The 56484-nt window shown below is 68.4% G+C and carries 53 protein-coding genes, 3 tRNA genes and 1 pseudogene (2 of these 57 only partly in view); 30 read left to right on the top strand and 27 right to left on the bottom strand.

The window, feature by feature from the left end:
* The 3 genes in view from recF to EV644_RS10485 are tightly spaced (at most 56 nt apart) and all read left to right on the top strand, a layout consistent with a single transcriptional unit that may run on beyond the window.
* On the top strand, positions 1–988 hold the 3' portion of the coding sequence (recF, locus tag EV644_RS10495; RefSeq protein WP_132189934.1) for a DNA replication/repair protein RecF. The gene continues 155 nt to the left of window position 1, outside the view; the window shows 988 of its 1143 coding nt (coding positions 156–1143); its start codon lies beyond the left edge, outside the window; the stop codon is at positions 986–988.
* On the top strand, positions 981–1676 hold the full coding sequence (locus tag EV644_RS10490) for a DciA family protein (protein WP_369410492.1): 696 nt from the start codon (positions 981–983) through the stop codon (positions 1674–1676). Before recF ends, EV644_RS10490 begins: the two co-directional genes overlap by 8 nt.
* Positions 1677–1732: 56 nt before the next feature.
* Positions 1733–3082 carry a hypothetical protein gene (locus tag EV644_RS10485; protein WP_132189935.1) on the top strand — a complete coding sequence of 450 codons (1350 nt, stop codon included), beginning with the start codon at positions 1733–1735 and terminating at the stop codon, positions 3080–3082.
* 46 nt (positions 3083–3128) lie between these two features.
* Here EV644_RS10485 and EV644_RS10480 read toward each other — a convergent pair whose 3' ends face one another.
* From EV644_RS10480 to EV644_RS10470, 3 genes are read right to left on the bottom strand one after another with little or no spacing between them, the layout of a single operon-like run.
* The gene (locus tag EV644_RS10480; RefSeq protein WP_132189936.1) at positions 3129–3686 is read right to left on the bottom strand and encodes a hypothetical protein; all 558 of its coding nucleotides are present in this window, start codon (positions 3684–3686) and stop codon (positions 3129–3131) included.
* Positions 3686–4270 (bottom strand): DUF4352 domain-containing protein, encoded by a 585-nt coding sequence (locus EV644_RS10475; RefSeq protein WP_132189937.1) that lies wholly within the window; start codon positions 4268–4270, stop codon positions 3686–3688. Before EV644_RS10475 ends, EV644_RS10480 begins: the two co-directional genes overlap by 1 nt.
* On the bottom strand, positions 4267–4893 hold the full coding sequence (locus tag EV644_RS10470; RefSeq protein WP_132189938.1) for a hypothetical protein: 627 nt from the start codon (positions 4891–4893) through the stop codon (positions 4267–4269). The genes EV644_RS10475 and EV644_RS10470 overlap by 4 nt, the downstream gene beginning before the upstream one ends.
* Positions 4894–5173: 280 nt before the next feature.
* Here EV644_RS10470 and gyrB point away from each other — a divergent pair, with 280 nt between their 5' ends.
* The 7 genes and pseudogenes from gyrB to EV644_RS47495 all read left to right on the top strand — a co-directional run.
* Complete coding sequence (gene gyrB, locus EV644_RS10465; RefSeq protein ID WP_370451436.1) at positions 5174–7249, top strand: DNA topoisomerase (ATP-hydrolyzing) subunit B; 2076 nt, start codon at positions 5174–5176, stop codon at positions 7247–7249.
* Between the two features lie 126 nt (positions 7250–7375).
* On the top strand, positions 7376–10021 hold the full coding sequence (gene gyrA / locus EV644_RS10460; RefSeq protein ID WP_132189940.1) for a DNA gyrase subunit A: 2646 nt from the start codon (positions 7376–7378) through the stop codon (positions 10019–10021).
* Positions 10021–11166, top strand: a complete 1146-nt coding sequence (locus EV644_RS46215; protein ID WP_132189941.1) for a DUF3566 domain-containing protein — start codon at positions 10021–10023, stop codon at positions 11164–11166. Before gyrA ends, EV644_RS46215 begins: the two co-directional genes overlap by 1 nt.
* A gap of 105 nt (positions 11167–11271) precedes the next feature.
* Positions 11272–11345 (top strand) — tRNA-Ile (locus tag EV644_RS10450).
* A 33-nt stretch (positions 11346–11378) separates the two neighbouring features.
* Positions 11379–11510 carry a DLW-39 family protein gene (locus tag EV644_RS46210; RefSeq protein ID WP_241995359.1) on the top strand — a complete coding sequence of 44 codons (132 nt, stop codon included), beginning with the start codon at positions 11379–11381 and terminating at the stop codon, positions 11508–11510.
* A 10-nt stretch (positions 11511–11520) separates the two neighbouring features.
* Positions 11521–11593: transfer RNA gene (locus EV644_RS10445), tRNA-Ala, on the top strand.
* A 451-nt stretch (positions 11594–12044) separates the two neighbouring features.
* Positions 12045–12305 (top strand): annotated as a pseudogene (locus EV644_RS47495) (YdcF family protein); the annotation flags it as partial.
* Positions 12306–12461: 156 nt separating this feature from the next.
* On the opposite strand, the gene EV644_RS46205 reads toward EV644_RS47495, so the two are convergent.
* The gene (locus tag EV644_RS46205) at positions 12462–13007 is read right to left on the bottom strand and encodes a hypothetical protein (protein ID WP_241998436.1); all 546 of its coding nucleotides are present in this window, start codon (positions 13005–13007) and stop codon (positions 12462–12464) included.
* Between the two features lie 668 nt (positions 13008–13675).
* Positions 13676–14035: a YciI family protein gene (locus EV644_RS10430; RefSeq protein WP_132189942.1), complete on the bottom strand. Its 360-nt coding sequence runs from the start codon at positions 14033–14035 to the stop codon at positions 13676–13678.
* Between the two features lie 528 nt (positions 14036–14563).
* Here EV644_RS10430 and EV644_RS44455 point away from each other — a divergent pair.
* A tRNA-Ala gene (locus EV644_RS44455) sits at positions 14564–14629 on the top strand.
* Positions 14630–14744: 115 nt separating this feature from the next.
* Here EV644_RS44455 and EV644_RS10425 read toward each other — a convergent pair.
* A complete protein-coding gene (locus EV644_RS10425; RefSeq protein WP_132189943.1) occupies positions 14745–15017 on the bottom strand; it encodes a hypothetical protein in 273 nt (90 codons plus the stop codon).
* Positions 15018–15172: 155 nt separating this feature from the next.
* Positions 15173–16111, bottom strand: coding sequence for a PrsW family intramembrane metalloprotease (locus tag EV644_RS10420; RefSeq protein ID WP_158292780.1), 939 nt, complete (start codon positions 16109–16111; stop codon positions 15173–15175).
* A 251-nt stretch (positions 16112–16362) separates the two neighbouring features.
* Here EV644_RS10420 and EV644_RS10415 point away from each other — a divergent pair, with 251 nt between their 5' ends.
* Complete coding sequence (locus EV644_RS10415; RefSeq protein ID WP_132189945.1) at positions 16363–16836, top strand: carboxymuconolactone decarboxylase family protein; 474 nt, start codon at positions 16363–16365, stop codon at positions 16834–16836.
* A gap of 157 nt (positions 16837–16993) precedes the next feature.
* Here EV644_RS10415 and EV644_RS10410 read toward each other — a convergent pair whose 3' ends face one another.
* Complete coding sequence (locus EV644_RS10410) at positions 16994–17476, bottom strand: GNAT family N-acetyltransferase (RefSeq protein WP_132189946.1); 483 nt, start codon at positions 17474–17476, stop codon at positions 16994–16996.
* Positions 17477–17486: 10 nt separating this feature from the next.
* On the opposite strand from EV644_RS10410, the gene EV644_RS10405 reads away from it, so the two are divergent.
* Positions 17487–17897, top strand: coding sequence for a hypothetical protein (locus EV644_RS10405; RefSeq protein WP_132189947.1), 411 nt, complete (start codon positions 17487–17489; stop codon positions 17895–17897).
* Positions 17898–17984: 87 nt separating this feature from the next.
* On the opposite strand, the gene EV644_RS10400 is transcribed toward EV644_RS10405, so the two are convergent.
* Positions 17985–18596, bottom strand: a complete 612-nt coding sequence (locus EV644_RS10400) for a pentapeptide repeat-containing protein (protein WP_132189948.1) — start codon at positions 18594–18596, stop codon at positions 17985–17987.
* 408 nt (positions 18597–19004) lie between these two features.
* Here EV644_RS10400 and EV644_RS10390 point away from each other — a divergent pair, with 408 nt between their 5' ends.
* Complete coding sequence (locus tag EV644_RS10390) at positions 19005–19718, top strand: protein phosphatase 2C domain-containing protein (RefSeq protein WP_241998495.1); 714 nt, start codon at positions 19005–19007, stop codon at positions 19716–19718.
* Here EV644_RS10390 and EV644_RS10385 read toward each other — a convergent pair.
* From EV644_RS10385 to EV644_RS10375, 3 genes are all read right to left on the bottom strand, one after another.
* Positions 19692–20807, bottom strand: a complete 1116-nt coding sequence (locus tag EV644_RS10385) for a DUF4328 domain-containing protein (protein ID WP_132189950.1) — start codon at positions 20805–20807, stop codon at positions 19692–19694. The genes EV644_RS10390 and EV644_RS10385 overlap by 27 nt on opposite strands.
* Before the next feature lie 107 nt (positions 20808–20914).
* Complete coding sequence (locus EV644_RS10380; protein ID WP_132189951.1) at positions 20915–22456, bottom strand: glycerol-3-phosphate dehydrogenase/oxidase; 1542 nt, start codon at positions 22454–22456, stop codon at positions 20915–20917.
* On the bottom strand, positions 22453–23181 hold the full coding sequence (locus EV644_RS10375; RefSeq protein ID WP_241998438.1) for a TetR/AcrR family transcriptional regulator: 729 nt from the start codon (positions 23179–23181) through the stop codon (positions 22453–22455). The genes EV644_RS10380 and EV644_RS10375 overlap by 4 nt, the downstream gene beginning before the upstream one ends.
* Positions 23182–23299: 118 nt before the next feature.
* Between EV644_RS10375 and EV644_RS10370 the strand changes: the two genes are divergently transcribed.
* Positions 23300–24940, top strand: coding sequence for an FAD-binding oxidoreductase (locus tag EV644_RS10370; protein ID WP_132189952.1), 1641 nt, complete (start codon positions 23300–23302; stop codon positions 24938–24940).
* A gap of 186 nt (positions 24941–25126) precedes the next feature.
* Here EV644_RS10370 and EV644_RS10365 read toward each other — a convergent pair whose 3' ends face one another.
* Positions 25127–25924: an alpha/beta hydrolase gene (locus tag EV644_RS10365; protein WP_132189953.1), complete on the bottom strand. Its 798-nt coding sequence runs from the start codon at positions 25922–25924 to the stop codon at positions 25127–25129.
* A 104-nt stretch (positions 25925–26028) separates the two neighbouring features.
* Here EV644_RS10365 and EV644_RS10360 point away from each other — a divergent pair, with 104 nt between their 5' ends.
* Both EV644_RS10360 and EV644_RS10355 read left to right on the top strand, forming a co-directional pair.
* Positions 26029–26748 carry an SDR family NAD(P)-dependent oxidoreductase gene (locus tag EV644_RS10360; protein WP_132189954.1) on the top strand — a complete coding sequence of 240 codons (720 nt, stop codon included), beginning with the start codon at positions 26029–26031 and terminating at the stop codon, positions 26746–26748.
* A complete protein-coding gene (locus EV644_RS10355) occupies positions 26745–27779 on the top strand; it encodes an S-adenosylmethionine:tRNA ribosyltransferase-isomerase (RefSeq protein WP_132189955.1) in 1035 nt (344 codons plus the stop codon). Before EV644_RS10360 ends, EV644_RS10355 begins: the two co-directional genes overlap by 4 nt.
* A gap of 250 nt (positions 27780–28029) precedes the next feature.
* On the opposite strand, the gene EV644_RS10350 is transcribed toward EV644_RS10355, so the two are convergent.
* Entirely contained in the window at positions 28030–28965 is a 936-nt protein-coding gene (locus EV644_RS10350) for an aldo/keto reductase (RefSeq protein ID WP_132189956.1), read from the bottom strand.
* Positions 28965–29558 carry a TetR/AcrR family transcriptional regulator gene (locus EV644_RS10345; protein ID WP_132189957.1) on the bottom strand — a complete coding sequence of 198 codons (594 nt, stop codon included), beginning with the start codon at positions 29556–29558 and terminating at the stop codon, positions 28965–28967. Before EV644_RS10345 ends, EV644_RS10350 begins: the two co-directional genes overlap by 1 nt.
* Before the next feature lie 83 nt (positions 29559–29641).
* Here EV644_RS10345 and EV644_RS10340 point away from each other — a divergent pair, with 83 nt between their 5' ends.
* The gene (locus EV644_RS10340) at positions 29642–30088 is read left to right on the top strand and encodes a PPOX class F420-dependent oxidoreductase (protein ID WP_132189958.1); all 447 of its coding nucleotides are present in this window, start codon (positions 29642–29644) and stop codon (positions 30086–30088) included.
* Here EV644_RS10340 and EV644_RS10335 read toward each other — a convergent pair.
* The 7 genes from EV644_RS10335 to EV644_RS10305 are packed head-to-tail and all read right to left on the bottom strand — an operon-like array spanning position 30051 to position 37618.
* Complete coding sequence (locus EV644_RS10335; protein ID WP_132189959.1) at positions 30051–30632, bottom strand: cysteine hydrolase family protein; 582 nt, start codon at positions 30630–30632, stop codon at positions 30051–30053. The genes EV644_RS10340 and EV644_RS10335 overlap by 38 nt on opposite strands.
* Positions 30629–31705 carry a LacI family DNA-binding transcriptional regulator gene (locus EV644_RS10330; RefSeq protein ID WP_132189960.1) on the bottom strand — a complete coding sequence of 359 codons (1077 nt, stop codon included), beginning with the start codon at positions 31703–31705 and terminating at the stop codon, positions 30629–30631. The genes EV644_RS10335 and EV644_RS10330 overlap by 4 nt, the downstream gene beginning before the upstream one ends.
* A 9-nt stretch (positions 31706–31714) precedes the next feature.
* Positions 31715–33685, bottom strand: a complete 1971-nt coding sequence (locus EV644_RS10325; protein WP_132189961.1) for a DUF2264 domain-containing protein — start codon at positions 33683–33685, stop codon at positions 31715–31717.
* Between the two features lie 3 nt (positions 33686–33688).
* The gene (locus EV644_RS10320) at positions 33689–34480 is read right to left on the bottom strand and encodes a sugar phosphate isomerase/epimerase family protein (protein ID WP_132189962.1); all 792 of its coding nucleotides are present in this window, start codon (positions 34478–34480) and stop codon (positions 33689–33691) included.
* Entirely contained in the window at positions 34477–35394 is a 918-nt protein-coding gene (locus EV644_RS10315) for a carbohydrate ABC transporter permease (protein WP_241998440.1), read from the bottom strand. Before EV644_RS10315 ends, EV644_RS10320 begins: the two co-directional genes overlap by 4 nt.
* Entirely contained in the window at positions 35391–36326 is a 936-nt protein-coding gene (locus tag EV644_RS10310) for a carbohydrate ABC transporter permease (protein ID WP_132189963.1), read from the bottom strand. The genes EV644_RS10315 and EV644_RS10310 overlap by 4 nt, the downstream gene beginning before the upstream one ends.
* A complete protein-coding gene (locus EV644_RS10305) occupies positions 36323–37618 on the bottom strand; it encodes an extracellular solute-binding protein (protein WP_132189964.1) in 1296 nt (431 codons plus the stop codon). Before EV644_RS10305 ends, EV644_RS10310 begins: the two co-directional genes overlap by 4 nt.
* A gap of 153 nt (positions 37619–37771) precedes the next feature.
* Here EV644_RS10305 and EV644_RS10300 point away from each other — a divergent pair, with 153 nt between their 5' ends.
* A complete protein-coding gene (locus EV644_RS10300) occupies positions 37772–38743 on the top strand; it encodes a hydroxyacid dehydrogenase (RefSeq protein ID WP_132189965.1) in 972 nt (323 codons plus the stop codon).
* A gap of 36 nt (positions 38744–38779) precedes the next feature.
* Here the strand turns inward: EV644_RS10300 and EV644_RS10295 are convergent, their stop codons facing one another.
* Both EV644_RS10295 and EV644_RS10290 read right to left on the bottom strand, forming a co-directional pair.
* Positions 38780–40867, bottom strand: coding sequence for a DUF4328 domain-containing protein (locus tag EV644_RS10295; RefSeq protein WP_132189966.1), 2088 nt, complete (start codon positions 40865–40867; stop codon positions 38780–38782).
* 205 nt (positions 40868–41072) lie between these two features.
* Entirely contained in the window at positions 41073–41840 is a 768-nt protein-coding gene (locus EV644_RS10290; protein ID WP_241998443.1) for a DUF4328 domain-containing protein, read from the bottom strand.
* Between the two features lie 242 nt (positions 41841–42082).
* On the opposite strand from EV644_RS10290, the gene EV644_RS10285 reads away from it, so the two are divergent.
* Positions 42083–42562: a methylated-DNA--[protein]-cysteine S-methyltransferase gene (locus EV644_RS10285; protein WP_132189967.1), complete on the top strand. Its 480-nt coding sequence runs from the start codon at positions 42083–42085 to the stop codon at positions 42560–42562.
* A 345-nt stretch (positions 42563–42907) separates the two neighbouring features.
* Entirely contained in the window at positions 42908–43228 is a 321-nt protein-coding gene (locus EV644_RS10280; RefSeq protein ID WP_132189968.1) for a hypothetical protein, read from the top strand.
* Positions 43229–43361: 133 nt separating this feature from the next.
* Here EV644_RS10280 and EV644_RS10275 read toward each other — a convergent pair whose 3' ends face one another.
* Entirely contained in the window at positions 43362–44195 is an 834-nt protein-coding gene (locus EV644_RS10275) for a hypothetical protein (RefSeq protein ID WP_241998497.1), read from the bottom strand.
* A gap of 252 nt (positions 44196–44447) precedes the next feature.
* Between EV644_RS10275 and EV644_RS10270 the strand changes: the two genes are divergently transcribed.
* Positions 44448–44990, top strand: a complete 543-nt coding sequence (locus EV644_RS10270) for a peptidylprolyl isomerase (RefSeq protein ID WP_132189970.1) — start codon at positions 44448–44450, stop codon at positions 44988–44990.
* Between the two features lie 46 nt (positions 44991–45036).
* The gene (locus EV644_RS10265) at positions 45037–45798 is read left to right on the top strand and encodes a rhomboid family intramembrane serine protease (RefSeq protein ID WP_241998445.1); all 762 of its coding nucleotides are present in this window, start codon (positions 45037–45039) and stop codon (positions 45796–45798) included.
* 71 nt (positions 45799–45869) lie between these two features.
* On the opposite strand, the gene EV644_RS10260 is transcribed toward EV644_RS10265, so the two are convergent.
* The gene (locus EV644_RS10260) at positions 45870–46481 is read right to left on the bottom strand and encodes a TetR/AcrR family transcriptional regulator (protein ID WP_132189971.1); all 612 of its coding nucleotides are present in this window, start codon (positions 46479–46481) and stop codon (positions 45870–45872) included.
* Positions 46482–46590: 109 nt separating this feature from the next.
* Here EV644_RS10260 and EV644_RS10255 point away from each other — a divergent pair, with 109 nt between their 5' ends.
* Complete coding sequence (locus EV644_RS10255; RefSeq protein ID WP_132189972.1) at positions 46591–47742, top strand: FAD-dependent oxidoreductase; 1152 nt, start codon at positions 46591–46593, stop codon at positions 47740–47742.
* Positions 47743–47914: 172 nt separating this feature from the next.
* On the opposite strand, the gene EV644_RS10250 is transcribed toward EV644_RS10255, so the two are convergent.
* Positions 47915–48916, bottom strand: a complete 1002-nt coding sequence (locus tag EV644_RS10250) for a LacI family DNA-binding transcriptional regulator (protein WP_132189973.1) — start codon at positions 48914–48916, stop codon at positions 47915–47917.
* A gap of 172 nt (positions 48917–49088) precedes the next feature.
* On the opposite strand from EV644_RS10250, the gene arfA reads away from it, so the two are divergent.
* The 6 genes in view from arfA to EV644_RS10220 are tightly spaced (at most 25 nt apart) and all read left to right on the top strand, a layout consistent with a single transcriptional unit that may run on beyond the window.
* Positions 49089–50591, top strand: coding sequence for an arabinosylfuranosidase ArfA (gene arfA / locus EV644_RS10245; protein WP_132189974.1), 1503 nt, complete (start codon positions 49089–49091; stop codon positions 50589–50591).
* Complete coding sequence (locus EV644_RS10240) at positions 50588–51925, top strand: ABC transporter substrate-binding protein (RefSeq protein ID WP_132189975.1); 1338 nt, start codon at positions 50588–50590, stop codon at positions 51923–51925. Before arfA ends, EV644_RS10240 begins: the two co-directional genes overlap by 4 nt.
* 2 nt (positions 51926–51927) lie before the next feature.
* A complete protein-coding gene (locus tag EV644_RS10235) occupies positions 51928–52869 on the top strand; it encodes a carbohydrate ABC transporter permease (protein WP_132189976.1) in 942 nt (313 codons plus the stop codon).
* Positions 52866–53693: a carbohydrate ABC transporter permease gene (locus EV644_RS10230; protein ID WP_132189977.1), complete on the top strand. Its 828-nt coding sequence runs from the start codon at positions 52866–52868 to the stop codon at positions 53691–53693. The genes EV644_RS10235 and EV644_RS10230 overlap by 4 nt, the downstream gene beginning before the upstream one ends.
* Before the next feature lie 25 nt (positions 53694–53718).
* Entirely contained in the window at positions 53719–55959 is a 2241-nt protein-coding gene (locus EV644_RS10225; RefSeq protein WP_241998447.1) for a family 43 glycosylhydrolase, read from the top strand.
* Positions 55959–56484 carry the 5' portion of a glycoside hydrolase family 43 protein gene (locus EV644_RS10220; protein ID WP_132189978.1) on the top strand. Its footprint extends 461 nt past the window's final position, so 526 of the gene's 987 nt are visible here — the first part of the coding sequence; it begins with the start codon at positions 55959–55961; its stop codon lies off the right edge, out of view. The genes EV644_RS10225 and EV644_RS10220 overlap by 1 nt, the downstream gene beginning before the upstream one ends.

Below are 56484 nucleotides of genomic sequence, written 5' to 3'. Positions count from 1 at the left end.
CCGGGTGGCGAACGATGCTCCCCTGGTTCGAGCCGGCGCAGCTCGGGCGATCGTGCGCACCGAAGTCCGTTCCGACCAGGAACGCGACCTGGTGATCGAGCTGGAAATCAATCCTGGGAGGGCAAATCGGGCTCGGGTGAACCGCGCACCGGTCCCCCGGCCCCGGGACGTGCTCGGATTGCTCCGTACGGTGCTCTTCGCGCCCGAGGATCTCGCCCTGGTGAAGGGCGATCCGTCCGAGCGGCGACGGTTCCTGGACGAGTTGCTCACCCTGCGGACACCCCGGATGGCAGGTGTCCGGCAGGACTACGACCGCATCCTCAAGCAGCGGAACTCCCTGCTGAAGAGCGCCTCGGTCGCCCGCCGGCAGAACCGCTCGGGCGGTGCCGTCGAGGGACAGCTCCGCACCCTCGAGGTGTGGGACTCGCACCTCGCGCGAGCCGGCTCCGAACTCCTCGCGACCAGGCTCGAACTGCTGGAATCCCTGCGCCCGTTGGTCTCCGGCTCGTACGACGCTGTTGCCCGAGGCAAGGGTGATGCCCGGCTCGAGTACAAGTCGTCGGTGCCGTTGGAGCCAGGAGTGACCTCGCGGGAAGAGCTTGCGGAGGTAATCCTCAGCGCAGTACACGAACGGCGGTCGGACGAGCTCGATCGCGGGGTCTCGCTGGTCGGGCCGCACCGCGACGACATGGTGCTCGGACTCGGGGACTTGCCTGCGAAGGGGTACGCGAGTCACGGTGAGTCCTGGTCGTTCGCGCTCGCGCTGCGGCTGGCGTCGTACGAGTTGCTCAGGTCGGACGGGGGTGAGCCGGTGTTGATCCTGGACGACGTGTTCGCCGAGCTCGACACCCAGCGCCGGGATCGCCTGGCCGAACTGGTCGCGCCCGCGGAACAGGTGCTCGTCACGGCCGCCGTCGGGGCCGACGTACCGGCCGAGCTGAGCGGAGTTCGGTTCGACGTCGGCGACGGGACAGTCCGCCGTGCCTGAGGACCGGGACCTCCGTCCGGATGCGGACCTGCTCGGCGGGTTCGGAGCGCAGCCGCTGCCCGATCGACCCGAACCGAAACCGCGCGCCGAACCCGTCCGGAGCGAGCCGAAACCCCGGAATTCCTCTGAGAGCGGCTTCGAGAGCGAGGTCGACGACTCCCCCGAAACGCCGGAGAAGGGCTCCGAGCACGACAAGCAGGGCCTCGATCTGGCCAAGTCGCTGGCCGGCCGGCTGAAGGGGATGGCGTCGAATGGCCCGGTCAAACCGGTCAAGCGGACCCGTCGCCGGCGGGCCACCGGCTCGCAGGTCAGCGGATCCCGACCGGACGAGCGCGATCCGCAACTGCTGACGAACACCCTCGGCCGGCTGATGCGGGAGCAGGGCTGGGAGGTGGATGTCGCGGTGCACGGCGTGATGGCGCGCTGGCCGTCGATCGTCGGACCCGAGATGGCGTCCCACTGCAAGCCCGAGAGCTACCAGGACACCGAGCTCACCGTGCGGACCGACTCGACCGCCTGGGCCACGCAGTTGAAGATGCTGGCGCCCGATCTGGTCCGCCGGCTGAACGCCGAACTCGGCGACGGCACTGTCACCAGGGTCAACGTCCAAGGCCCGCATGCACCCAGTTGGCGTAAGGGCCCCCGCACTGTCCGCGGCGGTCGCGGCCCCCGCGACACCTACGGCTGACGGACCCTCCTGAAGCGGTGCCGTGGAGACCCACCTGATCCCCTAGGATCGGCCCGATGCGCACGATCGTTGACGGTTTCCGCGAGATGGTCCACCTGATCGGCGACACGTTCCGGCTGTGGTGGCGGAACCTGTTGCCCCTGGTGACCTGGTTCCTGGCCGGCTATATCGGCTTCCGGGCCTCGATCAATGCTGCCATCTGGCTGTCGGAGCACCAGCACTCGAGCCTCGGCGTCGGCGTCTTCTCGGCCGGCGTGCTGATCCAGATCGCCGCCACGGTCGGCATGATCCGGACTTGCGCCAACTCGCTGTACCGCTGGCGCGACGCCGCCTCCAACAAGGCCGAGGAGACGTCGGACCCGACGCAGCGCGGGCTCTTGGAACTGCTCTCGATCACCCTGCTGCCGCTGGTCGCCGTCTGGTCTGCCTGGGGATTCCTCGATGACCAGGTCCAGGAGTTGACCACCAGCAACCTCGTGCAGCGTGGTCTGCAGCCGGGCGGGCAGTTCTTCGAGCTCGGTGGGACGGCCTATCGCGCCTATCTGCCGGCGATCGTCATCCTGCTGGTCCTTCGCCGGGTGATCGAGGCCATCGACGACCGCTGGCCGAGCCGGCCGGCCAAGTTCACCCAGGTCTGGGCCGAGTCGTTCTTCCTGCTGCTGACCGTGGTGGTCACGCCGTTCGCGATCGCGGACTTCAAGTCCTGGTTCAAGGAACGGAACTTCTGGTACCTCTCGGTCGACTGGTGGGACGGCGCGAAGGAGTTCTTCGCCGGCATCCACATCCCGGTCCCGGCCGGCCTCGAGTTCCTCTGGGGCTTCTTCTGGGAGTCCCTCTGGCCGCTGTTCAAGCTCGGCGTCGCCGAACCACTCACCTGGCTCGCGATCACCACCGTCGTCTTCGGCCACCGGGTCCTGTCCAGTGGTGGGGTGTTCCGCGGTACTCGGCTCGAACGCCGCCTCGGTCATCGGGTCGACCCGGACGCACCGAAGCAGAACCGGATCGTCGCGCTCACCAACCAGGCGCCGAACCTGCTGCTGGGCGGTCTGCGGGAGAAGTTCTACCCGGCCCTGAACGCGTTCCGGCTGCTGGTCCGGGTCGGACCGGTCTTCCTCGGCGTGGTCTGCATGGTCTATACCTTCTGGTTGCTCGGCAGCGACTGGGCGTTCGTCGCGCTGCAGCGCGGGATCGGCGTCCACGGGCAGCAATGGGGTCTGATGAACCACGAGATCGCGGCCGCGATCCGGGACATCCTGTTCGAGACGCTGCGGATCGCTTTGCTGGCTGCCGCTTTCGACCTGTGCATCTCGGTCGGCGCGGAACGCCGGGCGGAGGCAGCGGAGGCGTCGGAGGCCACAGTGGCCGCCGACGAGAAGAAGAACGAGCCCGAACCCGTCACGGTCTGAGTCAGCCGGCGGCAGCCGGCAGGGAATCTGCTTGGGTCCGGCGAGGTCAGCGGGTCAGGAGGATGCGCCGGCGCTCTTTGAGGTTCTCGACCTGGATGCCAGTCAGGTGCGGTACGGCGGACTCGGGCACCACGTAGATCTGCGCGAGCTTGCCCGCCTCGTTCCGGGTGAACGGGTGGTCGTCGTCCCCGCAGTACGTCGGCAGCGGGAATCCGTACGCGCTCTGGCTCTTCCACAGGTTGCCCCGGTCGTCGCGCAGTTTCGCCTCGCAGGTGAACCCGTCGGAGTCCATCTTCAGCCCGTCCTTCGGCGTGATGGACGCGGTCGCCACGATCACCACCGAACCGGCCGGCTGGTCAAGGTCGATCACCTTCTCCTTGTCGTCCACCAGCTTCGTGTACGGCTGCAGCGAATCGAGCTTCCACTCGACCAGGCCGATCGTCGCCGGTCCGGGCCCCACCACCTCGGTGACGGCGCCGTTGTCGTAGACGTTCTCCTCATCGTCCAGATAGACCCGGAGCAGCAGGAAGGCGCTGACGCCCAGCAGTGCGATCAGCAGGCAGAGCTGCGCGGTGAGCCGGAGCAGGCGGTTCGAGGGATTCATCAGGCCACCCTGGTGACGGACTTGGGGATCACGTACTCCGGCGCCGCGGTGTCGACGAGTTGCTGGGCGACCTTCTCGTCGGGCACCCCGAGATCGACGGAGACGTCCTGGGTCAGCACCGTCCAGAACTGGATCGTGACGAAGTTGAGGGTGAGCCCGTCGAGGTCAGCGGTGTTCACCTCGAAGACGAGACTGCCGGACCGGGCGAACCCCGGCTCGGCGAAGTCGGCGCCGTTGACGATCGTCGCGGCGACCGGCCGGTACTCCGTGCCGTCGTCCGTGGTCAGGGTGGCGTCGTTGCTGCCGACGTCCTGGGTGCCGCGGACCGTCTCGTACTCGACCGCGACGAAGGCGCCGTTGGTCTCGACCGGCTTGTCGTCGTTGTAGACGTAGGCCTTGGCGACCTTCATCCGGTGCACGGTGATGGTCGAGTCGCGGTACTTCAGCGTCTCGCCGATGGTGCCGTGCACGATCTCCCGGTTCTCCGAGTCGTACACCTTTTCCGGCGTCGCCAGCCGGGTCAGTCCGCCGAGCAGCACGAAGAGGACGCCGACGAGCACCGTGCTGGTGCGATACAGCTTCACTTGGTCTCCGTCGTGGTCGTCGTCGGCACCCGGACCACCATGGCGGCCTTCTCGTTGTGCCAGTACGGGTCCTCGGACGCGCCGAGCAAACCGATGTCGGAGTCGTAGCCCTCCGCCAGGAAGCCAAACTCGAGCCTGTCGCCGGTGAAGTTGACCGGTACCTCGAACTTCGTGGTGCAGGACTCGGCCGGCAGGCCGTAGACGAAGACCCAGTTGATCGCGCCGCGGCAGGTCGCGCCGTTCGACTCGATCGGGTCCTCGCCGCCGCCGACCACCAGAAGGACCATCTTGCCCGACAGCGAGTTGCTCTTGTGCTCCTCGTCGTCGATGTTCTTCACGTCGAACGACAGTTCCACCCGCGCCTTCGCCGGGTCGTACTTCGTCTTCGGCGTCCGGATGATCTGCGCAGAGGTGACGCCGAACTCGTACCGGCCGGCTTCGAAGGTGGTGGGTGCGTCGACGGTGTCGACCTTGCGGCCCTGCTTCTCCTTCCAGCCCCCGGTGAACAGGATGACGAGGACCAGGACGACGACCAGGGCGAGGGCGATCAGCCATTTGCGCCGGTGCCGGTGGATCACCCGGTCGGCGATCATGGCGTCGATGACGTCGTCGAGACTTTCCACGGCAGCGATCCTAAGGGGCGTGAGGGGCGGTCGGCCCGATGCGCCGAGTCTCGTCCGGCAGACAGTCAGCCGTGATCCGGCCAGAAGCCACTGAGCGCCGTGAGCGCTTTCGGAGCCCCCACCCCGCGTGGGGGGACATGGACAGGAGTCCGAAAACACGCCCTGTCCACAGTTAGAGCCGCCTCATGGCAGGTTCTGCTTCGGTCGACGGGTAAGATGGAGCTGTTGAGAAAGCCGCACCGCTGATGAACACAGTAGGGGCGGCTTCTACTGTGCATCAATGCCCCGCGCGCGCGGGGTCCGAGGAGGACAACAGCCGGTGACCGACGAGCCGACCGAGATCGATGTAACCCCGTCCGCCGACAGCACCGGCACCGAAGTACCGCTCAGCGTGATCCCCTCCAGCATCGTGGAGCAGGAGTACGACGCGAGCGCGATCCAGGTCCTCGAGGGCCTCGACGCGGTCCGCAAACGCCCGGGCATGTACATCGGGTCCACCGGTGAACGCGGTCTGCACCACCTGGTCTACGAGGTGGTCGACAACGCGGTGGACGAGGCGCTCGCCGGGTACTGCGACAAGATCGTGGTCACGCTGCTGGCCGACGGCGGTGTGAGCGTCGTCGACAACGGCCGCGGTATCCCGGTCGGCATCGTCGAGTCCGAGGGCAAGCCGGCCGTCACGGTCGTGCTCACCGTGCTGCACGCCGGCGGCAAGTTCGGCGGCGGCGGTTACAAGGTGTCCGGTGGTCTGCACGGCGTCGGCGTCTCGGTGGTGAACGCGCTGTCCAGCCGCCTGCGGGTGGACGTCAAGACGAACGGCAAGGCCTACACCCAGTCCTTTACCGTCGGCGTGCCCGACGCGGACCTGGCCGAGGTCGGGACGTCGGACTCGAACGGCACCACGATCACCTTCTGGCCCAGCCCGGACGTCTTCGAGACGACGGTCTACTCCTTCGAGACGCTGTCCACCCGCTTCCGCGAGTACGCGTTCCTGAACAAGGGCCTCGAGCTGGTGATCCGGGACGAGCGCCCGGACCACACCGCCGACGGCGAGCCGGTCGAGCAGTCCTTCAAGTACGACGACGGCCTGGTCGACTACGTCAAGTACCTGACCGGCATCCGCGAGACCGTGCACCGCGACGTGATCGCCTTCGAGGCGGCCCAGGGCGACGACAGCCTCAGCCTCGAGGTGGCGATGCAGTGGAGCGGCTCGTTCCAGGAGTCGGTGCACACCTTCGCGAACACGATCAACACGCATGAGGGCGGCACCCACGAAGAGGGCTTCCGGGCCGCGCTCACCTCACTGGTCAACTCGTTCGGCGAGGACCAGGGCATGATCAAGAAGAAGGAGGACAGGCTCACCGGCGACGATGTGCGCGAGGGCCTGACCGCGATCATCTCGGTCAAGCTGGGCAACCCGCAGTTCGAGGGCCAGACCAAGACCAAGCTCGGCAACACCGAGGTGAAGGGCTTCGTCCAGCGGGTCGTGAACGACCGGCTCGGTGCCTGGTTCGAGCAGAACCCGGCCGAGGGGCGCGAGATCATCCGCAAGGCGACCGCGGCCGCGAGTGCCCGGATCGCCGCCCGCAAGGCGCGCGACCTGGCCCGCAACCGCAAGGGTCTGCTGGGTGGCGGCGGCCTGCCGGGCAAGCTGTCCGACTGCCAGTCGACGAACCCGGAGGAGTGCGAGGTCTACATCGTCGAGGGTGACTCGGCCGGTGGCTCCGCCAAGGGTGGCCGCGATCCGAAGTTCCAGGCCATCCTGCCGATCCGCGGCAAGATCCTGAACGTCGAGAAGGCCCGGATCGACAAGGTCCTGCAGAACAACGAGGTCCAGGCGATCATCTCCGCCCTCGGCACCGGCATCCACGAGGACTTCGACGAGGAGAAGCTCCGGTACCACAAGATCGTGATCATGGCCGACGCCGACGTCGACGGCCAGCACATCCGGACGCTGCTGCTCACCCTGCTGTTCCGCTTCATGCGGCCGCTGATCGAGCGCGGTCACGTGTACGCCGCGCAGCCGCCGCTGTACAAGATCCGGTGGAGCAACTCGCCGCACGAGCTGGCCTACACCGAGCGCGAGAAGGACGGCCTGATGGCGGCGGGCGCCGAGGCCGGCAAGAAGTTGCCGAAGGAGAACGGCACCCAGCGGTACAAGGGTCTGGGTGAGATGAACGCGCAGGAGCTGTGGGAGACCACGATGGACCCGGCCAACCGGGTGCTGCTGCAGATCACCCTGGACGACGCCGCCCGCGCCGACGAGACCTTCGCGACGCTGATGGGCGACGACATCGAGGCCCGCCGGAACTTCATCCAGCGCAACGCCAAGGACGTCCGCTTTCTTGATATCTAGCGCCGCCTTGACATCCAGGCCCGCCGCGTCCCCCGGAGCCGGGGCAGCCCACGGCTATCGGGGCCCGGCGGACCACTCGCAGCGCCGACCTCACCGACGTACTGAAACGAACGGGACGAGCACCAGATGACCGAGACCCCCATTTCTCCGGGACACGACCGGATCGAGCCCCTCGATCTGCAGACGGAGATGCAGCAGTCGTACCTCGACTACGCGATGGCCGTCATCGTCGGCCGCGCGCTGCCGGAGGTGCGCGACGGCCTCAAGCCGGTGCACCGTCGCATCCTCTATGCGATGTACGACGGTGGCTACCGGCCGGACCGGGGCTTCTCCAAGTGCTCGCGCGTCGTCGGTGACGTGATGGGTCAATACCACCCGCACGGTGACTCGGCGATCTACGACACCCTGGTGCGGCTGGCTCAGCCGTGGGTGATGCGCGCGCCGATGATCCAGGGACAGGGCAACTTCGGCTCGCCGGGTAACGACCCGGCCGCCGCGATGCGGTACACCGAGTGCCGGCTGGCCCCGCTGGCGATGGAGATGGTGCGCGACATCGACCAGGACACGGTCGACTTCCGCCCCAACTACGACGGCCGCTCGCAGGAGCCGGTGATCCTGCCCAGCCGCTTCCCGAACCTGCTGGTGAACGGCTCGGCCGGGATCGCGGTCGGGATGGCGACGCAGATCCCGCCGCACAACCTGCGCGAGGTCGCCGCCGCGGCGAACTGGTGCCTGGAGAACCCGGACGCCAGCCAGGAAGAGGTCCTGGCGGCGTGCATGGAACACATCAAGGGCCCGGACTTCCCCAACGGCGCCCTGATCGTCGGCTACAAGGGCATCGACGACGCCTACCGCACCGGTCGTGGCTCGGTCACGATGCGCGCGGTGGTCGACATCGAGGAGGACGCCAAGGGCCGGACCAGCCTGGTCGTCAGCGAGCTGCCCTACATGGTCAACCCGGACAACCTGGCGCAGAAGATCGCCGAGCTGGTCAACACCGGCAAGATGAACGGCATCGCCGACATCCGCGACGACACCTCGTCCCGGACCGGTCAGCGCCTGGTGATCGTGCTGAAGCGCGATGCCCAGCCCCGCGTCGTACTGAACAACCTCTACAAGCACACGCAGCTGCAGGACACCTTCGGCTGCAACATGCTCGCGCTGGTCGACGGCGTACCGCGCACGCTCAGCGTGGACCTGTTCATCACGCACTGGATCGACCACCAGATCGAGGTCATCCAGCGCCGGACCCGCTACCGCCTCCGCGAGGCCGAGAAGCAGGCCCACATCTACCGCGGCTACGTGAAGGCGCTCGACGCGCTGGACGAGGTCATCGCGCTGATCCGGCGCAGCCCGGACGTCGACGAGGCCCGTCAGGGACTGATCAGCCTGCTGGACATCGACGAGGTGCAGGCCCAGGCGATCCTGGACATGCAGCTGCGCCGGCTGGCCGCCCTGGAGCGGCAGAAGATCATCGACCGGCTGAACGAGCTCGAGGCCGTCATCGCCGACCTCGAGGACATCCTGGCCGACCCGGTGCGGCAGCGGAACATCGTCCGCGACGAGCTGGCCGAGATCGTCGAGAAGTTCGGCGACGAGCGGCGGACCGAGATCATCGCGGCCGACGGCGACCTGTCCGTCCAGGACCTGGTCCCGGACGAGGAAGTGGTCGTCACGATCACCCGCGGCGGCTACGCGAAGCGCACCAAGACCGACCTGTACCGCACGCAGAACCGCGGCGGCAAGGGCGTTCGGGGCGCGACGATGCGAGCCGAGGACGAGATCGGGCACTTCTTCGCCACCACGAACCACCACTGGATGCTGTTCTTCACCACCAAGGGCCGGGTCTACCGCGCCAAGGTGTGGCAGCTGCCCGAGTCCGCGCGCGACGCCAAGGGCTCCCATGTGGCCGGCCTGCTCTCGTTCCAGCCGGACGAGGAGATCGCGCAGGTACTGACGCTGCGCGACTACGAGCAGGAGCCGTACCTGTTGCTGGCCACCAAGCGTGGCCTGGTGAAGAAGACGGCGCTGACCGACTACGACTCGGCCCGGCAGAGCGGCATCATCGCGGTCAACTTCCGCGACGAGGACGACGAGCTGATCGGTGCGGAGCTCGCCTCGGCCGAGGACGACCTGATGCTGGTCTCCAGGAAGGGCCAGTCGATCCGCTTCACCGCGAACGACGAGCAGCTGCGCCCGATGGGCCGGGCCACCTCCGGCGTCACCGGGATGAAGTTCCGCGACGGCGACGAACTGCTCTCGATGGCCGTCATCCGGGCCGGCTCGGAGGAGGACACGCAGTACGTCTTCACCGTGACGGACGCCGGCTACGCCAAGCGCAGCCGCGTCTCGGAGTACCGCCAGCAGGGTCGTGGCGGTCTCGGCATCAAGGCGGTCAAGCTGAACGACGAGCGTGGCTCGCTGGTCGGCGCGCTGATCGTCGTCGACTCCGACCAGGTGCTCGCGATCAAGTCCAGCGGGCAGGTCGTGCGCAGCCGGGTGGACAGCGTTCCGGTCAAGGGCCGCGACACCATGGGGGTTAAGTTCGCGGGCGTCGGGGAATCTGATGCTGTGGTCGCGATCGCCCGCAACACCGATCTCACCGTCGAGATCGAGGGTGTCGAAGGCGCCGGGGAGGTTGCTGCCCAGGATGTGGACGGACTGCCAACCGAACAGGCCCCTCAGAGCGTCCAGGATGATGACCAGCATTCGACGGACGTCGACGGCGCGGCTACCGTCGAAGGAGACGAAGCCGGCCAGGAGGGCACCTGATGACCAACCGCGCGAGGCCGACATGGCCTGACGGGGCGGACAGCGGCAAATCCGAGCGGCCCTCGCAAGGCGGCAACGGGAAGTCCCAGTCCACCCCCACGGCCACACCGACCTCCAACGGTCGTACCACGCCGAGCGCCAACGGCAAGAGTGCCGCCAACGGCAACGGCACCCCCGGCAACGGCCAGCCAAGACCCAGTACTCCGAACGGGCAGCCCGGCGAGATCCGCCAGCAGCCCCGTCCGGGTGCTCCGGCGAACCAGCCGTCGCCGGCGAACGCGGCCAAGCTGCCGCGGCCGCCGCAGCAGCCACCGGTCCGGCCGGTCGTCAAGCAGGCCCCGCCTGTGGTCCCGCCGTCGTCTCACGGGTCTTCGCAGGCTCCTTCGGGACAGCGGCCGCCGCTGGCGACCCCGAGCACTCCGGGTCGTCCGGAGCCGCGGTTCCCCGCTCCCGCTGGTCCGCCTGGGGGCGGCCAGCCCACGACCCCGTCGTACGGGCAGACCGGCAAGTCCACCGGCGAGTCCTTCGGGGACCGGGTGAACGCAGCCAAGCAGGCGGTGATGGACAAGGCCGGCGCGCTCAAAGAGGCGGCCACGTCGGGCGCTGACACCAAGGCCCGGAGCGCTACCGAGAGCAGACCGAACCGGTTCGGGGTCAAGACGGACGCGAAGGCCGAGGCGCCTGGTGTGGGCACCGGCGCGGCGGTCGCCGCCAACTCGGCCACCGGGGCCCGCACGACGACCTCGCCGAGTGTGAAGACGTCGACCCGGCATCAGACCCGCAAGGCCCGGCTGCGGCTGTCGCGGCTCGACCCGTGGTCGGTGATGAAGACCTCGTTCCTGCTGTCGATCGCCTTCGGTATCGTCGTCTGGGTCGCGGTGTTCATCGTCTGGTCCGCGATCGGCGCGGCCGGCGTCTTCGACAACATCAACAACACGGTGACGGAGGTCCTGGGTACTCCGGCGGCCGAACCGTTCCGGATCGAGAACTACATCAACACCGGCAAGGTGATGGGCTTCACCACCCTGCTGGCCTGCGCGGATGTGCTGATCATCACCGCGCTGGCGACGCTCGGATCCTTCCTCTACAACATCGCGGCCACCCTGCTGGGCGGCCTCGAGGTGACGCTGGCGTCCGAAGACTGACGGCTGGAACCGGGTTCGATCGGGCCGCGGCCTGACCCGATCGGAACCGGTTTGGGAGACAGGCGTTCAGTGCGGTAATCTCTCCCGGGTTCGACCCCGCAACGCGGGCCTATAGCTCAGACGGTTAGAGCGCTGCCCTGATAAGGCAGAGGTCACTGGTTCAAGTCCAGTTAGGCCCACCCCCAGATCGACAGGCGATCCAAGGAGTCCCGGTGCTGAAGAAGGTTCTGCTGGTCCTGCTGGCCAGCATCGGTGGATACTTCGCTTACAAGAAGACCCAGCAGGCCCGCGCCGAGCAGGACCTCTGGGCCGAGGCCGTCGACCCGGTCACCCCGGGCCGCTGACCACCCCCACGGGGGCGTAGCTCAACTGGCAGAGCACTGCCTTTGCAAGGCAGGGGTTAGGGGTTCGAGTCCCCTCGTCTCCACAACCACGTTTCCCCTGGGCAGAGCCTGATTCCCGGCTCCCTCCCCCGTTGAGGTTGACGGCCAGGTCCATCCGCGCGCCACGCGCGTGCGACATCAGCCGTTCACCTCGTCGTCGCCCTGGTCCTCGCGCGCATTCGCGATCTGAGCGCGGGGCCTGCTGGACGCGGCGGCGGGTTCGCGGTGCTCACCATGCAAGGGCGATGACGAGCACAGGCCGAGTAATCGAGTTCGCCCGAGGCGTGCATGCCGCCAGTCGCTTCGCCTGGTCCTACACATTTACGATCCCGAATGAGTCCGACCACGGCCATACCCGCTGACGTTCTCGAAGCGACGCAGGTCCTTTGGGACTCCCACGACATGCATCACGAGCTCCGGCCGACCGACGTAGGTGTCGGCTAGGTAGCCACGATCTCGGGGTCGCCACATACGCCGCCGAGCTACCTGCGGAGCATGTTTCCGCTGATCGTGTTCACCGGCGCGAACGCTCCGACCACAGTAGAGCGATTTCCCCGAGGCGAGGCGATTCACTATGCCGAACACGCCCAGGAGTTGGGTGTCCCGGCAGACGCGATCATCATCGAGTCCGAGGCGACCAACACCGGGGAAAACATCGTCCTCACCCGAGCCGCCCTCGCGGAGCGCCGCATCTTCCCCAAGTCGGTAACGCTCATCTCGCGGCCCAACCAGCAGCGCAGGGCCTACGCCACCTGCCGCAAGATCCGGCACGCGTCAAGGGCGCACTTCGTGCGTCGCAGGCGATCGAGCAAACCGCGCTCGACCCTTGACCCGCACCGCGCTGACCTTGGTCTGGCAGCTAGCAGGGGACGGGGCAGATCCGGCGAGCGGAGCGTGGCTCCGGGTCAGCTGCTAGTTCAGTCCCAACGCGGCGGTCGCGACCTCGCAGAACAGGACGAGGTCGCTCTCGATGTTGGGGTGAGGTCCTCTGTTGACGACGATCTCGCGGCTGACGAACTCGTCGCCGTTGAAGACCTCGTGCAACACGAGGTTGCCCGCGCCCAGCAAGACGACGCCGTCGGTGGTGTGGAGGTGCCCGCTCAGCCCGGTGACGGTGCGCTCGACTGTGTGTACACCCTGCGGGTCGCCGGAGATGATCGTCTCGGAGAACTGCCCAGCCTGGTGCCGGAAGACGGTGGCGTTGTTCTGCGGGTTCGTGTAGACGAAGTCGACCACGCCGACGCTGCGGACGTCGACCGGCTGGTTGGGTGCGAGGAACGTGGTTTGCTTGATGGAGATCGCGGTGTCCACCGCATGCCTGGTCTCGCAGAAGTTGGGATCGGTGAACGAGTCGGTCATGGTGAAGTGGATGACGCCAGGATTAGCGGCGACCGCCGATGGCACTGCGCCCAGTCCGAGCGCAACGACGATTCCGACCACCAGTGCGAACCTACGCATTGGTCCCCTCCATTCGTGGTTCTGTCCCGGCAGCGGACGCGTTCGGTCACACCGAACGCCCGCCAGCGCGGGTCCCCCTCCCGAGCAGAGCGCGACCAGGCGACTCTGCCGCGTTGATGCCGGCCAGAGGCATCCTTCCCCCAGATGCACGAACACCACAGCGGACATCCGCCGAAGGTCCCGAGGCCAGGAAACACCCCGGGCGCGCGACCTGTAAAGGCGAGTCGGTCCACGTCAGAACCTGGTCACAGGCGGTGCTCGGACGCGGGCTCACATCGAGGACTAGGCCGCCCGCATCAAGCTCGTGATGCTGTTCGCACGCGTGCCAATAACGGGCCATTACGAGGGCCGCACAGGGTCACACCAATCCACGGCCGGCCACGGCACCACGCGGCCGACCGCTGTCAACGGGGGATCGGACGGACTCGTCATGAGAAGGTCGCCGTGCCACGGACGTGCCACAAGGGGAGAGCAGGAGCGGACCCGGCCGGTCAGCAACGGTCACTGACCAGCCCAGCCCGACGCTCAGCACTTGACCGCTCGGCCAGGTGCAGCAGCCCGGATCACCCGAACGAGGCTGCTCGCGGCGTACTGCTGGTGGTGGTCCGTACAACGCGTGAGAGCCCTGCCATGTTCCTCACCATTTGGTGAGGAACATGGCGATGGAGTCAGTCGGCCTGAGGCTGCGGCTTGAAGCGGCGAACCTCATGCGGCCAACCGCATGCCTCCGCGACCTTGCCCGCCCACATCTTGGCGGCCTCGTCATCGGCCACGTCCACCAGAGCGAACCCGCCCAGAAACTCCTTGGTCTCGACGTATGGTCCGTCGGTGATCAATACGTCGCCACTGGTGGGGTCGGCGTTGTAGACCGGGCCGTCCTCCTCCTCCAGTCCCCCGGCGAAGACGTACGTGCCGGCAGCCTTCATCTCGTTCACGACCGCCATGGCGCGTGGCCCGCGCCCGCGGAACCACTCCTCGGTGTGGTCACCCACCCACTGTTGGTTGAAGTAGATGAGGTACTCGGGCATGTCTGCTCCTTCGGCTCGAGCGGACCCGCTGTCCGCCTCCACCTACGCTACGAACGGCGTCCGGTGGATACGACAGCCGACGGCCAAAAGTTTCCACGGGACCTCCGCCGTTCGGTCCCCGCGCAGGCGCCATGTATCCCCTGTTCGCGGAGATCACGGCGCCCGCCACCGGCTACGAGTAGCCCAACCGCAAGTAGCCGCGATCCGCGCATTCGACCTCAGACCGGGGTGAGTGGCAGCCTCGGATGGACCGCTACGGACGGGTCTGCGGCAACTTTGAATCTCGCGGACAACGAGGCCCCCCGAGAGGCCCCCGAAGGGCCGTGAACAGCCGTCAACGACCCTCGAGTTCATCAGAGGTACCACAGCGATTGAACGCGCAGCGTTCGGGCGCTGCCAAACTCCACTGTCCCCCAGGGAGCTCGTGCCACACCTGTGCCACAGCGGGGGCGCACGAGTGGGCCCTGCTGGTCAGTGGCGGTCACTGGCCAGCCGAGCCCGGCGCTCAGCGGTTCACCGCTCAGCCAGGTGCAGGCAGCAGCCCGGATCGCCTTTGCAAGGCAGGGGTTAGGGGTTCGAGTCCCCTCGTCTCCACAACCTTCTTCCCCTGGTCAGAACGTGATTCGTGGCCGACCAGCGTGCACCGAGCCCGCGTGCGGCTTCGCGCCACTGGCGCGCCGTTCACTTGGACTTCCCCTTCTCCGCCTGCTCAAAAGCGCATGGTCTTTCCGAGCGGGTCAAGGTCGAACGTCAACAGGCCCCGCTGAACTGCCGGCAGTCCGTTCAGGATGTCGGAGGCCTCGTCCGGGGAGTTGACCTCCAGGAACAGCACGATTCCAGGCACGTCACCCACCTTGAACGCATACTCGGTAACGACTCGGTGCCGCACGAGCTCCCAGGCCTCCGTCGACACGCTGTTCCCGTCGAAGAACTTGGTGAGCTGCTCTGGCGTCACACCCTCTGCGATCCGTGAATTCGCCATGTAACGCATGCTTCCTCCAGTCCGCCTCAAAGGGCGCCTAGGTCAGGCAGCTCGCCCGAGCGCGGGTCATCGCCATGGTCGCACCGGAACCGGGCCGCACCAACGGCCACGGTCCGCGTTCACCGAAACTTCACCGCCACCTGGCGGCGGAGAGGTCAGGGCCGGGCTGTGGGGTGTGGTGTGGCGCCTCGGCGCCAGCTGCGGACTATCCAGAGGACTCCGACGAGGCCGTTGAGTGCCAGGGCGGCGTCGTACGTCACGTGGAAGACCCAGAGCTCCTCTGGTGTCGGAACCTCCTCCCAGTAGCTACCGTCCGGCCAGTCCGCGACCCAGCCGTTTCCGGTGAGTCCCTGGGTGATCCAGATGGCCCAGCCGTACGTCGCGTCCCATGCTCCGTGGAGTGCGGCGACGCCGGCGAGCGTCCAACCCACCCGCATAGTGAAGCGGAACCCGCCGTTGGCTCGAGCGGAAGCGGCGAAAAGGGCTCCACCGAGCAGCGCGGTCCAGGTCAGGTGGCCGAAGGGGGCGAGCATGGCTCGCGACACCTCGGTCTGCAGGATGTTCAGCTCGGGGTGGTCATCGGCGTGCTGGACATACGCGTAGAAGGCGTAGCCCGTGCTTTCGAAGGCGGCGAAGCCGGCGCCTACAGTGGCGCCCAGGACCATCCCTCCGTGCACCGTGCGCTCGCGTAGCCGCCAGGCGACCGCCACCAGCACTGCACCCTTGGAGACCTCCTCGATCAAGCCGACGCCGAAGAACCCGAGCGCGTTGCCCACCGGCCCAGACCCCGTCGGCAGCAGGTAGATCTCCGTCACGGCGGATACAACGACCCCGATCGTCCCGGCCGCGACAAACCCCGTGAGGACCACACTGGTGGTCAGGTTGCAGTCGTCCAGCCGAGCCAGCGCGAACGTCACGACCGTGATCGGCACCAGAAAGCTCCCGATCAGGAACAGGGTCGGTATCAGGATCTCGTCGTCGGTGACTGCTGTCACTCCAGCCGCGAGCACCCAGACCAGGAGGCCGGCCAGGAGAACCACGCGCCACGCGCGCTTCCCAGCGACAACGGGGATCTCCACAGGTTGATCGGCCACGCTCGGACTCTGACAGTCAAACGGCCATGGAACATCGTCCCCCGAGGGTGAGATCGCGTACGCCCACGTCGCCGGTCAGGGAGTCACCGACATGCAGCACCCGATCAGGCGGAAGACCCAGTAGGTCGAGGGTCAGTCGGAATTGCCCGCGGTCAGGGTCGGGGACGTAGGTCACATTCGTGCCGCCTGACATCGTGGGGGGCCGTTTCGTCGGAGTCGTGTAGCCAACGAGAACGGTAGAGGAGTTCGGTATGGATGCTCGTTTGAACCTTTTCGACAGCCCGACTGCGGGCAAGGTGCTCAAGTACGTCGGGTCCGCGGGGCGGGTGACTGCGGACTCGACGCTGCCCGCCGCGACGCAGGAGTTGGTGAGGCTCCGCGCGAGTCAGATCAACGGTTGCGGCTTCTGCACGGACATGCACACCAAGGACGCCGCCGCGGCTGGTGAGTCGGCGCAGCGCCTCAACCTGGTGGCGGCGTGGCGGGAGGCCACGGTGTTCACCGAGGCTGAGCGTGCTGCGCTGGAGCTGGCCGAGCAGGGCACCCGCATCGCCGATGCGGCCGGTGGAGTCACAGACGAGGCCTGGGCGAATGCGGCCAAGCACTACGACGAGGAGCAGCTCGCCGCACTGGTGTCGGTGATCGCCATCATCAACGCCTACAACCGGGTGAACGTGATGGTCCAGCAGCCCGCCGGCGACTACCAGCCCGGCCAGTTCGGATAGCCGGAAGCGCCTGGCCCGCGAAGTCGCGTGCCCGGCGCATGACCCGAGGATGACCGCCCGGTCCGTGCGGCGATGGCGCCGTCGCCGCACGATCGCGACCGAGGGTCGGTGGCGAAACAGCGCGCTGGTTCAGCTGTCCTGGGGGCTGGCTCAGGCCTCAGGGCAGAGGTGTGGTTTCAATGATCCGGAAGCCGCGGTGTTTGTAGTTTGTCAGGGCGTGGGGGTGGTCTGCGGAGGATGTTTGCAGCCAGACGCGAGTGGTTGGTTTGCCGGAGGGGGAGCTGAGATTCCAGGCGGTTTCGGTTGCGAGGGTGAGGAAAAGGCCGCCGAAGCCCTTGGACTGGAACTCGGGGAGCAGGCCGAAGATCACGATGCCCACGTTGCCGTTTGCAGCTAGCTCCAGTTCCACGAGACCGGCGACGGCGCCCTCGACCCGGGCGACCCACGTGTGGACTGCCGGCTGGGACAGTTCGTCCGCCCACCGTTCGTTGGTCCAGATACTCCGACCGCCTGAGCCCAGTGGCTCCCAGATGCGGACATAGACCGCGCGGATCAGCTCGGCGGAGTCCGGACCGACCTCTTCCAGGACCAACGGAGCTGGTGCCGGTCGCCCAGGAATCAACTGCCCCGCAGCTGTCATCTCGAGACACGTGACAATCATTTCCCCAACCCCTCGGTGCCCGGGTCCGCAGTACGTGGACTGCCGGACCAGCGTAAGCATTGTTGCCGGGGGCTACGAGGTTGTTGACCGATCGGGACTGCGTGAGCCGCGACTACGGAGGATCCGGACCCTGATCCCCCAGCTCGGCCGCTCCTGCCAACTGCACGATCTGGTCGCGAACTCCCTGGGCGCGATCGCCGGCGTCGGCCCGGCGGCCACGGTGCAACTCGTACTGCGCCCCGTCAGCGGGCCACGGACCCTGACGAGCCCCGTGTACGTCGTGGAGCACAACGCGGTACTGGCGGTTCGCAGGCCGTCGGTCAGGCATCGCCGGGCCGAGCTGGCACTCGCGATGGCGAAGAGCTCGGGCCGCCTCCGACCGGTGGCCAGAGCCCGATGAGGGGGCGTGGATGGTTTTCCACAGGTTGTGGATGAACCGGGGGATGACCGGTCAGGACGCTGAAGATATCCACAGGTGGAATCGTGGTCAGGGTCGAACCTCGAGGCCCAGCGACGTGGTGATCACCATCGCCTGGGTGAGATCGACAATGGCGTTCTTGAGCTCCACGGTCAGCGGGTCGAGGGTGGACAGATCTGAGCCGCGGAGGTCGGCCCCGGAGAAGTCGGCCTGGTGCATCCAGGCGCCGGACAGGTCCACATCCCGCAATGAAGCCTTGCTCGCCCTGAGCCCGGTCAGGTCGGCCTCCCGCAGTCTCACGCCGGTGAGTTCGACGCCGCGCAGATCCGCGCCGGGCAGGCCGACGAACGACCAGTCGCCGCCCTCGACCTTCATCAGGTTGTAGGAGCAGTCGTCGAACATGCTGCCCATCACTTTGCATCGCGTGAACGTGGTGTCGAAGAACGAGCACCGCACGAAGGTGCAGTTCACGAACGCGGCGTCGGTGTGGGTGGACGCGTTGAACCGCACGCCGCGGAAGGTGCACTCCTCGAAGACGCCGCCCTGGTTCGTGACCTCGGTCAGGTCGGAGTCGATGAACAGCACCTGGGCGTACGTCCGGCCCGACGGATCAGCGTCGTCCCAGTCCCGGATCGTCGTCTCGGTCTTCGGTGCGGGTCGTCCGTGTTTGCGGTCAGCCACGGCACTCCTCTCAGGTCACCTGCAGTGTGACGCCTCGGACCGACAGAGTTCAGCCGCCCGACAGAATTTCAGCCGGCCGACACGTTCAGCTGAACGACCAATCCAGGAGAGTGATCAGCGTGGCCGGATCTGAGCGGGTGATGGTCTTCGGCGCCGGCGGCTTCCTCGGCAGCGCGATCTGCCGGCTGCTCGTGGACCGCGGCATCGAGCACCGCGGCATGACCATTTGGTACAGAAGCAGCTCGGGTGGTCGGCCAGGATTCCGTTGGAGCAGTCGCTGCTCGACACCTGGATCGCCTGCCCGTCCAGATGACGGCTTCTGCTCACCGGGAGAATGGTGGGGTGGAGATTCGCTCAGCGTGTCAGCCGGCGCCCGACCGTCGTCCTCCCGCGGTCAACGAGGATCTGGTGTTGAGCGGGCCTGGGTTCGTGGTGGTGCTGGACGGTGCGACCGCGCCGGCCGAGCTGGACTCCGGATGCCGGCATTCGGTGGCGTGGCTGGTCGGCCGGCTGGGCGGGCAGTTGGTGGTGCCGTTGCTCGGTGGATCCGCGGCGCCGCTGGCGGACCTGTTGGCTGACGCGATCGCCGCCGTGATGGCCGAGCACGCGGACAGCTGCGATCTGGCGAATCCGGACAGCCCGTCGTCGACTGTGTCGATCGTGCGAGCCTCAGCGGACCAGGTCGATCATCTGGTCCTGGCGGATTCACCGGTGGTGCTGCGGTCGCCCGATCAGCGGATGACGGTGGTGGCGGATGACCGGATCGACCTGTTGCCGGAGTACACGTTCGGGGCCGTGCGGCGACTGCGGAACCAGCCTGGTGGTTTCTGGGTGGCGAGCACCGAGCCGAAGGCGGCGTACGAAGCAGTCGCCGGTACTACGGACCGCGCGGACGTCGAGGTGGTCGCGATGCTCACCGACGGGGCGTCGCGCTATGCGGAGCGCTACGGGCACACCTGGGAAGACCTGGTCGAGGTACTCGATACGGCCGGGCCGCAGGAGTTGATCGACCGGGTCCGCTCGTACGACACGAATGCGGCCGAGGGCACGTTCCGCGGCAAGCGCCACGACGACGCCAGCGCAGTCCTCTGGCGGCTAGCCCGGCGGCGTCCAACTCCGTGAGCCAGGCGGCTGCTGCCTGGCTCCAGACGTCGACTCCCCGGGATTCGTGGGCCGGCCAGGCGGTGGCTGCCCTCCTGGGTGCGGCTGTGCGCCGTAGGACGGGAACGAGCGGGGCGCGTTCCCCGGCTGCTGGCTCGGTGGAGGACCGAAGCCGGGCTGGCTGGTGTACGTCGGGCGCGGGGCGTACTGCGGTGGCTGCGGGTAGGTAACCGGGGTGGCGGGAGGCTGGCCCGGGTGGAGAAGGCCGAGTTCGGCGCCCCGGGTGTCCTGCCAGGTGCTGACTCGGAGGAGGAGCAGGGAGACTGTGACGGCGGCGGCGATCAGGAGGGCGATGGCGACCGTGAAGCCGATGTTCACCCCGAGGGCGACCCGAACCATGTCGTCCTGCAGGTCGTAGATGTCCACATAGTCACCCGTTGCGCCGGCCGCATCCGCCCGATCGACCAGTTGCACGATCCAGACGACGAAGCTGATCAGCACCGTCGCGCCGCCCGCGACCAGGATCACCCAGAAGCCGGTCCACGCGGCCCACCAGCCGTACAGCAGCGCGCGGACCTCGCCCGACTTGGCCGCGCCCGGTTGCGCGGGTGGCTCGCTCGCCTGGACGACGTCCTCGACCACTTCCAGCGGATACCAGAACTGGACGATCGGGCAGATCCAGCTGCCCACTACCCAGCCCTGCGTGTGCCGGTGCGAGTCGAACCCTCCGGGCGGGATCGGCCGGAACACCTGGGTGTTCTCCCGGGCCTGCCAGAGCCAGATCAGGAAGGCGATCGCCGTGCCGACGAACAGGTACCCGACCAGGTCCAGCAGTGGCCCGCTGTTGGTGATCGACTCGATCCCGCTGTCGAACTCGTCCTCGGAGACCAGCCCGTAGACGAATCGCTTGACGTCGTCGTACGAGCTCCACATCAGCACGACCTGGACCACGGCAGCGACCGCCGTCAGTCCCATCAGGCCGATGCTGATGAGCGCTATCCGCCGCAACGGCCGGTACTTCGGCGCCGCGACCACCGCCGGATAGGGCGGATACTGCCCCGCCGGATACCCCGGATAAGGCCCCTGCGGCCCCGGATAAGGCTGACTCACCTTCCCCACCTCCCCGTGGGACAAGTTATCCCAGCCCAGGGAGCCCTCACCCAGTTATCCACAGCCCAGCACACCATCGGCCGCCCGAGCGGGTGCAAACGCGCAGCTCAGACCGAGGCGAAGGCCTCTTGGGCTGCTGGCAGGGCAAGGGCCCTGTCGGAGGCGGAGAGACCGATCCGGGTGCGGCGGTCGAGGAGGTCGTCTTCGGTCAAGGCGCCCTCGTGGCGTACTGCGAAGCGGAGCTCGGCGTGGGTCGTCGCCAGCCCGGGCGCGATCGGCAGCAGGAGTGAGGGGTCTCCCGCGATGACGTCAGGCGCCTCGATGCCGTAGCGCTGGACGAAGCGGGCCGGTGCCCGGACGGCGGCCAGGTGGCCTGGGGAGGCGGCGCCGATGAGGGGGATGCGGTGGGTCAGGCATGGCCGGCGGACCTCGACCGACGACTGCGCGAGGGCGGTGTCGAGGACGTCCTGCGCCATCCGGCGGTAGGTGGTCAGCTTCCCGCCCACGATCGTCACGACACCTTCGGGACTCGTGATCACCGCATGCCGCCGTGAGATGTCGGCGGTCTTGGACCCGCCGTGGTGATGGCCGGTGTCGAGCAGCGGCCGCAACCCCGCATACGTGCCGAGCAGGTCGTCCCTGGTCAGCGGCACGCGCACGGCCGAGCTGATCGTGTTGAGCAAGAAGTCGATCTCGGACTCCGTGGCGCGCGGTACGTCGCTCACCGGGCCCGGTGCGTCCTCGTCGGTCAGCCCCACGTACACCCGGTCGTCCGGCGCGGGAATCGCCATCACCACCCGGCGCAACTCCCCCGGCACCGGAATGGTCAGCACGGCCGACAGTCCCCCGAAGGCCGACTGCGGCAGCACCAGGTGAGTCCCCCGGCTGGGCCGCAGCTTGATGCCCGAAGCCACCTGGTCCGCCCAGATCCCGGCCGCGTTGATGACGATCCGGGCATCCACGCTCAGCCGCCGGCCGGACAGCTGATCCACCAGCACCGCGCCGGCACCGGTCACCTGCTCGGCCGAGCACCGCGTGAGCACCCGCGCGCCGTATGACGCGGCGGTGCGCGCGATCGCGACGACCAGCCGCGCATCGTCGTACAGCTGGCCGTCCCAGGTGAGGAAGCCGCCGCGCAGTCCCTCGGGGCGCAGCGTCGGGGCGTAGCGGAGGATCTCGGCCGAGCTGATCCGGCGGGAGTGCGGCAGGTAGTCGTCACTGGTCCGCGCGAAGGTGCGGAGCACGTCGCCGCCGAGGAAGGCACCGCGCAGCATCGCCGCCTGCGCGATCCTTGCCTGCGGCAACCACGGCGCGACCTGCGGGACCGGGTGGACGAGATGTGGCGCGGTGGTCTTCATCAGGATGCCGCGCTCGACCGCACTCTCGTACGCGATCCCGACATGCCCCGAAACCAGGTAGCGCAGACCGCCGTGCACCAGCTTCGAGCTCCAGCGGCTGGTCCCGAAGGCCAGATCGTGCTTCTCCACCAGGGCAACGGTCAGCCCGCGCGCGGCCGCGTCGAGGGCGACCCCGACCCCGGTGACGCCGCCGCCGATCACCAGCACGTCGACCTTGCCGGTCGCCTCGAGCCAGTCCAGCTCGCGCGTCCGCCGGGCGGCGTTCAAACTGGCGTTGCCCACCGCGATCATGGCGTCAGGTACCTCGTCAGCATCACCCGCAGCTCCTCGTCCAGCTCCGGGTATTCCTTCGGCTCGGCCAGCACCGGTCCCGAGACAGCCGACGCGAGCGAGACCAGGATGATCTGCCGGGACAGCCAGTCCGGGTCGCCGTCGCGGATCGACCCGTCCGCCTGGCCCGCCTCGATCCCCGCCTTGACCAGCGCGAGGTGTGCGACCGTGCTGCTGCCCCGCCGCTCCAGCAGGTACGGCGTGAGGAACTCCGGGTCGAGCTCGATGATCTTGCGCATCAGCGGGTGGGTCCGGGTCTTCGCGACCACCTCGACGACACCTTCGACCAGGCGGGAGCGCCCGTCCACGGAGTCGGGCTGGAAGGCCGAGACCAGCGCGGTGGTCCACTCCCGGGTCATCAGCGCGGCGACCACGGCCTGCACGTTCGGCCAGCGGCGGTAGAGCGTCGCCCGGGAGACCTCCGCGTGCCGGGCGATGTCGGCCATCGTCATCCGGCGCATGCCGATCGCGAGCAGCAGTTCGTACGCCGCGTCGAGGATCCGCTCCTCGCCGATCGCGTTCGCCGGCGTCGGCCGGGTGGAGGCCGGAGCGGCCTCACCGTTGCCTGGGTCCGCCGAGGTCGCGCCAGTGGAGCCGCTGCCCGTGGAACTGCTGCCTGTCGAACTGCTGTCAGGAGAACCGGGGCCGCTGGAGCCGTTGGCGATTTCGCTGCTACGCTGAGACATCACACGTCAGAGTGTATCAGCGACTCCGGCGTGTGGGGAACGTCCGGACGAGGTGGAGACCAGGGGGTTTCACCTCTTCCGGACGGTACCGCCGAAGCCGACCGTTGGGGAGCCCCGAATGACCGAGTCCGACCTGCCGGTGGTGCAACTCACGCCCGGCCGCTGGGGCGACCCGGCCCACCCGGTCGAACTCCCCGCCGCCGCCGTCGAAGCCCTCAAGCACCTCGGCGTACGCCGCCCGGCCGCTCCCGTGGTGGACCCAGCCGTACGACGTACTGCGGGTGAGGGTGAGCCGGCAGGCGACGCGGCTCCGGGTGGCTCGACGGACGACCCGGAGTTCACCCTCGCCGCCCGGGAGGTGCTGGAGAAGGTGCTCGGCGCGGAGCATGTGAAGACCGACTTCGAGACGCGCTGGGGTCATACCCGCGGCTACTCGACGCCCGACCTGCTCCGCCATCGCGCGGGCGACACCTCGGACCTGCCGGCCGCCGTCGTCTACCCGGGCTCCCACGACGAAGTACAGGCGCTCCTCACCGCGTGCGACGAGCACCGGATCGCGATCTCCCCTTACGCGGGCGGCACCTCGGTCGTCGGTGGACTCGCCCCACAGCGCGCCACCTTCATCGCCGTAGACCTGCGCCGCCTGAACAGACTCGTCAGCCTCGACGAGATCTCCCGCACGGCGACCCTCGAGGCCGGCGTACGCGGTACTGCCGCCGAGGCCATACTCGCCGAGCACGGCTATACGCTCGGCCACTTCCCCCAGTCGTACGAGGGCGCGAGCATCGGCGGGTATGCCGCGACGCGCTCGAGTGGTCAGTCCTCGGCCGGCTACGGGCGGTTCGACCAGATGGTGGTCGGGCTGACCCTGGCGACTCCGCGCGGCAAAGTCGAACTGGGCCGCGCGCCGATGTCCGCGGCCGGCCCGGATCTCCGCCAACTCGTGCTCGGATCCGAAGGCGCCTTCGGCATCATCACCTCGGTCGTACTCAGGATCCGCCCCCGCCCCGCGGAGCGGTCCTTCGAGGGCTGGAAGTTCGCATCGTTCGACGAAGGCCTGACCGCGATTCGGCGCCTCGCCCAGGACGGCCCGCTCCCGACCGTGCTGCGGTTGTCCGACGAGGCCGAGACCGCGATCAACCTCGCCGACCCGGACGTCCTCGGCGGCGGCACCGGCGGAGCACTCGCGATCGTCGGCTTCGAAGGCACCCGTACCGCGGTACGCCGGGCCGAGGTGGCCGAAGTCCTCACCGCCGCAGGCGGCGAATCCCTCGGCAAAGGGCCGGGCGAGACCTGGCGCCAGGGTCGCTATCGCGCTCCTTATCTCCGCGACCCCTTGCTCGACGAGGGCGCGCTGGTGGAGACGCTCGAGACCGCCGGGTTCTGGTCGAGCTTGCCGACGCTGAAGGCGAAAGTCACCGAGGCACTGGTCACCGCCCTGTCCGAGCAGGGCACCCCTCCGTTGGTGCTTTGCCACGTCTCCCATGTCTACGAGACCGGCGCCTCGCTCTACTTCACGGTGATCTCCGCCCAGACCGACGACGCCGTAGTCCAGTGGCGCAAGGCGAAGGCTGCCGCGAGCCAGGCGATCGCCGCGGCCGGTGGAACGATCACGCACCACCACGCAGTCGGCACCGACCACCGCGACGCCTACATCGCCGAGATCGGCCCGCTCGCGGTCGAGGCCCTGCAGGCCGTCAAGCACGTGCTGGATCCGAACGGCATCCTCAACCCCGGGATCCTGCTCCCCGAGGACTGACCGGCATCCACAGTGGTATGCACAGCTGTTGATAACTTGCGTTAGGTAATCGAGCTATCGCGTCAAGTTAGTATCTTGACTCCACCTGGAGCGGCTGCAACTGGGCGGAGCCGGGCACGGGCGGTGGTGACCCGACCCCAGACGATGGCCTGCGGGTCAGCTGTCCGAGTACGAGGTCTACAGCAGTCAGCTGTGTTTGAGTGCCCAGTCCAGGGCGTAATCGGCCACCTCTTCCCAGCCCGGTACGCCGCCGGTGAAGTGGGGGCGGCCGGGGAACTCGTAGTAGTCGGTGACCGCGTTGCTCTTGTAGCGCTGGTAGTTCTCCTTGGTCATCGCCGGTGGGACGGTGTGGTCCGCGCCGCCGGCGATGATCAGGAGCGGGGCCCTGGTCTCGTTCTTGAAGTTCACCTTGGTGGCCGCGTTCGGTTTGAAGTTCGCGGTCGCCGCCTGGTAGAGCAGGCGCGCGGTCGAGGGCACGTGGTACTCGTCGTAGAGAGCGTCCGAGTCCGCCTTGCTCAGCGTGTTCGTGAAGGCGAAGTGCCACTGCTCCTTGGACAGCCCGACGGTCTTGTTGCGGTTCAGGGGGTTCGTCAGCGCCGGGGCCGAGGCCCTGAGGGCCGACAGCGGCAGCCGGAGGACTCCCTTGATCGGCGCCGGGTCGATCGCCACCCCGGCCGCGCCGAGTCCCCGGTCGAGCAGCAACTGGACGATCGTGCCACCGAACGAGTGGCCGATCAGGATCGGCGGGGTGTCGAGGTCGCGGATCTTGCGGTCGTAGCTGTCGACGATCTCGGTCAGGCCGAGCCCGTTCATCACCGACGGGTCCCGGCGCAGGGTCTCCAGGTCCGCGTTCATCCGCGGCCATTCGGGAGCGATGACAGTCTCGCCGCGCTCGGTGTAACGAGTGATCCAGTGCTGCCAGGACAGTGAGGTCAGCCAGAGACCGTGGATCAGGACGATGGTTCGGGGAGTGCCTTCAGTCATACGTGCTCCTCGGGTCGCCTCATGCTCGCAGCCGGTCATGGCCGAAGCAATGGATCCGGCGATCGCTTGACCTCAAGTTCTCTTGAGGTATGAGAGTGACGGACATGACTCCTGATTCCCTGACCCGTCCCGTTGCTCTCGTCACCGGCGCCTCCGCCGGTCTCGGCCTCGCCCTCGCGCACGGTCTGGCCGACCGTGGCTGGGCACTGATCATCGACGCCCGGGGCGCCGACGCACTGAAGGACGCGGCCGACGCACTGGCCGGCCGCACCGACGTCGTACCGCTCGCCGGTGACGTCACCGACCCCGACCACCGGGCCGACCTGGCCGACGCCGTCGGTGAGCTCGGCCGCCTCGACCTGCTGGTGAACAACGCCAGCTACCTCGGCCCGAGCCCGCTGCAACCGTTGGCCGTCGCCGACATCGACGAACTCCGGCGCGTTTACGAGGTCGACGTGATCGCGCCGATCGCCCTGGCCCAGGCGCTGGTGCCGGCGCTGACCGCGAACTCCGGCATCGTGCTCAACATCAGCTCCGACGCCGCAGTGGAGGCGTACGAGGGATGGGGTGGTTACGGCTCGGCCAAGGCTGCCCTGGACCACGCGAGCGCAGTACTGGCGGCGGAACACCCCGCGCTGGCCGTCTACGCGGTCGACCCGGGTGATCTGCGGACGGCGATGCACCAGGCGGCCTTCCCGGGCGAGGACATCTCGGACCGCCCGGAGCCGGCCACCGCAGTACCGGCGTTCCTGCAGTTGCTCGACAGCCGGCCGGCCAGTGGTCGCTACCGGGCGGCGGAGTTCGCTCCGGCGGTGACCTCGTGAGAGTTCGTCCCCACACCAGATTCACCCTGCCCGACGAGCTGAACGCGGTGGAGCCGCCGGAAGCGCGAGGGCTGGCCCGGGACCGGGTGAGGCTGCTGGTCGCGGAGGGGTCGACCGTCACGCATACCCGGTTCGACCGGATCGGGGAGCACCTGCGGCCGGGAGACCTGCTGCTCGTGAACACCTCTGGCACGCTGCCCGCGGCGGTGGACGGCTCGTGGATCACCGGCGCAGGAGTTGCTCCGGTTGTCGTCCACTTCTCCACAGCGCTCGACGACGGCACCTGGGTGGTCGAGTTGCGCAGTGGTGGTTTGCCGATGTTCGGTGGCGCGGCCGGCGACCGGGTGGAGCTCCCAGAGGGCACGCTGACTCTGCTGGAGCCGTACGACCCCGGGAGCACCAGGCTCTGGCGAGCCAAGCCGCCAGTTGCGGACGTGGTCGCCTACCTGGGCCGTCACGGTCGCGCGATCACCTACAAGTACGTCGACCGGAAGTGGCCGCTCGCGCTCTACCAGACGGTGTTCGCGAACCAGCCGGGTTCGGCGGAGATGCCGAGCGCTGGAAGGCCGTTCAGCTTCGAGCTGGTGAGTCAGCTGGCCGCGTCCGGAGTACTGATCGCGCCGATCCTGCTGCACTGCGGGGTGTCGTCGCTGGAGAGCTACGAGCCACCGCTGCCCGAGCGGTACGACGTACCGGAGCACACCGCGCGCCTGGTGAACTGGGTGAAGGCCAACGGCGGCAGGGTGATCGCTGTCGGGACCACGGCGGTGCGGGCGATCGAGTCGGCCGCACAGCCTGACGGATCGGTCGCGGCCGCGGGTGGCTGGACGGACCTGGTGCTGGGGCCGGATCATCCCGCTGCCGTCGTGGACGGGCTGATCACGGGCATGCACGCGCCGGACGCTTCCCACCTGCTCCTGCTGGAGTCGGTGGTCGGGGGCGGCGTCGTACAGCACGCTTACGACGCCGCCCTCCAACGTGGCTACCTGTGGCACGAGTTCGGCGACAGCTGCCTGATGTTGCGGAGCTGACCGCAGCCGGTCAGACCTTCTCCTTCTCGGCCGCAGGCTCCTGCTCGGCAACGACCTCGGGGATGACGACCTCAGGGACGTCGACCTCGGGCGCCGCCGGCTCCCCCAATGAGGTCACTGCGCTGAAGTCGGGCGGCGGGCCGATCAGCGGCGGTCCACCCTCGATGCCGGGCCGGGCCCGCTTGTCGACCGCCCGCGGCTCGAGGCTGCCAGCACCGATCCAGTCGGCCGCCGACCGCCTGTGGATGAATCAACGGCCGTCGAGCTGATGCGGTCCGAGGAAGTCGTCGGTGAGGAAATCCCGCGGGAAACCGAGCTCGAAATCAGTCGCGGACTCCAGCCGTCCGACAGCCTCGCCGGGCAGTTCCAGCTCGAGCGCGGCGAGGTTGTCGGCCAGCTGAGCAGGCGAGCTCGCCCCGGCGAGTGGGTGGACCGCCCGCGAGTGCGCCCGCGTCCAGGCAAGCGCCACCTGAGCCGGTGTCGCGCCCAACTCCCGAGCCACCTCCTGTACTGCGACCAGCACCTTGTGCTCGCGTTCATCCACAGCGGTGTCGGCGGATCGGCCCAGCTTCCCGTGCGCGAGCGGAGCCCAGGCCGCCACGGTCAGGCCGAACGCCTCGGCCATCGGCAGGAGTTCCCGCTCGATATCTCGCTGCAGGAGGCTGTACGGCACTTGCAGCCCGGCGAACTCCGTCCAGTCGTGCCACTCGGCCAGGGTGTTCGCCCGGGCGACGATCCACGACGGCGCGTCGGAGATCCCGGCGTACAGGATCTTGCCCGCCCGGACCGCGTCGTCGAGGGCGCGCAGGGTCTCCTCGATCGGCGTGTGCCGGTCCCAGAAGTGCACCCAGTAGATGTCCAGGTGATCCGTCCGCAGCCGGCGCAGGCTGGACTCGAGGGCGAGCCGGAGGTTCTTCCGATGGTTGCCTGCGGCATTGATGTCCGCGGGGTCGCGGGGCAGCGAGTACTTCGAGGCGAGCACGAACCGGTCGCGCCGCCCGGCGAGCACCTCGCCGACGATGTCCTCGCTGCCGCCGTACGCGTCGGCCGTGTCGATCACGTTGCCGCCGGACCCGGCGTACAGGTCGATGATCGGGCGGGCCTGGTCCACCGAGCCGAACCGCATGGCGCCGAGGAACAACTCGGAGACCCGCAGTCCGGTGCGGCCGAACAACCGGTAGCGCATCAGCGGCCGTACCCGTGCAGGAACGCGTGCACGCCGGTGGTGACGGCCTCGGTGATCTCGTCGGTGGTCAAGGACTCTCCTCGGTAGGACGGGTTGGCGCCGGAGACGAGCAGGGAGAAGTGGAGCGCCGCCCGGAGCGGGTCGTCCACCTCGAGCAACCCGTCGGCGGCGAAGGCGGCGAGCCGGTCGGCCAGCGCCCGCCGTACGGCGAGGGGGCCGGTCTCCTGCCAGGCCTGGATCGCCTCCTGCGGGATGTGCCCGGCCTCGGCGTTGACCTGCCGGACGAGGGCCGAGTGCTCGGCGTAGTCCGGCATCGGCGCCCGCCAGGCGAGGGCGAAGTCGACCAGGTCGGCCTCGAGGTCGGTGATCCTGCGTAGGTACCGGTCGATGATCTCCAGTTGCGCGGCGGCGACCCGGGCGGCGCTGTCCTGGATCACCGCGCGGAACAGCCCGGCCTTGTCCTGGAAGTGGTTGTAGATGGTCCGGGTGGAGACGGCGGCCTCGGCGGCGATCACATCGATGCTCGCCCGGGCGTAGCCGTCCCGCGCGAAGACCGTCAACGCCCCGGTCAGCACCGCCTGCCGCTTGTCCATCGACAACCCCTTGCGCTCAAGGTACACAACGGGCGTTGTACTGATTACAACGCCCGTTGTACCTTAACCTCGCAGAGGAAGTCATGTCTTTCACCGCAGCAGAACTCGCGTACCTGAAGTCCCAGCCACTCGCACGGATCGCCACCGTCGGCCCCGACGGCCAGCCGGATGTCGTCCCGGTCGGCTTCGAGTACGACGGCGTCCACTTCTACGTGGGCGGCGTCGACCCCGCGAAGACCCGCAAGGTGCTCAACGTCCAGGCGGGGCACGACCAGGTCGCCCTCGTCATCGACGACCTCGTCTCCACCGACCCGTGGTCACCGCGGTTCGTGCGGGTCTACGGCACCGCCGAGGTCGTCGAACGCAGCGGGATGTTCGGTCCGGGCGTCTACCTCCGGATCACCCCGACGACCAGTTGGAGCTGGCACCTCGACGGCCGGGCTGCCGACCACTCCGACGAGGACTTCGCGCCTCGCCGTACGGTTCACCCGGTCAGCGGCCGAGCAGACCAGGCAGCGTCGCAGCAGTGATGACCTCGGCCTGACGTGGGAAGACCTGCTCGGTCAGCACCCGGTGGACTTCGGCGTTGGGATCAGCACAGCAGTCGGCCAGCACATAGAGGCGGTAGTCCCGGTCTGCGGCGTCGCGCACGGTGGACAGCACCACGCCGCTCGTGGAGACGCCGGCCAGGATCAGGTTGTCGGTGGTGCGCGGGTTGAGCAGCTTCGCCAGGTTCGTGGTGCTGAAGGCGCCGACGCGGGTCTTGGTGACCACGATGTCGCCCGGCTCAGGGGCCAGTTCAGCGATGATCGCAGCCTCCGCGGACCCGTCGGCCAGGCGACCTGATCCGGCCAGTACGGCGAACGACTTGTTCAGCGGGGAGACCGCGTCGTAGTCCTGGGCGCCGAACGCGACTCTGACGTACGCGATCCGCACACCGGCCGACCTCGCTCGCCGGAGGACCTGCGCGGTACGCCGGACCAGCTCATCCGGGTCGGCGAGGTTCCTCACGATGCCCGTCTGGAAGTCCATCACCAGCAAGGCGGTCCGGGTCGGGTCGAGGGGCATGGTCATGCCTGGCTTCCTCCCGTGAGCGGGCGAACTGAGGTACGGATGACGATGTGGGTGCCCAGGAGTTGGCGTTCCCGGCCGGAGCCGGGGGCTGGGCGTTCCACTGCGAGGCGGACGGCGGCCTTGCCCATCTCCTCGTGCGGCATGTAGACGGTGGTCAGCGGTGGCGAGAGCTCCTGCGCCACCGGGATGTTGTCGTAGCCGACCAGGGAGATGTCGTCGGGCACGCTGAGGCCCTTCTCCCGCAGGGCGGCCAGAGCACCCGAGGCCATCACGTCGTTGTGCGCGAAGATCGCGGTGAACCGCAGGCCCTCCGCCAGAGCGCGCAGACAGCCCTGGTAGCCGCCGCTGCGGTCGGCGGTGTTGGCGATCACCAGCGCGGGGTCGATCGCAGTACCGAAGTCCTGGTGGGCTGTGCGGTATCCCTCGACCCGGCCGATCGTCGTGGTCGAGCGCTCGGGTCCGGTCAGCGTCAGGATCCGCCGGTGCCCCATCGACAACAGGTGGCTCGTCACCGCGTAGGCCCCGCCGCGGTTGTCGTACTCGACGACCAGAGCCGGTACGCCGGGCGCAAGTGGAGGCCGGCCACAGAGCACCAGCTGGGAACCCCGGGCGTGCAAGGCGCGAGCGTGCTTCTCCATCCGCTGCTCGTAGTCGTCGGTGAGCTCCACGCCGCCGACCAGGATCACCGCCTCGACGTCGTCCTGCTCCTCGAGCCGGGCGAACACTTCTTCCTCGCGGCGCAGGTCTCCACCGGTGATGTAGACCGCGCTGAGCCGGCCGTAATCACCCGCGGCCTCGGCGACGCCGGTGGCGACCAGGCTGCGCAGCGGCGACACCACGTCCGACACGATCATCGCGATCGACGTCGCCGGGGCGGACCGCTTCGGCGTCCGGGAGGTGACGACGTACTGGAGCTCCTCGACGGCTTGGAGCACCTTCGCGCGCGTCGGCTCGGCGACCGGATAGTCGCTGGTCAGCGCGCGCGACGCGGTGGCGACCGAGACCTGGGCGCGCCGGGCGACGTCGCGCAGCGTCGGCCCGCGTCGCGTCGGTGCTCCCTCGATCTCAGCCATCAGTACTTCTTACCTGATCCCGGTGAAAATTGCGTCGAGGTCGAACTCCTGCTCGCGCCCGTCCGGCCAAACCACCGTCACGATTACGCCGTCAACGCTCGCGCTGACGGTGTCCTTCACCTCGACACCGCTCAGCGAAGCACTCGCCACATAGACGGGGTTCTCCCTCGACGTCGTACCGACCAGCTCGGGCACGACCGCCCACTCGCCGTACGCGGTCCCGTACGACGCGGACGCCGAGCCCGCCGATTCCCAACCGTGCAAGCCGGACACACTCGATCGAAGCCCTCCGGCCTGTACGCCGACCGTCGTGCCGGCGACGGCTTGTTCGAAGTCGGACGGGTGTGAGCCCGCGACCGCCCAGCCCGACAACCGCAACGGCAGCGCGGGCGGAACCCAGACCAGCCGGTGGATCCGCACCTCGAGAGCACCCTGGACTGCGGTGATGCTGTCGATCCGCGCGGATGGCAGCACGGGCCCACCGTCGGCCGTGTCGCTCCCCTCCCACGGCGAGAACCGGGGGAACCTCGGCGCATGCCAGGACGCGAGCCAGTTGTCCCCCGCCGCGGTGTTGTGGATCCGGCGTCGCGCACTCCAGACCCGGCGGATCTTCACCTGCAGGTCGTTGTCCGACGGATCGTGCAGCGAGGTCGGCCCGGTCCGGGTCGAGTAGCCGAAGCGGGAGTACAGCGGATCAGGCGCTCCCGCGTCCGCAGCATCCGGCTTCAGGTGGTCGTTGCCGTGGTTGTGCACCCGGACGAGTCCGTCAGCCGCGGTGTTCTGGATCAGCAGCCCTGCCGGCCCCACCGCGCGGACATAGTCGGCCTGGTCCGCGGGCAGCTCCTCCTCAGCTGCCGTCCAGACCGGATGATCCGCCGGCAGCATCAGTGCCAGGAACCCCTTCGACGCCCAGTACGGCGAACCCGGGCCGGAGTACCGCTGGACGGTCGGCAGGTGCTCGCCGTGCCAGCCGAGCGAGAGGACCCCGTGGTCCGTGATCGAGCCGCGTTCGACGAAGTAGCGCAGTCCCGCCGACAGGATGCGCCGCGACTGCCCGGGGCTCAACGGGGTCTGGTTCGCCAGTTCGCCGAGAGCCACCGCCGCCAGGGTCGCCGTACGGTAGGTCATGCTGCGGCCGTAGTACAGCGGTGAGCCGTCGCGGTCGAAGGTCTTCCCGAACGTCTCGAGGAACTCCTTCAGCCGCGGCCCGAGCTTCTCCTCCAGCGCCGTCAGGCCGCGCAGGTGCGCGTGCAGCACCGGGTAGAGGTGCATCGCCCAGCCGACGTAGTGGTCGAACGCATCGCCCGCGCCGTCGCTGTACCAGCCCTCGCCGCGATACCAGCCCTCGATCAGCCCGAGCGCCCGCTCGATCACGTACGCCGTCTGCTCGTCCGCGCGGCCGACTCCTTCGAGGAAGCTCGCGATCGTGGCCGGGAAGAGGTACCAGTTGTTCGGCGAGGGCTCCTGCTCGATCGTCGCGCGGAACCAGGCGGCGAGGCGGTCCTGCTCGTCGGGCGCGAGCCGCCCCCAGGTGTCGTCCTTGGTGAGGTGCAGGCTGAGCGCGATGCCGGCGGCCTCGACGTGCGGCTGCCCGGTCCGGCCGACGTGTCCGACCACCGGCCAGGACTCGTCGTCATCGGCTCCGACCGTGCGGGTGCCCGCGACCAGGCCGTCGACGTACCTCTGCAGGTGGCCGTTCTTGTCCGAGCCACCCGCGTGCAGGAAAGCCGCCAGCAGGAAAGTGCGGGCGAAGCCTTCTAGCCCGTCGGTCGCCGGCCCCTGCTGGGACGGACGGCCCGGGAAGTTGATCCGTGCACCCTGCGGGGACCGGTACGCGTCGGCCGACTGCAGCAGGTGGTCGGCGACGGCGACCCAGTGGTCGCGGGTCAGTCCGGTGTACGGGCTCAGACCGCGGTCCTCGTCGGGGAGCAAGGAACCCAGCGGTCCGGAAACCTGCAGCGGGGGGAGCACGGGTTGCATGGATTACCTTTCTTCGGCGGCGGAGATCCAGTTCCAAGTGGCGGGCAGGGCCTCGTCCAGCGGCGGCAGGTGCGGGTGCCACTTGAGCTCCCACTCCAACGACAGCCAGTACTCCGTGCCCCGCAACGCCTGCAGCAGTTGGTCGATCGGGTAGTCGCCGGCGCCGATCGGCACCGGCCGGTAGTCCTTGGTGGAGTCCTCGTCCTTGATCTGGACGAAGTCGATCCACCGCTTCAGCAGCTCGAGCGCCTCGGCCGGGGTCTCGCCGTGGCTCCAGGTGTGCGCGCTGTCCCAGATGACCTTGGCGTTGTGGCCGGGGACCTCGCTGTCGAGCAACCCGCACAGCCCGGCCATCCTCCGTCCGGCCGAGTGGGAGTCGTGCGTCTCCAGCAGGATGGCGACCTCCCGCGAAGCCGTCGTGACCCGGTCGAGCGCGCGGATCTCGCCCGGCGTGGGCGAATCACCCGCCTCGGACGCAGTACTGGGGTCGTCGCCCGGGAAGACGCGGACGCCGCGAGCGCCCAGGTCGGCGGCGAGTTCGAGGTGCGCGTCGAGGGGTTGCTCCTCGACCGCGCACAGCTTGACGTAGCTGTTGATCGCGAGGATCTCCAGGCCGGCATCCTCGATCCGGCTCCGCAGGTCGCGGCGTTCCGTGGCGGTCAGACCGGTGTGGGTGAACTCGTCGTCCGCGGTCCGGAGCTCGAGGCCGGAGATGTTGTTGCCTTGAGCAAGTTTCAGGACATGGTCGAGTGGTGCGCCGGGGCAACCCAGCGTGGAGAAGGCGAGTTTTGTCATCCCTTGATCCCTGAGGTAGCCATGCCCGCGATGAAATACCGTTGGCCGAAGATGAACAGCAAGATCATCGGCAGCGTAGCGAGTGCGGACATCGCCATCAGGAACGGCCACTGCACGCTGCCCGAGCCCTGCGCGAAGGTCGCGAGGCCGAACTGCAGCGGCCGCAGGTTCTCCGAGCTGGTCGCCACCAGCGGCCAGATGAAGCCGTTCCAGGCGGACTCGACGTTGAACAGCGTGATCGTGACGAACGCGGGAGCGGCCAGCGGCGCCATGATCCGGAAGAAGATCCCGATCTCGGAGACGCCGTCGACCCGGGCCGCGTCGGCCAGCTCGGCCGGCAGCGAGATGAAGAACTGCCGGGCCAGGAAGGTGAACAGCGGCGCCGAGACGAACGGCACGATCAGCGCCGCCCAGGTGTTCAGCCAGCCGGTGCCGCCGTTGCCCAGGATGTCGTTGCCACCGGCCAGCGGGATCCGCCGGACCACGAGGAACAGCGGCACGATGAGCACCTGGAACGGCACGATCAGCAGCAGGATGAAGTAGTTCAGGATCCCCTTGCGGCCGCGGATCGGGAGTTGCGCGAGCGCGTAGCCTGCCGCAGTACAGAAGAGCAGGACCGGGATGGTCTGGCCGACCACGACGATCAGGCTGTTGCGGAAGTACGTCGCGAACGGCGCCGCCTTCAGCGCGTTGACGTAGTTCATCCACTCGACATGGTTCGGCAGCCAGGCGAAGCCGTTGACCTCGTTGAGCGTCTTGAACGATGTCAGGATCATCCACAGGAACGGCACCACCATCAGGAACCCACCGACGGCGAGCACCACCATCAGGACGGCTCTGCCCGGGGTCAGTCCCGGTCCGGTACGGCGGGCCGTGGCGCGGGCCGGCGTACGGGGTGCGGCAACGGTGCTCACAGGTCCTCCCGGTTGCGCATGCTCAGGCGGCCGACGCTGATCAGCAGGCCGACGAAGACCAGCATCACCACGGTCTCCGCGGAGGCGTAACCGATGTGCAGCCGCTCGAACGCGTTGCTGAAGATGTCGAAGGTGAGCACGTTGGTGGCGTTCGCCGGACCGCCGCCGGTGGTCACGTAGATCAGGTCGAAGACCTGGAACGAACTGGCGATCGAGGTGACCAGGACGAAGAAGTGCACCGGCGCCAGACCCGGCCAGGTGACGTGCCAGAAGGTCTGCCACTTCGAGGCGCCGTCCAGCTTGGCCGCCTCGATCAGGTCCTGGGAGATGCTCTGCAGCGCGGCCAGGTAGATGATCATCTTGGCGCCGAGGCCCTGCCAGATGCCGACCACCATCAGCGCGGGCAGCGCGACGGACGGATCGGTCAGCCAGCCGGAGCGCGCGACGCCGAAGAAGGAGAGCACCTGGTTCCCGAGCCCGGCGGCCGGGTTGTAGATCCACAGCCACACCGCGGCCACCGCGACGGTCGAGGTGACCACCGGGATGTAGAACAGCGTGCGGAACAACGCCCGGCCGGGCACCTTCTGGTTCAGGCCGATCGCGACGGCCAGGGACAGCGCCATCGCGACCGGGACCACCGCGACCGTGTAGAGCAGCGTGTTCTTCAGCGCCTTCAGGAAGTCCGCGTCCTGGAACAGGTCGAGGTAGTTCTTGATCCCGATCCAGTCGCCCTGCCCGGCCACCCGGGCGTTGGTGAAGCTCAGGTAGATCGCCATCAGGCCGGGGATCGCGATGAAGATCACCGAGTGGACCAGCGACGGCGCGAGCAGGATCCAGCCCGCCCGGGCCTTCGCCCGCTCCACCCCGTTGCGCCTCGGCCGGGCCGGCTCCGGGGTCACCAGAGCCGGCCGCTCGACGGTTTGCGCGGTCACTTGCGCGCCACGGTGTCGAGTTCCTTCAGCGCGTCGGCCGCGGACTTCTTGCCCAGGATCACCTCGTCGAGCGACGGCCCGAACTTGGCCCGGAAGTCGAGGAAGGTGGCGCCGCCGTACTCGAAGACCGCCTTGTCCAGGTTCTTCCAGGCGAACGAGCCGGCCGGGTTCGACTTCACGAACGCGGAGTCGCCCGCGTCGCTGCTGATCGGCACCCCGACGTCGAGCTTGGAGATCGCCTCCTGCGACTTCTGGTCCTGCATCGCCTTGATGAACGCCAGTGCCGCCTGCGGGTACTTCGTGCCGTCGCCGACCGCCGCGACCCGGCCCCCGACGTACATGACCTCCTTGCTGTCCTTCAGGTTGAAGTAGACGAGGTCCTTGCACTTGGCGCCGATGCCCTCGCCGGAGGTGCCGCAGTCGACGTACGGGCTGGCGAAGCCCATCGCAGCCTCGCCGGTGGTGACGAGCGCGGTCTTCGCGCTGTTCTGGTAGCCGTAGGTGGACGACTTGTCGACGCTCACCATCTGGTGGATCAACTCGAGCGCGTCGGTGCCCTGCTGGCTCGCGAAGGTCGGCTGGCCGTCGGCGTCGAACATCTGGCCACCCTTGGCGCCCATGAACGCGACGAACTGCTGGCGGTAGTTGCTCGCCGGCGCCCAGAAGTCGAAGCCGGTCCGGGTGATCTGGCCCTTGGCGTCGCGCTTGGTCAGCTTCTTCGCGTCCTCGCGCAACTCGGCCAGCGACTGCGGCGGCTTCGCCGGGTCGAGGCCGGCCTCGGTGAACGCGCTCTTGCTGTACGCGAGCAGCCGCGGGTTCGCCACGATCGGTACGGCGTAGAGGTCGTTGCCGAACTTCATCGGCGAGACGAACGCCGGGTAGACCGTCTTCTCCAGGTCCTCGGTCTTCACCCCCAGCTTGGTGAGGCTCTGGATCGCGCCCAGGTCGGCGAGCGGCTGGACCCAGCCGATACCGGCGCTGACCACGTCGTAGTTGCTGCCCGCGGACAGCGCGGTGGAGATCTTCTGGTTCAGGTTGTCGTACGGGACGAAGTCGGGCTCGACCTTCATCTGCGGATACGTCTTGTGGAAGATGTCCACGATGCCCTGGAAGACCGCCTGACCTTCGTTGTCCGCGGAGAAGTTCGGCACCACCACCCGCAGGGTCCCGGTCGCGGTCGCCGGGTCCTGGCCCTCCTGGGCCGAGTCGCCGCCATCGCCTGAACAACCGGCCAACGCCGCCATCGCGACGGCCAGAACCGCTGCCCCCGCGGCCTTGAGTCCTCGCTGCATACCCTTCACCACTTCCTGTCCGCGGCCTCGTCGGCGGGCCGGTAAACGCTTCCCGCTACAGTAGGCATTTCTAGTATCGTTTCGCAATACCCAGCTAACACGATGGGAACGAACTAGAAACAAGCTCAGCTGTTACTACTGGAAGGCCCGTCCATGGTCGCTGTCTTCGTCGATCTGCCGCCCGTCCTGGAGTCCGAGCTCTTCGGCTCCGAGCTCGAGGGGCGGCTGGCGCCACTCGCGCGGGTGGTGCGACCGTCCGGTCCGGCTGATCCGGACGCGCGGCTGGCGGCGGACGTACTGATCACCGGCTGGGGGTCGCGGCCGTTGCCTGCCGATCCCGGCGAGCGGCTGAAACTCGTCGTCCACAGTGCGGGGACGATCCGCGGACTGATCCCGCCCGGTCTGCTCGAGCGCGGGTTGCGGGTCAGCCAGGCGTCCGCCGGGATGGCTCAGTCGGTCGCGGAGCTTGCGGTGTACCTGACGATCTCGCGGTTGCGCGATCTTGATCGGGTCGACCGGGTGATGACCGGCCGGCGCGACTGGGCCGGTGCCGGCTTCGGACTGGGGTTGACCCTGGCGGAGACGACCGTGGGCGTGATCGGTGCGAGCCGCGTCGGGCGGGCCTACTTGAAGCTGGTGGTCGCCGCCGGCTCCGAGGTTCTGCTGCACGATCCCTATCTGGACGAGAGCGAAGCCAAAGAGCTCGGCGCTCGGCTCGTGCCGCTGGAGATGCTGCTGGCCCGGTCGACGGTCGTCGCTCTGCATGCGCCCGTCACCGCGGAGACCCGGCACATGCTGGGCGCCGACGAGCTTGCACTGATCCCGGACGGCGGCGTACTCGTCAACACCGCCCGGTCCGCGCTGCTGGACACCGACGCGCTGCTGGTCGAACTGCGCAGCGGACGGTTGAGCGCGGCGATGGACGTGTTCGACTCCGAGCCGCTACCCGCCGACTCGGAGTGGTGGCAGCTCCCGAACGTGTTGCTCACGCCGCACCTCGGCGCGCAGACCTGGCACTCACGGCGGACCCAGGGCTCGATCGTGGTCACGGAGATCCGCCGGTACTGCGCGGGGTTGGACCTGCAGCACGAGGTCTACCCCTCGACGTACGACCTGATGGCCTGATGCCTTCGAGGGGCTTGACGTCTCGAAGGTCTGGGGTCAGACCCAGCGGCGGCGGGGGTGGGTCCGCGGTGCCGTGATCTCGGAGTCGTCCTTCTCCGGCTCCGGGGCGGCCGGCTGCGCCGGAGCCTCGTAGGAGTACGCCGAGTTCTGCTGGTAGTCCGTGGCCGGCTGGTCCGAGTAGCTGTTGCCGTACTCCGGGGTGGAGTAGTCGGTGCTGTAGGACTCCTGCGTGTAGTTCGGGCTGTACGACGTGTCGTAGCTCTCGCTGCTGTAGTCCGACTCGGTGTACGAGTTCTGCTGCGACGAGTACGAGGAGTCATAGGTCGAGCTGTAGTTGTCGTACGACGAAGGCTCCGAGGAGTACGACTCGTACGAGGACGGGCTGTAGTTGCTCTCCGGCGTGTACGTCGACTCGGGCGTTTGCGGCGTCTCCGGCTCGGAGTACTGGTACGACGTCGAGTAGTCCGGGGTGTACGTCGACTCGTAGGTCGACGGGACCGCGGGGGCGTCGTAGGCGGGGTACGTCGGCTCCGGGGCGTAGGTGGGCTCCGGCGTGTAGGACGGCTCGGGGCCGAACGACGGGACCGGCGGGAGCGGCTTCGACGGGGTCAGGAAGTCGTCCGGCTCCGAGACGGCCGGCGCCTGCTCGTAGTAGCTCGCGGAAGCCGGCACTGCGGCCTGGACCGTCGACGGGCTGTCCACCGCGACTCGAGCGGCCCTGCGACCGGCGCGCGCAACGGGTGCGGGCTCAGGCTCGGGTGCGGGCTGTGGGGCCGGAGCCGCCGGCTCGGAGGAGCTCAGGTAGTCCGAGGAGTTGCCGTAGGACGACGAGTAGGACTCGGAGTACGAGCTGGCCCAGGACGGCTCGGCCGGGCGAGCCGCGGGCTGATAGGGGTCAGCGGTACGGGCTGCGGGCTGGTACGCGTACGGGTCGGGCTGGACGGGCGGCGGCGGTGCCACGGTCTCGGCCTGCCAGCTCGGCAGCGGCGCGGACAGCAGGTCGTCGTTCGCCGGGGTGTACGGGTTGGCCGGGGTCGACCAGCTCGGGGTTTCGAGGCCGGCGGCCGACTGCCGGTAGGAGGGCGTCGCCTCCTCGACCTGGCCGGTGTCCTCGCGCCAGCTCTCGACCGGGCTGAACTGCTGCGTCGCGGGGCCGGCGTCCTGCCAGGTCTCCACGACCGGAGCGAACGGGCTCCACTTCGGCGCCTCTTCCGCCGGGTGGTTCGCGGGCCCACCGAACGACGAGCCGCCGGCGAGTTGCAGCTGACGCTCCCGCACGGGCGGCGCCGCGATCGGCTCGGAGATGGCCTGCTGCTCGGAGGTGTCGTCGTCGGCCATCACCTGGGAGGCGTGGTAGCTCGGCACCGCGGCGATCCTCGGCTCGCGCTGGTCCCACCACGGGATCCACTCGCGGCTGGTCTGCATGGTCGTGATCCTGCGGATCACCAGCGTCGCGCCGACCGCGGAGATCGCGGTCAGCACGAGGGACGCGGTACCGGCCAGCGCGATGCCGCGGAGCGACCCGACGGTCGCCTCCATCCACATCAGCGCCCGGCGGATGACCACGTCGAACACGAGAGCGCCGACCCAGGCCACCCACCACACGTTCGTGAGGACGGGTTTCCTGAGCCGGCGGAGGTCGTCGGCGTAGACGGGAGTCTTCGGATCGCTGGCTAGCCAGACGTCGTCGACTATCTGCTTTGGGTACCAGAGGTTCGGTCCCGGGCAGAACCAGCTGGCCAGCACCCAGCCGTGGCTGCGGCGGTGGTCGGCCTGGCAGAAGACCTCGGAGTTGACCCGGGCCCGCCACAGCCAGATCACGAAGACCACGGCGGCGGCGACGGAGATGATGACGTTCGGGATCGAGGTGATCCGGGCGATGCTGTCGGCGCGGTTCAGATCCGCGTCGTCGACGTTCGGTCCACCGGTCAGGTACGTGTGGACGACGCCGTAAGTGTTCCAGTCCGACCAGGTACAGAGCAGGTGCGTGAGGGTCGAGGCTCCGAGCAGTCCGATCGCGATCCGGCCGACCGTGCCGACCTCCTGAAATTCTTCAGGCGCGTGTGGCTGCCACTCATCGTTATCTTCAACAGCAGAAAGCACTGCTCGTTGCGGGTGGCTCACGTCGTGCGTCCCTCGCGTTGCTGGAACTCCGTCTGTTCGGCGCTTCGGTCGAGTCCTGCCCCCGCATGACCGAGCCACATTGATACCACGAAGTAAGTACTCGTGTGGAGTCGATCCCAGCACGGAGGGTATCGACTTAACGCGGTCTTTTCGTACCTCCATCACCACTTGTAACGACGTACCCGACGGTCCGTGACGGTTTGGTTTACCGCGCAGGAGGTTGCCACGGTCCGTTGAGCGGGGGCTGAGCGGCCCACCACGGGGTCCACGGCCGGCGCATCTGCAGGTCGTTGATCCGCTGGACCAGGATCACTGCGAGTACAGCCGCGGCGGTCGTGCTTACGGCGGAAATGCTGGACATCACAGCGTTCGTCCGAAGTTCGGAGAGTCGGGCCGCGCCGTCCAGCACGCTGCGCTGGGCGATGTTGTCGAGCACCAGCCCGACCACCCAGGTCAGCCACCACGCCCAGACCAGCCGGGTGCCGGGGATGACTCGCAGCGTCGGCGTCAACGGCGGCGTCCGGGGGTCGCTGGCGGCGACGATGTCGTCCACCACCCACTTCGGGTACCAGAGGTTCACCACCGGGCAGATCCAGCTGCCGAGCACCCAGCCCCGGGTGAAGCGGTGCTCGCCCTTGCAGAACATCTCCGCGTTCCAGCGGACCCGCCACAGCCAGACGATGAAGACCACCGCGGCGGCGAAGAGCGCGAGCGCCGCGACGATCCCGAGCGCGCCGGAGATCAGGTCGGCCTGGTCGAGCAGCCGTTCGTTCCGGGTCTCCTCGTAGGTCTTCAGCACGGCGTACGAGTGCCAGTCGGACCAGGCCGTCGCCCAGCCCATCACCGTGACCAGGCCGATCAGGATCGAGGCGGCCAGGCCCATCGCCTGCTCGGAACTGAACCAGCGGTCCAGCGGCGGCTGGGGCGGCCGGCTCGGCATCCGGTGGAAACCGCCTGTCTGATGACCGGTCACGTACACCCCTCGTTACCAGGCCCGGTGCCAGGGATGAGCGACCGGACGAAATCCACCGTGGTGAGGCGGGGAAATCAGAAATAGCACAACCCGGTGTGATCGGGCGAGGACCTTGCGTGCCCATCGTGGTGGGTGTCCTGTGCCGGACCCCATTCTGCCGCGCCCGGCGCGGTCCGTGGAGGCGGAGAGGCTGGTTGGTGGGGCGGCAGAAAAGTGTCGGTGCCGGGGCGGACAATCGAACCATGCGCTGGTCTGTGATCGATTCGCCCATCGGTGACCTCTCCCTCGCCGTCGACGACGAGGGTCTCTGCCGCCTGCACTTCGGCGCGGTCGACGTCGGCCCGCAGGTCGAGCGGGACGACCTGCTGCTGTCCGCCCAGGAGCAGTTGAAGGCGTACTTCGCCGGTGAGCTGACCGAGTTCGACCTGCCGCTATCGGTGCGCGGCGGGTCGGAGTTCGAGCGCGCGGTCTGGGCCCAGCTGCGCCGGATCCCCTACGGCGAGATGCAGACGTACGGCGAGGTCGCGAAGGCGGTCGGCGATCCGGGCGCGGCCCGGGCGGTCGGGGTGGCGTGCAACCACAACCCGATCGCGGTGATCGTGCCCTGCCACCGCGTCGTCGGCGCCGGCGGCAAGATGGTCGGCTTCGGCGGTGGCATCCCCACCAAACGCCACCTCCTCGAACTGGAAGCCAGGATCACCCTGGAAACCGCCTGGCTCTGAGCGCGCCACCAGCCTCGGAACACCCACCAGAGATCCATCTCCAGAGGCGGTTGGGTAAGGGGTGGACGAAGGTTCGGGGGCGGGGGGACCCGGGTGCCGGGAGTGGACCCCCGGAGGACTAATGTCGCGGTGTGCGATCACGCCGACACGGTCTGATCACGCGTTTGATCGATAACCGCCCCATCCGACCCGGCCTCCCCCATCCGACTCCTCGATCAGCGCTGCCAGCTCCCAAGGGTTCGTCTCCGCAGCCCCGCCAGGTGGTCCGGCAACAGCGTCCGTCCGCCGCTGCCGTAGCCGCGCTGAACTCCGTACCGCCCCGACCCCTGCCCGGAGACGAACGAGATGACCCAGCCCCCGTCCAGCTCGATGCCGAACCCGGACCTGAGCGAGTTGATGGACAAGAGTGCCGAGGAATGGTCGGCACCGGAGATCCAGAGCGCGGCCCGCTCGGCCCTGCAGGCGCACGCGCCCGACCGCGAGCCGCTGACCTGGATCAAGCGCTTCGGTGTGCTCCCCTGGCTGCACCGCAACGACGCCGTCTGCCGCGAGTGCGGCGGCACCTACCCCTGCATCACCCACCGCTACGCCACCCAGCTTCTCTCTGCCGGCCGAATCCCCATCACCCGTCCGGAGAACGACACCCCCGACTCCCCAGAAGCCTGACGACTCCGGCTGCGGCGCCCGCGTGATGCCGCAGCCGCAGTGGTGAATGACGAAGGCCGCGAACCCAGGATGGGGTCGCGGCCTTCGCCGTTGCGGGTCTTGCGGGACTGCCGGTCAAGCCGTCAGCCCGGGATCAGGAGTCGGTGGGCTTGGAGTTGGTGGTGCCGGTGGAGCGGCGCTGGGTGGAGGTGGCCTTCTTCGCGGTGCCGTTGGACGAGGACTTGGTCGTGTCGTCCTCCTTGGCCTCCGGCTTCGCGTCCTCGGTCTTGCCGTTGGCCGAAACGGTCTCGTCCTCGGCCTCCGGCTTGCTCTCCTGCTTGGCCTCCGGCTTGGTCTCCGGCTTCGGCGGCGTGTCGGTCGCGGTGCCGGCCGGCTTCTCGGCGGCGGGGCGCGACGTCGTACCGGCGGGGGCGGAGCTGTAGTCGCGGCCGCTCGTCGGGGTCGACTGCCAGGCAGGCTCCGGCGGGGTCAGCAGCTTCTTGACGGCCGCGGCGGCCAGTGCGCCGAAGCCGAGGAGGAGCACGAAGTTGCGGAACTTGTGGCCCTTCTTCGGTACGTCGATCTCGCCCTTGAGCGCGGCCTTGGTGGCCCTGCCCCGGCGCGAGGACTCCTCGATGACCGGCTCGGCGGCGGCTGCCAGCGCGGCCAGCGCGCCCAGCGCCTTCGGCACCAGGTCGTCGTTGAGCCGCTCACGCGCCCTCTCGGCGGCGTGCTCGGTGGCGGGACCGACCTTGCTCAGCGCGTCGTCGATCACCGGCTGGGCCCTCTCGACCGCGGTCTGGGCGACAGCGGCGCCGCGCTCGACGGCCTTCTCCGCGTACGGCGACACCTTCTCCCGTGCGGTGCCCACTGCCGGCGCCAGGTGGTCGCGCACCTGGCCGGCCATCGGACCGACCTTCTGCGATGCCGACTCGGCGTACGGCCGGACCCGATCCTTCGCGGTCTCGACCCGGCCCTTGGACTTCATCAAACCCACGGTTTCCTCCTCGGTGCCGCCCGCGTCGATGGGCGACTCTCGAGCCCATCGGCGGCCTGGACGATCTGGTACGGCTCTGGACAAATCCGGCTGTCTCTGCATCGTACGACGTACCCAGCCGATAAACGGCGGCGACCGACCCTGAGATCACCCTGTGTTGTCGCCCGGGCCGGTCGATGACGGTCCTCCTTGAGGCCCATGACAGGATCGATGCCGTAAGCCGTAACTGATGAGGAGTATCTCGTGGCCGAAGAACTGTTCGCGACGCTGGAGACGACGAAGGGTGATGTCGTCATCAAGCTGTTCCCCGATCATGCGCCGAAGACCGTGCAGAACTTCGTCGGCCTGGCCGAGGGCACCAAGGAGTGGACCGACCCGACCACCGGTCAGCCCAGCACGGCGCGCTTCTACGACGGCCTTGGCTTCCACCGGGTGATCGACGGCTTCATGATCCAGGGCGGCTGCCCGCTCGGCACCGGTACCGGTTCGCCGGGCTACGCCTTCGACGACGAGATCCACCCGGAACTGCAGTTCGACCGCCCGTACCTGCTGGCGATGGCGAACGCGGGCATCCAGTTCGGCCGGGGCACCAACGGGTCGCAGTTCTTCGTCACCGTGGTCCCGACGCCGCACCTGAACCGCAAGCACACCATCTTCGGCGAGGTCGCCGACGAGGAGTCGAAGAAGGTCGTCGACGCGATCGCGACCGCGAAGACCGCGCCGGGCGACCGGCCGATCGAGCCGATCGTGATCAACAGCGTCAAGATCGAGCGCAAGACCGTCTGATCCAACTGCGCGGGCCGGCCGCCGAGGCGGCCGGCCCGTACCTTTCATGACTGGAGAGGGCCACGGCGTGATCGAGACCGTCTGCTACCGGCATCCGGATCGGCCGGCCGGCGTTCGCTGCCAGCGCTGCGACAAGCCCATCTGCCCGGCTTGTATGAACAGCGCGGCCGTCGGCTTCCAGTGCCCGTCCTGCTTCAACGAGGGCGTGAAGTCGATCCCCCGCACCCGGACGTCGCTGGGCGGCGTGGCGCGCGGGAACACGCCGATCGTCACGTTCACCATGCTCGCCCTGAACGTGCTGGTGTTCATCGTCGTGCGGACCGGCAGCCCCCGGGTCGTCAACGATCTCGTGCTGGTCCCGGTGCTGGTGGACACCGAGCCGTGGCGGCTGCTCACGTCGGCCTACACCCACGTGCAGATCTTCCACATCTTCTCGAACCTCTTCATGCTCTACGTGGTCGGTCCGCCGCTCGAGCAGATGCTCGGCCGGCTCCGGTTCACGGTGCTCTACGTGCTGTCCGCACTCGGCGGCAGCGTCGCGGTCTGGCTCCTCGGCTCGCCCATCAGCGCCACGCTCGGCGCGTCCGGCGCGGTGCTCGGCCTGGTCGGCGCGCTGCTGGTGATCAGCCGGGCGCGCGGTCTCGACGTCACCTGGATCATCGCCTACGTGGCGATCACCGCGGTGATCTCGTTCACCATCCCGAACATCTCCTGGCAAGGTCACCTCGGCGGCTTCGTCACCGGCGCGGCCGTCGCCTGGATCTTCCTCCAGGACACCAAACGCCGCCGCAGCAAAGCCCGCACCTGATTTCACGGCGTTGGCCGCTGCTGTCGGTGCGGGACGGTACTAAGAGGGTGCTGACCTGTGGGGTGCTGGTACTACGGGGTGCCGATCAGGTAGCGGGTGATGGTAGGGCCGAGCCAGGCGACTGCTTCTTCGCGGGACAGGTTCGCGACGGGCGGTAGGGCGAGGACGTACCGGCAGAGCGCGAAGCCGAGTGCCTGGGTCGCGACCAGACCGGCCCTCGTCGCCACGTCGACCGAGCTCGCCGCGTCGACGGAGCTCGCGCCGTCCGCAGAGGCGGACAGTTTGGCGATTGTCGGGCCCAACTGGGCCGCGAGGAGTTCACGCATTCGGTCGGCCGCGACCTCGTTGGTGACGCTGGCCCGGAGCAGTGCCTTCAGGGATTCGTCGCCCTCCCAGCGGTCCAGGAAATGGCTGGTCAGCGCCGCGCCGAGCTCTTCGCCCGGCAGCGCGCTGAGATCAGGCAGTCGCAGGTCGAACTCGGCCGCCGCGGCGAACAGCTTCTCCTTGTTGCCGAAGTAGCGCATCACCATCGCCGGGTCGATCGTCGCGTCCGCCGCGATCGCCCGGATCGTCGCGCGCTCGTACCCGTCGGCCGCGAACCGCTCCCGGGCCGCCGTCAGGATCGCCGCCCGGGTCCGGTCCGAACGCCGCCCCCCGGCGGTCTCCGCTGCTGTCTCGGTCATGGCCCCACCGTAGGTCAACAGGTGTTGACTTGGCCAGCGGAACGGCCTACAGTCAAAGTCAACAAGCGTTGGCCAACAACTGTTGACCTACCAACGAAGGGAGATTCTGATGAGCGGGATTCCGGAACGGGCCGAGGTCGTCGTCGTAGGAGCCGGGCCGGTGGGGCTGACGGTGGCTGCCTCGCTGGTGGGCCGCGGGCACGAGGTCGTGGTCGTCGACCGGCTGGCGGCGGGAGCGAACACCTCGCGGGCATGCGTCATCCACCCGAGGACGCTGGAGCTGCTCGAGGAGGTCGGGGTCGCCCAGCGGCTCACCGAGCTCGGCATCCACGCCGAGCGGTTCGACATCCGCGACGGCGACCGCACGCTGGTTCCCGTGCGGTTCGACCAGTTGCCGACCAACTACCGCTACGTGCTGATGGTTCCGCAGTACCTGACCGAGCAGGTGCTGCTCGAGCGCCTCGAGGAGCTCGGCGGCTCGGTGCACCGGCCGTACTCCGCGGTCGGGGTGACCCAGACTGCCGACGGAGCCGAGGTCACTCTCGACAGCGGTGACACCATCAAGGCCCAGTACGTCGTGGCCGCCGACGGGATGAACAGCAAGATCCGCGATCTGGCCGGCCTCGGCTATGACCACAAGGACGCGCTCGCGCTGAACTTCACGCTGGTCGACGTCAGGGTGGACAGCGGACTGCCGACAGACCAGGTCCTGCTGTACTTCTCCAAGCCCGGCATGCTCGTTGTCGCTCCGCTGCCCGACGGGTCCTTCCGGCTCGTCGCGGAGGTCGACGATGCGCCGGAACACCCGGACCTCGCGTACGCCCAGGAGCTCCTCGATGTCCGCGGTCCACAGAGCAAGCGCGCGCCGGTGACCGAGGTGGTCTGGGGATCGCGATTCCGGATCCACGAGCGGGTCGCCGATCGCTACCGGGACCGGCGGATCGTGCTGGCCGGGGACGCGGCGCACACGCACAGCCCGGCGGGCGGCCAGGGCATGAACCTCGGCCTGCGCGATGCGGTCGCACTCGGCGACGCGCTCTCCGAGGCACTGAAGAACGGTGACGAGAAGCTGCTCGACGACTACGCGATAGTCAGCCGCGCTGAGGCGGTCCGGGTGGTCACCTTTGCCCACCGGTTGACCCGGCTGGCCACTGCCCCCGCGGGCGTCCGGAGGATCCGCAACATCGGCCTCAATCTGCTGTCGCACCTGCCGGCGTTCCGTCGCGGGCTCTCCAGGCAGCTCTCGGCCATCCACCGCTGAGGCGCCGCAGCCAGGTCGAAACCGCCCCGCCGCCCGACCGCGAACTCGAAGCGGCGGACACGGCGTACGCGAGAGCCGTTGCGCGCAAGGCCGTCGCGGCCACCCTGCCCAGCGGGCGTACGGCGTACCGGCAGTTGTCGGTGCTGGAGACCCGCCAGGTCACGGTGGCCTTCTAGCCGTTGGTGGATTCCCTGATCTGCAAGGTGTAGGGGACGGTGAGGTCGCGACGGTCGGCCTCACCGTTTCCGGCGATCCGGTCCAGCAGTACGCCGACCGCGTTCTCCGCGAGCCAATCCTTGTCCGGCGAGATCGTCGTCAGCGACGGCGAGTGGTAGCGGCCGTCCTCGATGTCGTCGAAACCCACCACCGCCACGTCACCCGGCACCGACAGCCCGGCGTCCGCGAGGGTCCGCAGCGCGCCGAGCGCGAGCAGATCGTTGAAGCAGAACACGGCATCCGGTGGTTCCGGCAACGCCAGCAACTCCCGCATCGAGGCAGCGCCGTCGTCGCGGTGGTACCCCGTGCCGGCCAGCTCCAGCGCGGGGTCGTGCTCGAGCCCCGCGGCCTTGAGCGCCTTGCGATATCCCTTGCGCCGAACGGTTCCCGTGCCCGCGCCGCCGCCGACACCGATCGCGGCGATCCGGCGCCGGCCGATCGAGATCAGGTGCGTGGTCGCGTCGAACGAGGCCTGCACCGAGTCGACCGCGACGTGGTCGAAGTGGCCGCCCGGGTGCCGTTCGCCCAGCAGGACCAGGGGTTTCGCGGTGTCGGCCAGGCGGATCTTGGCCGGTGCGGTGGTGATCGGCGAGAAGATGATGCCGTCGATCAGCTGGCCACGCATGCCGTCCAGGACCAGCTTCTCGGCCGCGGCCTCACCCTCGGTCTGGTCGATCAGCACGGTGATGCCGCGCCGTTTGGCGGCCCGGCTGATCGCCGCGCCCAGCTCCGCGAAGTACGGCGAGGCCATCTCCGGGATGGCCAGCGCGATGAAGTCGGAGCGACCCTTGCGCAGTGAGCGAGCGCTGACGTTCGGCTTGTAGTCGAGCGCCGTGATCGCCGCCTCGACCTTGGCCCGGGTCTGCGAGGTGATGTGCGGATAGTCGTTGATGACGTTGGACACCGTCTTCACCGAGACACCGGCCCGCGCCGCCACGTCGCTCAGTCTGGTCGCCATCCGAACTCCCCTCCACCCGTTCTGCGCCGAGTGTGTCATGCCGATCCGGGCGGGTGGCCCGGTCACAGCACGGCGACAAGACCACCTCGGTCAATGGTCACCCCTTTACAAGCGATGTCAATCGTTGTAGAAATCCGGGTGAATCGTTGTAAAGATCTCTGGAGGACCTCAAGTGGCACGACTCGCGGTCGATCCCGCCTTCGTGGTCGGTGCGCTGGACCGGCGCCTGTTCGGCTCGTTCGTCGAGCACATGGGCCGCTGCGTCTACACCGGCATCTACGAGCCGGGGCACGCGTCTGCCGACCCGGACGGCTTCCGCCAGGACGTGCTCGACCTGGTCCGGGAGCTGGGCGTCACCGCGGTCCGCTATCCCGGCGGCAACTTCGTCTCGAACTACGACTGGGAGGACGGCGTCGGCCCGAAGGAGGACCGGCCCCGCAAGCTCGACCTGGCCTGGCGTGCGATCGAGCCCAACCAGTTCGGCACCGACGAGTTCGTCGCCTGGTCCCGCAAGGCCGGCGTCGAGCCGATCTGGGCGGTCAACCTCGGCACCCGTGGTATCCGGGAGGCCGTCGAGCTGCTCGAGTACTGCAACCTGCCGGGCGGCACCGAACTGCCCGACCGCCGCGTCGCCAACGGCGCGACCGAGCCGCACGCGATCAAGGTGTGGTGCCTGGGCAACGAGATGGACGGGCCCTGGCAGATCGGCCACAAGACCGCCGAGGAGTATGCCCGGCTCGCCGAGGAGACCGCGAACGCGATGCGCCGGGTCGACCCGGGCATCGAGTTCGTCGCCTGCGGGTCGAGCAACCGGCACATGCCGACCTTCGGCGACTGGGAGCGTACCGTCCTCGAGCGCACCTACGACCTGGTCGACCACATCTCGCTGCACGCGTACTACGAGCCGATCGGCGGCGACCAGGCCAGCTTCCTCGCGGCCGCCGAGGAGATGGACCGCTTCATCAGCTCGGTGGTCGCCACCGCGGACCACGTCAAGGCGCTCAAGCGCAGCGACAAGGAGATCACCTTGTCGTTCGACGAGTGGAACGTCTGGTACCAGCAGCGCTTCCCCGGTGAGCTCGGCCTCGACATCCGCGAGGTGAGCCCGCTGATCGAGGACACCTACACCGTCGACGACGCGGTGGTGGTCGGCAGCCTGCTGATCACCCTGCTCCGGCACGCCGACCGGGTGAAGATCGCCTGCCTGGCGCAACTGGTGAATGTGATCGGCCCGATCCGCACCGACCCCGGCGGCTCCGCCTGGCGGCAGACGATTTTCCACCCGTTCGCCCTCACCGCGAAGCACGCCGGCTCGACCGTACTGCGGACCGAGATCGCCGGGCCCGAGGTGGACACCCCGGCCTACGGGCGGATCCCCGCGCTCTGGAGCACAGCGACGTACGAGGAGAGCACCGGCGAGGTGGTGATCTTCGTGGTCAACCGGAGCGAGACCGACAAGGTCGACCTGGAGGTTCCCGTGCAACCGGGTCTCCAGGTGATCGAGCACGTCGCGTTGTACGACGACGACCGCAGCGCGGTGAACACCGCCGAAGACCCCGACCGGGTGGTCCCTCGCGGGATCGACGGCACCGAGGTCACCAATGACATCTGCACGGCCACGTTGCCCCCTGCTTCGTGGCACATGATCAGGCTCTCCCCTGGAGGTACACGGTGAACACCATCAACCGGCGACTAGTGCTGGGCGGGATCGGCGCACTTGGAATAGGTGCTAGCGCGGCAGTCCTCTCCGGTTGCGGCGAGGGATCGGCCGGCAAGCCCGGCGCGGCCCCGGCGACCGGCGACGGCGGCGCGAAGGGCTACGAGGGCCCGAACGTCGAGCTCGACTTCTGGAACGGCTTCACCGGCGGTGACGGCCCGTACATGCGCAAGATCGTCGACCAGTTCAACTCCGAGAACCCGAACATCAAGGTCAAGATGACCGTGATGCAGTGGGCCGACTACTACACCAAGCTGCCCACCGCGGTCAGCAGCGGTCGTGGCCCCGCGGTCGCGATCATGCACGTCGACTCGCTCGCCACCAACGCCGCGCGCAACGTGATCGAGCCGCTGGACGACGTGGCGAAGGCGCTCGAGCTCAAGCAGGAGGACTTCGCCGACGTCGTCTGGAAGGCCGGCGAGTACAACGGCAAGCGGTACGGCATCCCGCTGGACGTGCACCCGCTGGGTTTCTTCTACAACAAGGCAGTGATGACGAAGGCCGGCCTCGACCCGGCGAAGCCTCCGACGACCGCCGACGAGTACGCCGCCGCACTGGATGCTTTCAAGAGCAAGGGCATCCAGGGCCACTGGGCGACGCCGTTCCCGTTCACGGGCGTGCTCAGTGTGCAGGCGCTGCTCTGGCAGTTCGGCGGCGAGCTGTTCAACTCCGACTCCTCCAAGGCGACCTGGCACGAGGAGGGCGGCGTCAAGGCGCTGTCCTGGTTCACCGACCTGGTGAAGAACGGGCACAGCCCGAAGAACGTCGCCCAGGACGCCGACAACATCGCCGTGATGAACGGCAAGAACGCCTTCGTCTGGAACGGCATCTGGAACATCAACACCTTCAAGGAGAAGAAGGGCCTGGAGTGGGGCGTGGCCCCGCTGCCGAACATCGGCGGCACCAAGGCCGCCTGGGCCGGCTCGCACCAGTTCGTGCTGCCGAAGCTGAAGACGCCGGACCAGAACAAGTCCACCGCCGCCCGGGTGTTCGTGAACTACGTCAGCCAGAAGTCGCTGGAGTGGGCGAAGGGCGGTCAGGTGCCGGCCCGCAAGCAGGTCCGGGAGTCCGCCGAGTTCAAGGCGCTGCCGGAGCAGGCCGCGCTGGCCACCCAGATCGACGACCTGCACTTCCCGCCGCCGGTGCCCGGCATCGGTGACGCGCTGGCCGAGCTGGACAAGGCCGTGAACGAATCGGTGCTGCTGAAGACGGAGCCGGGCAAGGCGCTGTCCGACGCGGCGGCTCGCGCGGACAAGATCCTGGAGGCCAACCGCAAGAAGTACGGCGCGTAGGGATGACGGTCCAGGCCAGTGCGGGTGCGCTGCGCAGGCGCCGTACCCGCGCTTCCACCGCGGTCCGCGGGTACGGGCGGGCGACGCCGTACCTCTTCCTGGCGCCGTACCTGGTGCTGTTCCTGCTCTTCGTGATCGGGCCGGCGATCTTCGGGTTCTGGATGAGCCTGCACGACTGGGACTTCCAGTTGCCGGGGAAGCCGTTCGTCGGACTGCAGAACTACAAGGACCTGTTCGACCCGCTGTCGGCGACGGCCGAGCCGTTCTGGCACAGCATGCGGGCGACCGGGATCTTCACGGTCGCCTCGGTGCCCTTCCTGGTGGGGTTGCCGCTCGGTCTCGCCGTGCTGTTGAACCGGAAGTTCCCCGGCCGGACGTTCTTCCGGGCGGTGTACTTCGCGCCGTTCGTGCTGGGCGTGGCAGTCATCGGTCTGATGTTCCGGTACATCCTGGACACCAGTTTCGGCATCCTGAACGCGTTCCTCGGGCTGTTCGGCAGCTCCGAGATCGGCTGGACCACCGAACAGCCTTGGGCGTTCGTCGCGCTGGTGGCGGTGACCGTGTGGTGGACGGCCGGCTTCAACTCGATCATCTACCTCGCGGGCCTGCAGGACATCCCACCCGAGCAGTACGAGGCGGCCGAGCTGGACGGGGCGAACGGATGGCAGAAGTTCCGCAACGTGACGCTGCCGGGACTACGCCCGGTCACCGTCTTCATCGTCATCATCACCCTGCTGGCCAGCGCGAACATGTTCGGCCAGTCGGTGCTGATCACCCAGGGTGGTCCGGGTGACACGACCACGACGGCCCTGATGGTGATCACCGACACCGGCTTCAGCCAGTTCCGGATGGGACAGGCGACGGCGATGAGCTACCTCCTGGCACTCTGTCTTGCGGTCGTCGCGCTGATCGTCTTCGCCGTGGTCAGGGAGCGTAAGTCATGAGGCGCCGTCCGTCGGCAGCGTTCTGGGTGATGGTGATCCTGCTGACCTTGCTGGTGATCCTCCCGCTGCTGTGGATGGTGATCACCTCGTTCAAGACCGTCGGTGAGTCGCAGGCAGATCCGCCGACGCTGGTCCCCCAGGACCCGACCGGTCGTGCCTACGGCGAGATCCTCACCACTGGCGGCCAGAACCCGGTGCTGCGCTGGGCGTTGAACAGCTTCGCCGCGGCCGCGCTGCACTCGCTCCTGGTGGTCATGGTGGCGTCGATGGCCGGCTACGCGCTGGCCCGGATGAACTTCCGGTTCAAGAACGCCATCTTCAGCTTCATCCTGCTGACGCTGTTCGTGCCCGGGTTCGTCTTCCTGATGCCGAACTACCTGCTGATGGACAACCTCGGCTGGCTGGACACGTTGTGGGCGCTCGTCGTGCCGGGCGCGGCCGGTGCCTTCGGGGTGTTCTTCATGCGGCAGTTCTTCCTGGCCATCCCGAAGGAGCTCGAGGAGGTCGCGCTGATCGACGGTGCGAACGCCTGGACCGTCTTCAGCAGGATCATCCTGCCCAACGCCAAGCCGGCGCTGGCCACCCTGACGGTGCTGTCGTTCCTGACGAACTGGAACGACTTCGTCTGGCCGCTGTTCGTGCTGTTCAGCCCGGAGCGACTCACCCTGCCGGCCGGTCTGACCCTGCTCCAGGGCGCCTACACGACGGACTACCCGGTGATCATGGCGGGCGCGACCGTGGCCGCCGTACCGGTGCTGATCCTCTACGTCTTCGTCCAGCGCTATGTGATCGAAGGTGTCGCGAACAGCGGCATCAAAGGCTGACCAACCTTCTGAGAGGAACCCGCCCGTGCCTCGAAACCGCCAGCGATTACTGGCCGCGGCAGTCGCCGTGGCGACGGTGGCAGCCGGTACTACGGCCGCTGCCGCCTCGCCGCCGGAACCGCAACCCATCACGACCCAGAACGCGATCTCGTCCTCGTTCGCCGACACCTTCGCGGACCCGGCGATCATCCAGGGCCGCGACGGCTACTGGTACGCCTACGCCACCTCCGACCCGCTCGTCGCCAACGGCCCGTTCGGGCTGATGCACATGGCCCGGACCAAGGACTTCGGCTCCTGGGAGTACCTCGGTACGGTCTTCGACGACAGCACCAAGCCATCGTGGGCCGCGCCGGGTTCGTTCTTCTGGGCTCCCGACATCCGCTACTTCGGCGGCCGGTACGTCATGTACTTCACCGTCACCGACACCGGCGCCAACCCTGGCGGCGATCCCGCGATCGGCGTGGCGACGGCACCGACCCCGGCCGGCCCGTGGACCGCGACCGACGGCCCGGTGGTCGCACCGAAGCCCGACGGCAACGGCGGCTACTTCGGCACGATCGACCCGGCCATGCTCACCGCCGCCGACGGCAAGCGCTACCTCTACACCGGCGGCTTCTACGGCGGCATCTCCGTCACCGAACTCTCACCGGACGGCCTGCACTCGGTCGGCACCCCGACCCAGGTGACGATCGGCGACCGCTACGAGGGCTCGTACGTCGTCTACCGCGACGGCTGGTACTACCTGATGGGCTCGTCGATGAACTGCTGCGCGGGCCCGACCACCGGATACTCCGTCTTCGCCGGCCGGTCGAAGTCGCCGCGCGGGCCGTTCCTGGACAAGGACGGCGCGGACCTGAACGAGTCCCGCGTCGGTGGCACCACGGTGATCACCCAGAACGGCAACAAGTGGATCGGTCCGGGCCACCACGCGTTCATCACCGACGCCGCCGGGCAGGACCACATCGTCTACCACGCGATCGACCGCGGGACGCCCTGGCTGACCGACCCGTTCGGGATCAACCGGCGGCCGATGCTGATCGACCGGATCGACTGGATCGACGGTTGGCCGCGGACCCGCGCCGGGCTCGGCCCGTCCGACAGCCCGCAGCCCGCGCCGACCACCGGTTCCGCGGCCGGGATCACCTCGACCGACCCCGCCAGGGGCCTCTGGGGTGCGACCAGGCTGGCTGGTGACTCGCTTGGTGGTCCTACTGCTTCCATCCGGGGCGCGGCGACGACCAAGCAGGCTGCGCCTGGCGGCTCGGTCCGGGTCGAGGCGAACGTGAAACTCGGAAACAGCCTCACCACTGTTCTCGGTGGCGGCGCAGTGGTTGCCACTGTCAGCGGCAGCAAGATCACCATCGTGGCTGGTGGGCGTACCGCCACTGCGGCGTTGCCCGCCGACTTCGACCGCTCGCAGTGGAACAACCTCAGCGTTCAGGTCGCCGGGACCACCGTCACCGCTCGCGTGAACGATGCCGGGCTCGGTGACCTCTACGCCGAGGCGCGACTCGCAGTACCGGAGTTGAAGGTGCGGTCGGCGCCGGTGAGTTGGCGGGGCTCGGCCGAGCTGGACAACCTCACCGTCCGCTCCGTGGCAGACCCCGTACGCCGTGAGGCCGCCGTACCGGAAGCGGGCGAGCTCCTGGCAGGTGACGAGTTCTCCGACGGCGGGCTCGGCGCCGGGTGGTCCTGGGTACGCCCCGACGCCAACGCGGTTGTTGCCGACGGCGAGTTGTCGTGGCCGCTGCAGAACACCGACCTGGTCGGGTCCGGCAACAACGCCGGCCTGCTCTTCCACCAGGTCCCCGCCGGCGACCAGTGGATCGCCGAGACCAAGCTGCACCTCGATCTCGGCGAGAACGACATTCGCAACTACCAACAGGCCGGGATGATCGCGTACCTGAACGACGACGACTTCGCCCGGCTGGGTGACGTGGCGATCTGGCGGACGCGGCAGACCGAGTTCGGCCGTGAACTGGTGGCCCGTCCGTCCGACGGTGCGACCAGCTACGGCGGCGCGGCGATCGGGCGTCCGGCGCCGACCATGTGGATGCGGCTCGCCTACCATCGCAACGCGGCCGGCGAGCACGTGTACCGGGCCGGGACGAGCATCGACGGCAAGAAGTGGACCTGGGGTGCGTCCTGGGTGCTGCCGGCCGGGGTGACTCCCAAGCTCGGGCTCTACGCGCACGGCGACCAGATCGGGTCCAACCCGCCGCCGGTGGCTACTTTCGACTACCTGCGGTTCTACACGAGCAAGTGATGATGCGCTGGCCGGGGTTGCTACTGCTGCTGGTGGTTCTCGGTGGCTGTGGCGACTCCGGCAGCGCCGCTGAAGGAGCAACCGTGGGCTTCACGAACCCCGTATATGACAGCAACTTCGCCGACCCCCAGGTGATCGCGGTGGACGACGGCTACTACGCCTTCGCCACGAACGGCCCGCTGGGCAACATCCAGACGCTGCGGTCGACGGATCTGGTGGCGTGGGACCAGGTGGGTGATGCGTTGCCGTCGCTCCCCGACTGGACCACAGCGGGCAAGGTGTGGGCGCCCGAGGTCGCAGTACATGCTGCTGATCGCTACGTCATGTACTACACGACCGACGACAACGAGTCGCACCGGCAGTGTGTGGGTGTCGCCGTCGCCTCGGCGCCACAAGGTCCCTTTGGCGACAAATCGAGCAAGCCCCTGATCTGTCAGGCAGCTGAGGGTGGTTCGATCGACGCGAGCCCGTTCCAGGACTCGAGCGGACAGCGCTGGCTCTACTGGAAGAACGACGGCAACGCGA

This window comes from Kribbella orskensis (assembly GCF_004342085.1).
Taxonomy (GTDB): Bacteria; Actinomycetota; Actinomycetes; order Propionibacteriales; family Kribbellaceae; genus Kribbella; species Kribbella orskensis.
This window is presented reverse-complemented; position numbering and strand designations above follow the sequence as displayed.

Coding starts and splice junctions, on each gene's coding strand:
- EV644_RS10250 (WP_132189973.1), bottom strand. CDS start 48,916: ATGGCGACCAGACTGAGCGACGTGGCGGCGCGGGCCGGTGTCTCGGTG.
- EV644_RS10265 (WP_241998445.1), top strand. CDS start 45,037: ATGACTGGAGAGGGCCACGGCGTGATCGAGACCGTCTGCTACCGGCAT.
- EV644_RS10320 (WP_132189962.1), bottom strand. CDS start 34,480: ATGACAAAACTCGCCTTCTCCACGCTGGGTTGCCCCGGCGCACCACTC.
- EV644_RS10430 (WP_132189942.1), bottom strand. CDS start 14,035: ATGCCCGAGTACCTCATCTACTTCAACCAACAGTGGGTGGGTGACCAC.
- EV644_RS10375 (WP_241998438.1), bottom strand. CDS start 23,181: ATGTCTCAGCGTAGCAGCGAAATCGCCAACGGCTCCAGCGGCCCCGGT.
- gyrB (WP_370451436.1), top strand. CDS start 5,174: ATGCCCCGCGCGCGCGGGGTCCGAGGAGGACAACAGCCGGTGACCGAC.
- gyrA (WP_132189940.1), top strand. CDS start 7,376: ATGACCGAGACCCCCATTTCTCCGGGACACGACCGGATCGAGCCCCTC.
- EV644_RS10485 (WP_132189935.1), top strand. CDS start 1,733: ATGCGCACGATCGTTGACGGTTTCCGCGAGATGGTCCACCTGATCGGC.
- EV644_RS10285 (WP_132189967.1), top strand. CDS start 42,083: ATGCGCTGGTCTGTGATCGATTCGCCCATCGGTGACCTCTCCCTCGCC.
- EV644_RS10410 (WP_132189946.1), bottom strand. CDS start 17,476: ATGACAGCTGCGGGGCAGTTGATTCCTGGGCGACCGGCACCAGCTCCG.
- EV644_RS10300 (WP_132189965.1), top strand. CDS start 37,772: ATGGTCGCTGTCTTCGTCGATCTGCCGCCCGTCCTGGAGTCCGAGCTC.
- EV644_RS10415 (WP_132189945.1), top strand. CDS start 16,363: ATGGATGCTCGTTTGAACCTTTTCGACAGCCCGACTGCGGGCAAGGTG.
- EV644_RS10350 (WP_132189956.1), bottom strand. CDS start 28,965: ATGCGCTACCGGTTGTTCGGCCGCACCGGACTGCGGGTCTCCGAGTTG.
- EV644_RS10365 (WP_132189953.1), bottom strand. CDS start 25,924: ATGACTGAAGGCACTCCCCGAACCATCGTCCTGATCCACGGTCTCTGG.
- EV644_RS10230 (WP_132189977.1), top strand. CDS start 52,866: ATGAGGCGCCGTCCGTCGGCAGCGTTCTGGGTGATGGTGATCCTGCTG.
- EV644_RS46215 (WP_132189941.1), top strand. CDS start 10,021: ATGACCAACCGCGCGAGGCCGACATGGCCTGACGGGGCGGACAGCGGC.
- EV644_RS10380 (WP_132189951.1), bottom strand. CDS start 22,456: ATGATCGCGGTGGGCAACGCCAGTTTGAACGCCGCCCGGCGGACGCGC.
- EV644_RS10305 (WP_132189964.1), bottom strand. CDS start 37,618: ATGCAGCGAGGACTCAAGGCCGCGGGGGCAGCGGTTCTGGCCGTCGCG.
- EV644_RS10330 (WP_132189960.1), bottom strand. CDS start 31,705: ATGGCTGAGATCGAGGGAGCACCGACGCGACGCGGGCCGACGCTGCGC.
- EV644_RS10345 (WP_132189957.1), bottom strand. CDS start 29,558: ATGGACAAGCGGCAGGCGGTGCTGACCGGGGCGTTGACGGTCTTCGCG.
- EV644_RS10340 (WP_132189958.1), top strand. CDS start 29,642: ATGTCTTTCACCGCAGCAGAACTCGCGTACCTGAAGTCCCAGCCACTC.
- EV644_RS10280 (WP_132189968.1), top strand. CDS start 42,908: ATGACCCAGCCCCCGTCCAGCTCGATGCCGAACCCGGACCTGAGCGAG.
- EV644_RS10235 (WP_132189976.1), top strand. CDS start 51,928: ATGACGGTCCAGGCCAGTGCGGGTGCGCTGCGCAGGCGCCGTACCCGC.
- EV644_RS10360 (WP_132189954.1), top strand. CDS start 26,029: ATGACTCCTGATTCCCTGACCCGTCCCGTTGCTCTCGTCACCGGCGCC.
- EV644_RS10425 (WP_132189943.1), bottom strand. CDS start 15,017: ATGGCGAATTCACGGATCGCAGAGGGTGTGACGCCAGAGCAGCTCACC.
- EV644_RS10275 (WP_241998497.1), bottom strand. CDS start 44,195: ATGAAGTCCAAGGGCCGGGTCGAGACCGCGAAGGATCGGGTCCGGCCG.
- EV644_RS10325 (WP_132189961.1), bottom strand. CDS start 33,685: ATGCAACCCGTGCTCCCCCCGCTGCAGGTTTCCGGACCGCTGGGTTCC.
- EV644_RS10260 (WP_132189971.1), bottom strand. CDS start 46,481: ATGACCGAGACAGCAGCGGAGACCGCCGGGGGGCGGCGTTCGGACCGG.
- EV644_RS46205 (WP_241998436.1), bottom strand. CDS start 13,007: ATGCGTAGGTTCGCACTGGTGGTCGGAATCGTCGTTGCGCTCGGACTG.
- EV644_RS10480 (WP_132189936.1), bottom strand. CDS start 3,686: ATGAATCCCTCGAACCGCCTGCTCCGGCTCACCGCGCAGCTCTGCCTG.
- EV644_RS10255 (WP_132189972.1), top strand. CDS start 46,591: ATGAGCGGGATTCCGGAACGGGCCGAGGTCGTCGTCGTAGGAGCCGGG.
- EV644_RS10370 (WP_132189952.1), top strand. CDS start 23,300: ATGACCGAGTCCGACCTGCCGGTGGTGCAACTCACGCCCGGCCGCTGG.
- EV644_RS10335 (WP_132189959.1), bottom strand. CDS start 30,632: ATGACCATGCCCCTCGACCCGACCCGGACCGCCTTGCTGGTGATGGAC.